Origin of the sequence: Novosphingobium beihaiense, from assembly GCF_022832375.1 — a bacterium.
GTDB lineage: Bacteria > Pseudomonadota > Alphaproteobacteria > Sphingomonadales > Sphingomonadaceae > Novosphingobium > Novosphingobium beihaiensis.
The window spans coordinates 336,566-392,565 of record NZ_JALHLG010000005.1; the positions used below are offsets into that span (position 1 = coordinate 336,566).

The 56,000-nt window shown below is 60.5% G+C and carries 56 protein-coding genes, 1 tRNA gene and 2 pseudogenes (1 of these 59 cut by a window edge); 39 read left to right on the plus strand and 20 right to left on the minus strand.

Going from position 1 to position 56,000, the window contains the following annotated elements; genetic code table 11:
- The 4 genes in view from MTR66_RS05205 to MTR66_RS05220 are tightly spaced (at most 56 nt apart) and all read right to left on the minus strand, a layout consistent with a single transcriptional unit that may run on beyond the window.
- Positions 1 to 621: the 5' portion of a phosphodiester glycosidase family protein gene (locus MTR66_RS05205; protein WP_243918473.1), read on the minus strand. It extends 162 nt beyond the left edge of the window; 621 of the gene's 783 nt are visible here — the first part of the coding sequence; the start codon lies at positions 619 to 621; its stop codon lies off the left edge, out of view.
- Positions 615 to 1,091, minus strand: a complete 477-nt coding sequence (locus tag MTR66_RS05210) for a YcxB family protein (protein WP_243918475.1) — start codon at positions 1,089 to 1,091, stop codon at positions 615 to 617. Before MTR66_RS05210 ends, MTR66_RS05205 begins: the two co-directional genes overlap by 7 nt.
- A 56-nt stretch (positions 1,092 to 1,147) precedes the next feature.
- Positions 1,148 to 2,671, minus strand: coding sequence for an anthranilate synthase component I (trpE, locus tag MTR66_RS05215; protein ID WP_243918477.1), 1,524 nt, complete (start codon positions 2,669 to 2,671; stop codon positions 1,148 to 1,150).
- A gap of 19 nt (positions 2,672 to 2,690) precedes the next feature.
- On the minus strand, positions 2,691 to 4,640 hold the full coding sequence (locus MTR66_RS05220) for a SurA N-terminal domain-containing protein (protein WP_243918479.1): 1,950 nt from the start codon (positions 4,638 to 4,640) through the stop codon (positions 2,691 to 2,693).
- Positions 4,641 to 5,050: 410 nt separating this feature from the next.
- Between MTR66_RS05220 and tpiA the strand changes: the two genes are divergently transcribed.
- The 3 genes from tpiA to MTR66_RS05235 all read left to right on the plus strand — a co-directional run bounded on the left by tpiA (position 5,051) and on the right by MTR66_RS05235 (position 8,097).
- The gene (gene tpiA, locus MTR66_RS05225) at positions 5,051 to 5,809 is read left to right on the plus strand and encodes a triose-phosphate isomerase (RefSeq protein ID WP_243918481.1); all 759 of its coding nucleotides are present in this window, start codon (positions 5,051 to 5,053) and stop codon (positions 5,807 to 5,809) included.
- Positions 5,810 to 5,939: 130 nt separating this feature from the next.
- Entirely contained in the window at positions 5,940 to 6,338 is a 399-nt protein-coding gene (secG, locus tag MTR66_RS05230) for a preprotein translocase subunit SecG (protein ID WP_243918483.1), read from the plus strand.
- Positions 6,339 to 6,468: 130 nt separating this feature from the next.
- Positions 6,469 to 8,097: a CTP synthase gene (locus MTR66_RS05235; RefSeq protein WP_243918485.1), complete on the plus strand. Its 1,629-nt coding sequence runs from the start codon at positions 6,469 to 6,471 to the stop codon at positions 8,095 to 8,097.
- A 108-nt stretch (positions 8,098 to 8,205) separates the two neighbouring features.
- Here the strand turns inward: MTR66_RS05235 and MTR66_RS05240 are convergent, their stop codons facing one another.
- The 3 genes from MTR66_RS05240 to MTR66_RS05250 all read right to left on the minus strand — a co-directional run bounded on the left by MTR66_RS05240 (position 8,206) and on the right by MTR66_RS05250 (position 11,213).
- Positions 8,206 to 8,544 (minus strand): energy transducer TonB family protein, encoded by a 339-nt coding sequence (locus MTR66_RS05240; RefSeq protein ID WP_243918487.1) that lies wholly within the window; start codon positions 8,542 to 8,544, stop codon positions 8,206 to 8,208.
- Between the two features lie 68 nt (positions 8,545 to 8,612).
- Entirely contained in the window at positions 8,613 to 10,502 is a 1,890-nt protein-coding gene (locus MTR66_RS05245) for a methyl-accepting chemotaxis protein (RefSeq protein WP_243918489.1), read from the minus strand.
- Positions 10,503 to 10,742: 240 nt separating this feature from the next.
- Positions 10,743 to 11,213 carry an Hsp20 family protein gene (locus MTR66_RS05250; protein ID WP_243918491.1) on the minus strand — a complete coding sequence of 157 codons (471 nt, stop codon included), beginning with the start codon at positions 11,211 to 11,213 and terminating at the stop codon, positions 10,743 to 10,745.
- A gap of 160 nt (positions 11,214 to 11,373) precedes the next feature.
- Between MTR66_RS05250 and grxC the strand changes: the two genes are divergently transcribed.
- The 7 genes from grxC (at position 11,374) to MTR66_RS05285 (ending at position 16,577) form a co-directional block, all read left to right on the plus strand.
- Positions 11,374 to 11,637 carry a glutaredoxin 3 gene (gene grxC, locus MTR66_RS05255; RefSeq protein WP_243918493.1) on the plus strand — a complete coding sequence of 88 codons (264 nt, stop codon included), beginning with the start codon at positions 11,374 to 11,376 and terminating at the stop codon, positions 11,635 to 11,637.
- Positions 11,638 to 11,641: 4 nt separating this feature from the next.
- On the plus strand, positions 11,642 to 12,457 hold the full coding sequence (locus tag MTR66_RS05260) for a carbon-nitrogen hydrolase family protein (RefSeq protein WP_243918981.1): 816 nt from the start codon (positions 11,642 to 11,644) through the stop codon (positions 12,455 to 12,457).
- A gap of 7 nt (positions 12,458 to 12,464) precedes the next feature.
- Complete coding sequence (locus MTR66_RS05265; RefSeq protein ID WP_243918495.1) at positions 12,465 to 12,995, plus strand: DUF1178 family protein; 531 nt, start codon at positions 12,465 to 12,467, stop codon at positions 12,993 to 12,995.
- 164 nt (positions 12,996 to 13,159) lie between these two features.
- Positions 13,160 to 13,471 (plus strand): ArsR/SmtB family transcription factor, encoded by a 312-nt coding sequence (locus tag MTR66_RS05270; protein ID WP_243918498.1) that lies wholly within the window; start codon positions 13,160 to 13,162, stop codon positions 13,469 to 13,471.
- Positions 13,468 to 14,619, plus strand: coding sequence for an MFS transporter (locus MTR66_RS05275; protein ID WP_243918500.1), 1,152 nt, complete (start codon positions 13,468 to 13,470; stop codon positions 14,617 to 14,619). The genes MTR66_RS05270 and MTR66_RS05275 overlap by 4 nt, the downstream gene beginning before the upstream one ends.
- A 180-nt stretch (positions 14,620 to 14,799) precedes the next feature.
- Entirely contained in the window at positions 14,800 to 15,162 is a 363-nt protein-coding gene (locus MTR66_RS05280) for a hypothetical protein (protein WP_243918501.1), read from the plus strand.
- Entirely contained in the window at positions 15,159 to 16,577 is a 1,419-nt protein-coding gene (locus MTR66_RS05285) for a relaxase/mobilization nuclease domain-containing protein (RefSeq protein ID WP_243918502.1), read from the plus strand. The genes MTR66_RS05280 and MTR66_RS05285 overlap by 4 nt, the downstream gene beginning before the upstream one ends.
- 10 nt (positions 16,578 to 16,587) lie before the next feature.
- Here MTR66_RS05285 and MTR66_RS05290 read toward each other — a convergent pair whose 3' ends face one another.
- Positions 16,588 to 17,250, minus strand: a complete 663-nt coding sequence (locus MTR66_RS05290) for a DNA methyltransferase (protein ID WP_243918503.1) — start codon at positions 17,248 to 17,250, stop codon at positions 16,588 to 16,590.
- Between the two features lie 827 nt (positions 17,251 to 18,077).
- Between MTR66_RS05290 and MTR66_RS05295 the strand changes: the two genes are divergently transcribed.
- Complete coding sequence (locus MTR66_RS05295; RefSeq protein ID WP_243918504.1) at positions 18,078 to 18,770, plus strand: hypothetical protein; 693 nt, start codon at positions 18,078 to 18,080, stop codon at positions 18,768 to 18,770.
- A 463-nt stretch (positions 18,771 to 19,233) separates the two neighbouring features.
- Here MTR66_RS05295 and MTR66_RS05300 read toward each other — a convergent pair whose 3' ends face one another.
- Both MTR66_RS05300 and MTR66_RS05305 read right to left on the minus strand, forming a co-directional pair.
- Positions 19,234 to 22,311: a WD40 repeat domain-containing protein gene (locus MTR66_RS05300; protein WP_243918505.1), complete on the minus strand. Its 3,078-nt coding sequence runs from the start codon at positions 22,309 to 22,311 to the stop codon at positions 19,234 to 19,236.
- Positions 22,312 to 22,359: 48 nt separating this feature from the next.
- Entirely contained in the window at positions 22,360 to 22,692 is a 333-nt protein-coding gene (locus tag MTR66_RS05305; RefSeq protein ID WP_243918507.1) for a hypothetical protein, read from the minus strand.
- A gap of 210 nt (positions 22,693 to 22,902) precedes the next feature.
- Here MTR66_RS05305 and MTR66_RS05310 point away from each other — a divergent pair, with 210 nt between their 5' ends.
- Positions 22,903 to 23,406, plus strand: a complete 504-nt coding sequence (locus tag MTR66_RS05310; protein WP_243918509.1) for a hypothetical protein — start codon at positions 22,903 to 22,905, stop codon at positions 23,404 to 23,406.
- Positions 23,407 to 23,450: 44 nt separating this feature from the next.
- On the opposite strand, the gene MTR66_RS05315 is transcribed toward MTR66_RS05310, so the two are convergent.
- The gene (locus tag MTR66_RS05315) at positions 23,451 to 24,050 is read right to left on the minus strand and encodes a recombinase family protein (RefSeq protein ID WP_243918511.1); all 600 of its coding nucleotides are present in this window, start codon (positions 24,048 to 24,050) and stop codon (positions 23,451 to 23,453) included.
- A 211-nt stretch (positions 24,051 to 24,261) separates the two neighbouring features.
- Between MTR66_RS05315 and MTR66_RS05320 the strand changes: the two genes are divergently transcribed.
- On the plus strand, positions 24,262 to 24,618 hold the full coding sequence (locus MTR66_RS05320) for a hypothetical protein (protein WP_243918513.1): 357 nt from the start codon (positions 24,262 to 24,264) through the stop codon (positions 24,616 to 24,618).
- Between the two features lie 348 nt (positions 24,619 to 24,966).
- On the opposite strand, the pseudogene MTR66_RS05325 reads toward MTR66_RS05320, so the two are convergent.
- From MTR66_RS05325 to MTR66_RS05335, 3 genes and pseudogenes are all read right to left on the minus strand, one after another.
- A pseudogene (locus MTR66_RS05325) lies at positions 24,967 to 25,418 on the minus strand (transposase family protein); the annotation flags it as partial.
- 66 nt (positions 25,419 to 25,484) lie between these two features.
- Positions 25,485 to 26,669 (minus strand): hypothetical protein, encoded by a 1,185-nt coding sequence (locus MTR66_RS05330; protein ID WP_243918514.1) that lies wholly within the window; start codon positions 26,667 to 26,669, stop codon positions 25,485 to 25,487.
- Positions 26,670 to 27,048: 379 nt separating this feature from the next.
- Positions 27,049 to 27,999 carry a coiled-coil domain-containing protein gene (locus MTR66_RS05335; RefSeq protein ID WP_243918515.1) on the minus strand — a complete coding sequence of 317 codons (951 nt, stop codon included), beginning with the start codon at positions 27,997 to 27,999 and terminating at the stop codon, positions 27,049 to 27,051.
- A gap of 172 nt (positions 28,000 to 28,171) precedes the next feature.
- Between MTR66_RS05335 and MTR66_RS05340 the strand changes: the two genes are divergently transcribed.
- The 10 genes and pseudogenes from MTR66_RS05340 to MTR66_RS21425 all read left to right on the plus strand — a co-directional run.
- A complete protein-coding gene (locus MTR66_RS05340) occupies positions 28,172 to 28,549 on the plus strand; it encodes a hypothetical protein (RefSeq protein WP_243918516.1) in 378 nt (125 codons plus the stop codon).
- Positions 28,542 to 29,489, plus strand: coding sequence for a hypothetical protein (locus MTR66_RS05345; RefSeq protein WP_243918517.1), 948 nt, complete (start codon positions 28,542 to 28,544; stop codon positions 29,487 to 29,489). Before MTR66_RS05340 ends, MTR66_RS05345 begins: the two co-directional genes overlap by 8 nt.
- Before the next feature lie 21 nt (positions 29,490 to 29,510).
- Positions 29,511 to 30,164, plus strand: coding sequence for a vWA domain-containing protein (locus MTR66_RS05350; RefSeq protein WP_243918518.1), 654 nt, complete (start codon positions 29,511 to 29,513; stop codon positions 30,162 to 30,164).
- Between the two features lie 300 nt (positions 30,165 to 30,464).
- Positions 30,465 to 31,376 (plus strand): hypothetical protein, encoded by a 912-nt coding sequence (locus MTR66_RS05355; protein ID WP_243918519.1) that lies wholly within the window; start codon positions 30,465 to 30,467, stop codon positions 31,374 to 31,376.
- A 542-nt stretch (positions 31,377 to 31,918) separates the two neighbouring features.
- Complete coding sequence (locus MTR66_RS05360; protein ID WP_243918520.1) at positions 31,919 to 32,203, plus strand: hypothetical protein; 285 nt, start codon at positions 31,919 to 31,921, stop codon at positions 32,201 to 32,203.
- Positions 32,204 to 32,209: 6 nt separating this feature from the next.
- Positions 32,210 to 33,829: a type IV secretory system conjugative DNA transfer family protein gene (locus tag MTR66_RS05365; RefSeq protein WP_243918522.1), complete on the plus strand. Its 1,620-nt coding sequence runs from the start codon at positions 32,210 to 32,212 to the stop codon at positions 33,827 to 33,829.
- Complete coding sequence (locus MTR66_RS05370; RefSeq protein ID WP_243918523.1) at positions 33,830 to 34,120, plus strand: hypothetical protein; 291 nt, start codon at positions 33,830 to 33,832, stop codon at positions 34,118 to 34,120.
- Between the two features lie 22 nt (positions 34,121 to 34,142).
- Positions 34,143 to 34,436, plus strand: a complete 294-nt coding sequence (locus tag MTR66_RS05375) for a hypothetical protein (RefSeq protein ID WP_243918524.1) — start codon at positions 34,143 to 34,145, stop codon at positions 34,434 to 34,436.
- A 134-nt stretch (positions 34,437 to 34,570) separates the two neighbouring features.
- Entirely contained in the window at positions 34,571 to 34,909 is a 339-nt protein-coding gene (locus tag MTR66_RS05380; RefSeq protein ID WP_243918525.1) for a hypothetical protein, read from the plus strand.
- A gap of 2 nt (positions 34,910 to 34,911) precedes the next feature.
- Positions 34,912 to 35,910: pseudogene (locus MTR66_RS21425) on the plus strand (recombinase family protein); the annotation flags it as partial.
- A 27-nt stretch (positions 35,911 to 35,937) separates the two neighbouring features.
- Here the strand turns inward: MTR66_RS21425 and MTR66_RS05395 are convergent.
- From MTR66_RS05395 to MTR66_RS05415, 5 genes are all read right to left on the minus strand, one after another.
- Positions 35,938 to 36,075: a hypothetical protein gene (locus MTR66_RS05395; RefSeq protein ID WP_243918528.1), complete on the minus strand. Its 138-nt coding sequence runs from the start codon at positions 36,073 to 36,075 to the stop codon at positions 35,938 to 35,940.
- A gap of 385 nt (positions 36,076 to 36,460) precedes the next feature.
- Positions 36,461 to 36,537 (minus strand) — tRNA-Arg (locus tag MTR66_RS05400).
- Between the two features lie 105 nt (positions 36,538 to 36,642).
- Complete coding sequence (gene ppsA, locus MTR66_RS05405) at positions 36,643 to 39,036, minus strand: phosphoenolpyruvate synthase (protein ID WP_243918530.1); 2,394 nt, start codon at positions 39,034 to 39,036, stop codon at positions 36,643 to 36,645.
- 69 nt (positions 39,037 to 39,105) lie between these two features.
- Positions 39,106 to 40,275: a site-2 protease family protein gene (locus MTR66_RS05410; RefSeq protein WP_243918532.1), complete on the minus strand. Its 1,170-nt coding sequence runs from the start codon at positions 40,273 to 40,275 to the stop codon at positions 39,106 to 39,108.
- The gene (locus MTR66_RS05415) at positions 40,268 to 41,515 is read right to left on the minus strand and encodes a glycosyltransferase (RefSeq protein WP_243918534.1); all 1,248 of its coding nucleotides are present in this window, start codon (positions 41,513 to 41,515) and stop codon (positions 40,268 to 40,270) included. The genes MTR66_RS05410 and MTR66_RS05415 overlap by 8 nt, the downstream gene beginning before the upstream one ends.
- Before the next feature lie 407 nt (positions 41,516 to 41,922).
- Here MTR66_RS05415 and MTR66_RS05420 point away from each other — a divergent pair, with 407 nt between their 5' ends.
- From MTR66_RS05420 to MTR66_RS05490, 15 genes are all read left to right on the plus strand, one after another.
- The gene (locus MTR66_RS05420) at positions 41,923 to 43,071 is read left to right on the plus strand and encodes a 4Fe-4S dicluster domain-containing protein (protein WP_243918536.1); all 1,149 of its coding nucleotides are present in this window, start codon (positions 41,923 to 41,925) and stop codon (positions 43,069 to 43,071) included.
- A gap of 2 nt (positions 43,072 to 43,073) precedes the next feature.
- Positions 43,074 to 43,532: a cyclic nucleotide-binding domain-containing protein gene (locus MTR66_RS05425; RefSeq protein ID WP_243918984.1), complete on the plus strand. Its 459-nt coding sequence runs from the start codon at positions 43,074 to 43,076 to the stop codon at positions 43,530 to 43,532.
- On the plus strand, positions 43,532 to 44,371 hold the full coding sequence (locus MTR66_RS05430; protein ID WP_243918538.1) for an FAD/NAD(P)-binding protein: 840 nt from the start codon (positions 43,532 to 43,534) through the stop codon (positions 44,369 to 44,371). Before MTR66_RS05425 ends, MTR66_RS05430 begins: the two co-directional genes overlap by 1 nt.
- A gap of 1 nt (position 44,372) precedes the next feature.
- Positions 44,373 to 45,143, plus strand: a complete 771-nt coding sequence (locus MTR66_RS05435; RefSeq protein WP_243918540.1) for an NADH-quinone oxidoreductase subunit B family protein — start codon at positions 44,373 to 44,375, stop codon at positions 45,141 to 45,143.
- On the plus strand, positions 45,133 to 46,422 hold the full coding sequence (locus MTR66_RS05440) for a Ni/Fe hydrogenase subunit alpha (protein WP_243918542.1): 1,290 nt from the start codon (positions 45,133 to 45,135) through the stop codon (positions 46,420 to 46,422). The genes MTR66_RS05435 and MTR66_RS05440 overlap by 11 nt, the downstream gene beginning before the upstream one ends.
- Positions 46,419 to 46,907 (plus strand): hydrogenase maturation protease, encoded by a 489-nt coding sequence (locus tag MTR66_RS05445; protein ID WP_243918544.1) that lies wholly within the window; start codon positions 46,419 to 46,421, stop codon positions 46,905 to 46,907. Before MTR66_RS05440 ends, MTR66_RS05445 begins: the two co-directional genes overlap by 4 nt.
- Positions 46,900 to 47,178 (plus strand): hydrogenase maturation nickel metallochaperone HypA, encoded by a 279-nt coding sequence (locus tag MTR66_RS05450; protein ID WP_243918546.1) that lies wholly within the window; start codon positions 46,900 to 46,902, stop codon positions 47,176 to 47,178. Before MTR66_RS05445 ends, MTR66_RS05450 begins: the two co-directional genes overlap by 8 nt.
- Before the next feature lie 6 nt (positions 47,179 to 47,184).
- Positions 47,185 to 49,500: a carbamoyltransferase HypF gene (hypF, locus tag MTR66_RS05455; protein ID WP_243918548.1), complete on the plus strand. Its 2,316-nt coding sequence runs from the start codon at positions 47,185 to 47,187 to the stop codon at positions 49,498 to 49,500.
- Positions 49,500 to 49,739, plus strand: coding sequence for a HypC/HybG/HupF family hydrogenase formation chaperone (locus MTR66_RS05460; RefSeq protein ID WP_243918550.1), 240 nt, complete (start codon positions 49,500 to 49,502; stop codon positions 49,737 to 49,739). Before hypF ends, MTR66_RS05460 begins: the two co-directional genes overlap by 1 nt.
- A complete protein-coding gene (gene hypD, locus MTR66_RS05465) occupies positions 49,736 to 50,845 on the plus strand; it encodes a hydrogenase formation protein HypD (protein ID WP_243918552.1) in 1,110 nt (369 codons plus the stop codon). The genes MTR66_RS05460 and hypD overlap by 4 nt, the downstream gene beginning before the upstream one ends.
- Entirely contained in the window at positions 50,842 to 51,879 is a 1,038-nt protein-coding gene (hypE, locus tag MTR66_RS05470) for a hydrogenase expression/formation protein HypE (protein WP_243918554.1), read from the plus strand. Before hypD ends, hypE begins: the two co-directional genes overlap by 4 nt.
- A gap of 155 nt (positions 51,880 to 52,034) precedes the next feature.
- Entirely contained in the window at positions 52,035 to 52,523 is a 489-nt protein-coding gene (locus tag MTR66_RS05475) for a hypothetical protein (protein ID WP_243918556.1), read from the plus strand.
- Positions 52,520 to 54,229, plus strand: a complete 1,710-nt coding sequence (locus tag MTR66_RS05480; RefSeq protein WP_243918558.1) for an ATP-binding protein — start codon at positions 52,520 to 52,522, stop codon at positions 54,227 to 54,229. Before MTR66_RS05475 ends, MTR66_RS05480 begins: the two co-directional genes overlap by 4 nt.
- A 50-nt stretch (positions 54,230 to 54,279) precedes the next feature.
- Positions 54,280 to 54,432: a hypothetical protein gene (locus MTR66_RS05485; protein WP_243918561.1), complete on the plus strand. Its 153-nt coding sequence runs from the start codon at positions 54,280 to 54,282 to the stop codon at positions 54,430 to 54,432.
- 85 nt (positions 54,433 to 54,517) lie between these two features.
- Positions 54,518 to 54,832 carry a hypothetical protein gene (locus tag MTR66_RS05490; RefSeq protein WP_243918563.1) on the plus strand — a complete coding sequence of 105 codons (315 nt, stop codon included), beginning with the start codon at positions 54,518 to 54,520 and terminating at the stop codon, positions 54,830 to 54,832.
- 19 nt (positions 54,833 to 54,851) lie between these two features.
- Here the strand turns inward: MTR66_RS05490 and MTR66_RS05495 are convergent, their stop codons facing one another.
- A complete protein-coding gene (locus tag MTR66_RS05495) occupies positions 54,852 to 55,586 on the minus strand; it encodes a hypothetical protein (RefSeq protein ID WP_243918565.1) in 735 nt (244 codons plus the stop codon).
- A 149-nt stretch (positions 55,587 to 55,735) separates the two neighbouring features.
- On the opposite strand from MTR66_RS05495, the gene MTR66_RS05500 reads away from it, so the two are divergent.
- Positions 55,736 to 55,972, plus strand: a complete 237-nt coding sequence (locus tag MTR66_RS05500) for a hypothetical protein (RefSeq protein ID WP_243918568.1) — start codon at positions 55,736 to 55,738, stop codon at positions 55,970 to 55,972.
- Positions 55,973 to 56,000: the final 28 nt, after the last annotated feature.

Genomic DNA, 56,000 nt, shown 5'->3' on the forward strand with positions numbered 1-56,000 from the left:
GCCGAACGAGACGGGCTCGTCCGAAATCACAAAGTGCGCGCGGCCTTTGGCATCGACGCCGACGCCGTTGCGCAGCTTGAGCGATGTGCCGTCGGGGGCGATCTTGGGGTGCAGCTTGCCGTCGATTACCAGCATGGGGCCCGACTGGGTTCCGAAGTCCGGGCGGCTGGTGACCTTGGCCGCGAACTGATCGCTGGTAAGCACGGCCCATGGCCCGCCAGCCTTTCCGTAAAACACGCCGTTGGGCAGGACATGGAAATTGCCCGGCCCTTCATTGGTGTTGAGCTTGTGTTTCCGCTCTCCGTTTTCGACGTAGTAACCGATGGGCTGGCCTTCGGTATCGAACATGCCGCCGTTCATGGCGAAAGCCACGGCGGGGGCCTTGTCCGGCCGGTTCACGGCGAGCTGCGACAGGCTGCGGTAGGGCGCACCGCCCTTGGGGCCGAGGACCATATGGATGGCGTTGCGCCCCGGCACGGCTGTGCAATGGGTAAAGGCCACGCCTTCGAACGTTACGCTTTCGCATGGAGAGGGAGGCGGTGGAGTTTCGGCCTCCTGCTCTTCGCTGGAGGAGCAGGCGCTGAGGCTCAGAAGCAAAATGAAGGTGAGACGCTTCAGCACTTTTCGGGAATTTCGGCAGCAATCAGCGCCGCACGGAGTTTTGCGATCTCTTCGGACGAAACTTGGCTTTTCGGTATCGCATGAAACATAAGTTTCGTCCGGAACAGCATCATCAAGTGTTCATTTTCGATCCAGCTGCAGATCATCGGCCATTCGTAGATCGATGAGCCGCGATCGTTGCTGATGCGAATACCTTCGTCGTCAAAAACATAAAACGTAGGCAAGCCGTCAAGGTGCAGTTGCTTCCATGTGTTGCGAGCTGAGCGGGGAATGCACCAGAGCCAGTATAGCCAAATCGCTGCGAAAACTGCTGTTGCTAATACGAGCCCGGTAATGATTTCTGCGATTGCACCGGTGATGCTGGCGCCGTCATTGATAAATCTCGTGCTGACACCAAGCACGGAATAGGCCGCGCCGACGATCAGAATGTATTTGACAGCTCCGCGCCACAACCAGCGACGCTTTAGCATGAGCCAATTCGCAGCCTTGTAGGTCTCAAAATCCAGCGAAGTGGTAAAAGATGAGCTCACTGCCCGAAACCCGGCTCACCAGCCACGCGCACGGCTTCGCGCGCCGCTGCGAACAGAGCGCCGCTTTTGGCCTCGCATTCGCGCTGTTCGTAGGCCGGGTCGCTGTCGGCGACGATGCCCGCGCCTGCCTGCACGTGCAGCACGCCGTCCTTGAGCACGCCTGTGCGCAGGACGATGCACGAGTCCACCGAACCATCGGGCGCGAAGTAACCCACGCCGCCGGCATAGGCGCCGCGCGTTTCGGGTTCGAGTTCGGCGATGATCTCGCAGGCGCGGACCTTGGGCGCGCCCGAGACCGTGCCTGCCGGGAAGCCCGCGAAGACCGCGTCGATGGCATCGTGCTTTTCGGTGTCGAGTTGGCCGACCACGTTCGAGACGATGTGCATCACATGGCTGTAGCGCTCGATCGTGTAGCTGTCGGTGACTTCCACTGTGCCCTTGGCCGCCACGCGGCCGACATCGTTACGGCCAAGGTCGAGCAGCATCAGGTGCTCGGCGCGTTCCTTCGGATCCGCGAGCAGGCTGGTTTCGTTGGCCTTGTCCTCTGCGGGCGTCTTGCCGCGCGGGCGGGTACCTGCGATCGGGCGGATGGTCACTTCGCCATCGCGCACGCGCACCAGGATTTCCGGGCTCGATCCGACCAGTGCGAAACCGGGCAGGTCGAGGAAATAGAGAAACGGCGAGGGGTTTACCCGGCGCAGCGAGCGGTAGAGAGCCAGCGGCGGCAGGGTGAACTCGCACGTGAAGCGCTGGGCCAGCACGACCTGGAAGATATCGCCCGCCTCGATATAGTCCTTCGCTTTGAGGACCATCGCCTGATAGTCTTCGGCAGGCATGACCGGGCTCTGCGCGGGGGCAGGAAGATCCGCCAGCACAGGGGCTTCCGGCACCGGCGCGGCGAGGCGGCGCAGGGCTTCGTCGATGCGCTCGGCGCCCGCTTCCACCACACGCTCTGGCGTTCCGGTATCGGGCCAGAGCGGCGCGACGCAGAACATCTCGTCCCCAAGCCGGTCGAACACGAGAATCAGGGAGGGGCGCACGAACAGCATGTCTGGCAGGTCGAGCGCGCTTTGCGGTGCGCGCGGCAGCTTTTCGACAAGGCCGATCGTCTCGTACCCGAAATAGCCGACGAGACACGCCAGTGCCTTGGGCAGTTCGGGTGGCATGTCGATGCGGCACGATTCCACCAGTGCGCGCAGTTCGGCCAGACTGTCACCGGGCAGCGGCGCAAAGGCCTCCCGGTCGAACTGCCATTTGCGGTTGATCTCGCAAGTGTGGCCACTGGCGCGGAACACCAGATCGGGATCGAGCCCGATCAGGCTGTAGCGCCCGCGCACTTCGCCGCCTTCGACCGATTCGAGCACGAAATCGCCGCGCCCTTCCTCGAACAGCTTGAGCGCGGCGCCCACCGGCGTTTCGGTATCCGCCACCAGCTTGCGCCAGAGCAGCGCGGGCTGGCCTTGCGTCAGGCGTTCAAGGACGGCGGAACGATCCGATTCGCGCGGCTTGGCGTGGAGCATGGTGAGCGTGCCTGGCCGGTCAGTTCGCCGAACCGGAGCCGGCGAGTTCGCCGCGCACGGTCTTGATCGCGTTCGGATGCTCGGTCACGCCCACGTCCTTGCGGATCGCCTTGGCCAACGCATCGCCGTAGGACTGGCCGAGCTGCTGGCCGAGTTCGCGGCGGGCGCCCTTTACCATTTCCTCGGATTCGACCTTGCCGGGCTCGATCTTCTTGAGCTGGACGACGAACCATGCGCGGTCCTGCATGGCGGATTGCACTTTCACAGTCCCGGCGGCCATGTGGAACAGCAGCGATACCGGCGGCGGAACCTGCTTGCCCGAACGCAGCGCGGCGGCCAGCGTGGGGCGGGACATGCTCACGTTCTGAACCGGCGGAAGCGGCTTGCCGACGGCGGCCAGTGCCTGTTCCATCGTCTTGCCCTTGCCGATTTCGGCCTGCATCTTGACCGCGGCGGCCCGGGCTGCCTTCGACCCTGTGTCGATCATCCAGGCTTCCTTCACATCATCCTTGATCTCGGACAGCGGAGCAGGCGCGGAGGGCATGATGTCGGTCACGTCGAACAGCACGAAGCTCTGGCCGGGCACGGCAGGGGCCACCTGCGGCTCTTCCTGATCCATGGTGAAGGCGGTGGAGAGCACGGGCCTGAGATCGTTCGGGGCCGTTTCGCCGGGCTTCATGTAGACTTGCCCATCTGCCGTCACCGGCGCGGTTTTCTCGACTTTCAGGCCGAATGCCTTGGCGACTTCCTCCAGGCTGGAGCCATTGTCGATCTGATCTTCGATATTGCCGGCCATGTCGGTGAAGGCCTTGCGGGCCTTTTCCTGGGCAAGCTGCTTCGAAATCTCGTCCTTGACGTCCGCCAGCGTGCGGGCAGGCGTCTTCTGCTCCTCGTCGACGCGGATGACGTGCCAGCCCAGCGCGCTCTTCTTGGGAGCGGCGAGCTTGCCCACCGGCGCGGCGAACACGGCGGCCGAGACATCGGAGGAGAACTGGCTGGCCAGGTCTTCCCGGCTGAAGAAGGCAAGGTTGGCTGCGGTCAGGCCCTTTTCCTTCGCTGCCGCTTCAAGCGACTTGCCGCCTTCGACTTCCGCGACAACGGCCTTGGCCGCCGCTTCGGTCGGGACGATAAGCTGAGTGATCCGGCGCCGGTCTTGTGCGGCATAATTAGCCTTGTTCGCCTTGTAGCGCGCGGCGATTTCGGCATCCGTCGGGGCCGCCGGTTCCTTGACCGAGGTCTTGTCGAACGTGGCGTAGCGGATCACGCGGCGTTCGGGGCGGATGAAGGTGTCGGTGTGGTCTTTGTAGAAGGCTGCGAGCTGCTTGTCGGTCGGGCCCTTTTTGGGGGCGAATGCCAGCGAGGGCAGGGCGGCGACGGCGCCGGTGCGCGTTTCCGTCAGCAGCGCGGCGTACCGTTTGGCGGCATATTCCGGCATCACCGTGCCGGTTGTGGCCGGGGCCATCAGTTCCTGGGCGGTGAGGTTGTGCGCGATATCCTCACGCAGCGCCTGTTCGGAAATGCCCTGCTGGGCCAGCGCCTGGCGGAAGGCGTTCTGATCGAACTTGCCGTCCACGCCCTGGAAGGCCGGAATCTGCGTGATTTCGCTATCAATCAGCCGGTCGCTGGGAAGGACCTTGTGTTCCTTGCCGAAAGCGTAAAACGCGGTGCGGTCGACAAGATCGCTCAGGACCTGCTCGACGCCGCCCTGAGCTACCAGCAGCTTCATCGTCGCGGTCGGCTGCTGCTGCTTCACGCGCTCCAGCGCGCGGGTGGCGCCCAGCTTCAAGGTTGAGGAGTCGATATCCTCACCGCCTACAGTCGCGACCGAACTGCCGCCACCGATTCCGGACGAACCGCGCATTCCCGCGATGTCGCCGCTGGCAAAGGCAATGGCGATGAGCGCCAGCGCGACCAGCGCAATGGCGGCGCCAATCTTGGATTTGAAGAAATTTCTGAAGAAAGAGAGCATGGACCGTGCCGATCAGCGATTGCCTGGGGGAAGCCGTGTAAGCTTCGCATGAAACGGGCGCAGGCTTTAGGGGGCCTTGCCGCATCCTGCAATGCCCCCTCGCACGGGAACGGCAAGAAGGGAGCATTTCCTTGGGAAGCCGATGGGGTAACCTACCGGTATTCGTGTGGAAATCATGGGCTGTGGCGATGGTGAGCACGGTCTGGCGCTACCCAGCGATGGGGCAGGATGCGGCGCGCGCCTGCCGGGTTTCGCGCCTTCGCGGAGCCCATTCAGGCGTTGGTCGAGTAAGGGAGCGATGGTTTTTGACAGGCGGGCGGGGCTGGCTTAGCAGCGCCCCGACAGCGAGATGCCTGATTCCCCCGGTGCGGGAAACAGGGGGAATCGCACCGGTTTGATAAAGGTTTGAAATGGCTGGATTGCCTTACATCGTCGGAAACTGGAAAATGAACGGCACGCGCGCGATGCTCAATGAGGCGCGCGCGATCGACCGGGCAGCCGCACGCTTTCCCAAGGTGCAGGTTGCGGTCGCGCCGCCAGCCACCCTGATCTACCGCACGCGCGATGCGGCCGACATTATTGGCGTGGGCGGGCAGGACTGCCACGCCCAGGAAAGCGGGGCTTTCACGGGCGATATCTCCGCCGTGATGCTCAAGGATGCCGGCGCGGATTTCACCATCGTCGGGCATTCCGAACGCCGCACGATCCATGGTGAGACCGATGCGGATGTGAAGGCCAAGGCGGAGGCCGCGCTGGCAGCGGGCCTTGGCGTGATTCTCTGCGTGGGCGAAACCGAGGCGCAGCGCGATGCCGGACAGGCCGAAGCGGTTGTCGGCGCGCAGCTCGAAGGTTCGTGCCCGCAAACCGACGGGGCACCGGAAAAGCTTTCGGTGGCCTATGAGCCGGTCTGGGCGATCGGCACCGGCCGCGTGCCTTCGGTCGAGGACGTGGCGGCGATGCACAAGTCGATCCGCGACAAGCTTGTTGCCATTTATGGCGAGGGCGGCGCGGAAGTGCGCATTCTCTATGGCGGTTCGGTGAAGGCGGACAACGCGGCCGAACTGCTTTCCGTTGCCGAGGTCGGCGGCGCGCTTGTTGGCGGCGCCAGCCTTACGGCCGAGAGCTTCCTTTCCATCGTCGGTGCGGCGGCTTCGCTGGCCGCGGACTGAGAGGATTCGATCCGGGAGGAAGCCTTGCGGTTCCTCCCGGTGTCATACCCGGGTTGCGCAAGGGCCGCACAAGGCCTATCTGCGCCGGGATTAACGCGGGTATTGCGCCCGCCAGAAGGCTGAGACGTAGATGTTCCTTTTTCTGACCGTGGTTCAGGCCCTGATTGCTGCGGCCCTTGTTGCCGTAGTGCTCATGCAGCAGTCCGAAGGCGGCGGCCTTGGCGTCGGCGGCGGAAGCCCTTCCGGGCTGATGTCGGCGCGGGGCGCGGCGGACTTCATGACACGGGCGACCGCGATCCTGGCCACGCTCTTCGTTGCTCTCAGCATCGTTCTGGCCGCGATGGCTGTGGATCAGACCACTGGCCGTGACATCGACACTTCGCTTCAGCGCGATACGGCTCCGGCCCAGCCTGCCGATCCGCTCGCCGGTTCTGCCGGGCAGGGTGCAGGCGCCGCGGAAGCAGGAAAGGCGGCCCCTGTTGGACAGGCGCCCGCTGACGATCCGCTTTCAGGGGCTGCCAAGCAGTAACCCCTTAGCATTTTACCGTAACCGGATTGCCTTCTGGCCCTGCCAGAGGGGCAATTCTTGTGTTTGATCTGTGGATTCAGGCTCTAGGCGCTTGCCGAAGGGCCCCCATGCAATTTAAGGCCCGACTCCCATGGCGCGGCATATATTCATCACCGGCGGCGTGGTCTCCTCGCTGGGTAAGGGGCTCATGGCGGCAAGCCTTGCGGCTCTGTTGCAGGCTCGCGGATTCAAGGTCCGCATCCGTAAGTTCGATCCCTATCTGAACGTCGATCCGGGCACGATGAGCCCGTATCAGCACGGCGAAGTGTTCGTGACCGACGACGGGGCCGAGACCGACCTCGATCTGGGGCACTACGAGCGCTTTACCGGTGTCTCGGCGCGTCAGGCGGACAACATCACTTCGGGCCGCATCTACCGCGACATCATCGCCAAGGAGCGCCGTGGTGACTATCTGGGTGCCACTGTCCAGGTGATCCCGCACGTGACCGATGCGATCAAGGACTTCGCGCAGGCCGATACGGACGATCTCGATTTCGTGCTGTGCGAAATCGGCGGCACTGTCGGCGATATCGAAGGCCTGCCGTTCATCGAGGCGCTGCGCCAGATGCGCAATGAGCTGGGGCGTGAGAACACCTGCTTCGTGCATGTCACGCTGGTGCCCTACATCGCCGCCGCGGGCGAGCTGAAGACCAAGCCTACGCAGCACTCGGTGCGCGAACTGACCGGCCTTGGCATCCAGCCCGATATCCTGCTGTGCCGCTGCGACCGTGAGCTGCCCGAAAGCGAGCGCCGCAAGATCGCGCTGTTCTGCAACGTGCGCCCGCAGGCGGTGATCCAGGCGCTCGACGCGCCGAACATCTACGCGGTGCCCGAACAGTACCACCACGAAGGCCTCGACGCGGAAGTGCTGCACCACTTCGGCCTGACGTCAGCCAGTCCGGACCTTGCGCGCTGGGATGACATTACCGACCGCTATGAGCACCCCGAAGGCGAAGTGACCATTGGCGTGGTTGGCAAGTATGTCGGCCTTCCCGATGCCTACAAGTCGCTGAACGAGGCGCTGGTCCACGGTGGCATGGCGAACCGGGTCAAGGTCAACATAAAGTGGATCGACGCGGAAATCTTCGAGCAGGCGGATTCCGAAATTGCAGCGGCCCTGGAACCGATGCACGGAATTCTCGTGCCCGGCGGGTTCGGCGAGCGTGGCACCGAGGGCAAGATCGCGGCGGTGCGGTTCGCGCGGGAGCGCAACGTTCCGTTCTTCGGCATTTGCCTGGGCATGCAGATGGCCTGCGTTGAAGGCGCACGGGCCGCTGGCATTGCCAAGGCCGGTTCCACCGAATTCGGGCCTACCGAAGATCCGGTCGTCGGCATTATCACCGAGTGGATGGGCAAGGATGGCCTGGAACAGCGCGCGGCCGGGGGAGACCTTGGCGGCACCATGCGCCTGGGCGCCTACCGGGCGGAGCTTTCGCCCAACAGCCATGTGTCGGCGATCTATGGTTCCACGGAGATCAGCGAGCGTCACCGCCACCGCTACGAAGTGAACGCGTCCTATCGCGATGCGCTGGAAAGCGGCGGCCTCATCTTCTCGGGCATGTCGCCCGACGGCCTGCTGCCGGAGATTGTCGAGCGGCCGGACCATCCGTGGTTCGTGGGCGTGCAGTTCCATCCGGAGCTGAAGTCGAAGCCCTTCGATCCGCACCCGCTCTTTTCGGGTTTCATCGCGGCTTCCCTGCGGCAGGCGCGCCTCGTCTGATCTGCCGTCTGACGTGCGGGGAATGCCCCGCGCAGGCTGGATAAAAACAAAGGGCCGGCTCCCTGAGGAGCCGGCCCTTTGCTTTGCCGGTGGCGTGCCCCGGACAGATCAGATCAGCTTCCAGGTCAGCGGCAGAACCACGGAGCTGGTGCCTGCCGGCGGGGTCGGAACGCTGCCGACGCGCGACATCATTGCCACCGCTTCCTTGTCGAGAGCGCGCGAGCCCGACGATTCGGCCAGCTCGGCCTTCTCGATCTTGCCCGAGGCGGTAATGTAGATCTTGACCTTGGCCGTGCCTTCCTCGCCACGCATCTGCGCGGTGCGGGGGTAGGACTGCTTGGAAGCAACAGTGCGCTTCACCGAATTGAGCCAGCTATCGGCAAGGGCCGGGGTGACGGTCAGCGCGAGCGCGGAAAGCGCGGCGGTAATTTTCAGGATGGTCTTCACTACTTAGTCTCCATTTCGGATGGGACGCCGGACCGGGCCGATCGTCCAGGGGGCACTCACTTCAAAGTTCAAAATTCGCTCCAGTCGTCGAGCGCGAGGGCATTGGCGCCGGCCACGGCAGGCCTTGGCGCGGGCGCCGGTGCCAGATGGGCAGGCGCTTCTGCCTCCAGCTCTTCCGATACGAACGGCTGTCGCGGTTCCACGGGCGCCGCGAACGATGCTCCGGTATTGTTTTCGCCAAGCTGGAAGGCGGACATCTGCGTCATCAGGCGCTGGGTCTCGCTGGAAAGGTTGCGGCTGCCCGCAGAGCTTTCTTCCACCATCGCCGCGTTCTGCTGGGTGAAGGTGTCCATGCCCGTGACCATGGTCGAGATTTCGGTGATGCCTTCGGCCTGCTTCTCGGCCGCTCCGGCAATCTCCTCGACCAGACCGGCCACGGCGGCAACTTCGCCCACGATCTGGCGCAGCGCATCGCCGCTGCTTTCCACCAGCGAGACACCGTCGCCGACCTGCTTGGTGCTGCGGTCGATCAGCTTGCGGATGTCGTTGGCCGCATCGGCCGAGCGCTGGGCCAGAGCCCGCACTTCGGTGGCGACAACCGCGAAGCCCTTGCCGGCTTCACCGGCACGCGCCGCTTCGACGCCCGCGTTGAGGGCGAGAAGATTGGTCTGGAAGGCGATGCCGTCGATGACGTTGATGATCGCCGCCATCTCGCGCGAAGTCGTCTCGATGCCGCGCATGGCATCCACCGCCTCGTGGGCGATGCCTTCCACCTTGGTCGCGGTTTCGCGGGCCACGATCAGCCGGGTGCTGGTCTGGCGGGCATTATCCGCCGTGACCTGAACCACGCTGGTGAACTCGCTGAGCGTGCGCGACGTATCGGCCAGCGAGCTGGCCTGCTGTTCGGTGCGTCCCGCGAGGTCGGACGTGGCGGCGGCGATTTCGTCAGTGCCGACGCGGATGGAATTGCAGCCGTCCACGAGCTGGCGCATCGTTTCGGAAAGGCGCGCGATCGCCAGGTTGTAGTCCACCGGCAGGCGGGCGAGGGCGCCTTCGCCGGTTTCCTCAAGGCGGTTCGTCAGATTGCCTTCCGCGAGCTGCGCCAGGCCGTTGCCGATGGCTTCGACGGTGCGCTGCAGATCACGGGCGCGTTCCTGCTCTTCCTGCGCGCGTTCCTGATCGGCGCGGGCCAGCCCCTGGAAGCGTTCAAGCGCGCGGGCGAGGCTGCCGAGTTCGTCCTTGCGCTCCACGCCGGGGATGACCACGCTGGTATCGCCTTCAATCAGGCTGCGCACAGTGCTGTCCAGGCGCTTCACCGGACGCGCCACCGAGCGCATCATGAAGATCAGCAGGATGATCGCGCAGATCAGACCGCCAAGCGCCGTGGCCGTAACGACCTTGCGGGCCTTCGCGTAGATCGTCTCGCCGCGCTTGGCGGCATCTGCCGCTGCCTTGGTGTTGAGATCGACCAGCGTCAACAGGTGGTCTTCCATGTCGTAGAAGCTGTCGAGGCCATCGCCTTCGTACATCTCGCGCGCCGCCTCAGGATCGGTCTGCGCGAGATCGAGAATGGCATCATTCTGTTCGACGTAGCTCTTCCAGTCCTGGCGGACCTGATCGAGCGCTGCGACCTGTTCGGGCTTGCTGATGTGCGAGCCGTAGTCGTCCAGAACCTGATCGATCACCGATCCGGAATTGCGCAAGACCTTGTTCTGGCGTTCCCATGCGGGGGTGCCAGCGGCTTTCAGCGTGTCATCCTGATGAATCCGGTACTGCGACGCATAGGCGTGAAGATCGCCAAGAGCTTGCGAAGCGGGCAGCGAATCGGTGGTCAGTTCGCTGGTGAGGGTGTTGACTTCACCAATCTGGCGGATCGCGAAAACGCCTAGGCCCGCGACAATCGCGAGCAAAAGGCTGAAGGCGAACACCAGACGGTGGGCGATCTTCAAACGTTTCATAGGATTACGGAACTCCTGGGGGGCGAGGGCAGGAGTTTGTGTAACCGGCGCTGGTTGGAGCGCCTTTAAATGGAATAAGGGGAAATACCGAACCCTGTCCGGTGGGAAACGGTTAGTGGGTTTTACCGGGACCTATCGGCTCTGGGTTAACGGGCCGGTAAGATATGCCCCAAAAAAGGCGGCCCGGATTTCCGGACCGCCTATATTCAACCGTCTGAAAATTATGCTTTTACCGGCGCATCAGGCCGCAGCTGTGTCCTCGCCGGAGCCGTTTTCGACAACGGTCAGCGTGTTGCCGCCGATCGCGATTTTCTTGGGCTTCATGGCTTCGGGCACTTCGCGCACAAGGTCTATCACCAGCAAGCCATCGGCTAGGTCGGCGCTATCCACGCGCACATAGTCAGCCAGTTCGAAGCGGCGTTCGAATCCGCGCTGGGCAATGCCGACGTGCAGGAATTCCCCATCGGAAGTGTCCTCAGGCTTGTTGCCCTTTACGATCAGCAGGTTGGCATGCGCGGTAATATCGATATCGGCTGGCTTGAATCCGGCAATCGCAAGCGTGATGCGGTAAGCATCTTCGCCGCGGCGTTCGATGTTGAAAGGCGGATACTTGTCGCCCGGGTTCGCGCGGCCCTGATTTTCGATCATGTCGAACAGGCGGTCGAAACCGACCATGGTGCGGCGATAGGGCGAAAAATCGATACGGTTCATGACAAAAATCCTCCAATGAGCAATCTTCGTATTGGGAGGCCCGGAAAACCGGCGCCTCGTGCATGAATCATCCCCTTTGCGGGCCATGACTCGTATCCCTAGATATGATAGCGGCCCGCCGTTTCAAGGGTCGCAAGACACGCAAGGAAGGAACCCGCCGATGAGCCAGCCCAAGGTTGAAATCTACACCAAGTGGGGATGTCCCTATTGCGTCGCCGCCAAGGCGCTGCTCGACCGCAAAGGGGTGGCCTATGAGGAATATGACATCACCATGGGCGGTCCCAAGCGCACCGAGATGGAAGAGCGCGTGCCCGGTGCCCGCACGGTGCCGCAGGTCCTGATTGCCGATAAGGCCTATGGCGGTTTCGACGATATCAATGCGCTCGACCGGGAGGGCAAGCTCGACCCTGCGCTGGGGCTCTGATCCGATGGTGCGGGCAGCCCTTCTGCAGATGACGACGGGCATCGATCCGGCGGCCAACGCGTTAACGATTGCGAATGCCGTGGCCGAAGCGCGCGGGGAGGGGGCTGCCATGCTCTTCACCCCGGAGATGTCCGGCCTGCTGGATCGCAAGCGCAGCCGGGGCGCCGCCTCGATCCGCACGGAAGCGGAAGATGTGGTGCTGGCAGCGGTGCGCGATGCGGCGGCCCGCGAAGGGATCTGGGTGCATCTGGGCTCGCTGGCGATTGCGCGCGAAGATGGAAAATGGGCCAATCGAGCGTTCGTGATCGATGGCACCGGCGAAATCCGCGCCCGTTACGACAAGATCCACATGTTCGATGTGGATCTGGCCAGCGGCGAATCCTGGCGGGAATCCAATGCCTATGCCGCAGGCGATACGGTCGTGACGGTGGAAACGCCGGTGGGGCGGCTGGGCCTTGCGATCTGTTACGATATTCGCTTCCCGGCGCTGTTCGAGGCGCTGGGGCAGGCGAAATGCGATGTGATTGCCATTCCCGCTGCGTTCACCGTTCCCACCGGCAAGGCGCACTGGCACCTGATGCAGCGCGCCCGGGCGGTGGAGGCCAGCGCTTATGTGCTAAGCGCCGCGCAAGTCGGCAAGCATGAGGACGGGCGCGAGACTTACGGCCATTCGCTGGCGATCGATCCGTGGGGCGAGGTACTGCTCGACATGGGCGGAGAGAGGCCCGGCTTAGGCTATGCGGCGATCGATCCGGCGCGCATTGCCGAAGTGCGGGCGCAATTGCCCAGTCTTGCCAACCGGCGCAAGATTGCCACATAGGCGTCGTATGATTGTCTACGATCTCGAATGCCGCGGCGGCGCACATCGCTTTGAAGGCTGGTTCAAGTCTTCGGACGACTTTGCGGGCCAGCAGAAGCAGGGTTTTCTGGCGTGCCCGGTGTGCGGCTCGCCGGACGTGATCAAGGCCGTGCAGGCACCGCGTCTCGGCCGCAAGGGCAACCAACTGCCGGATGCGCCTGCGGCCCGTACCGAAGCGCCGGAATCATCGGAATCCGCGCAAGCTGCCGTTCCTGCCACGGTCCCGTCACCGGCGGCACCAGTGGCCAATGCACCTTTGCCGCCGCAAGCGGTGGAACTGATGCACAAGCTGGCGCAGATGCAGGCCGAAGCGCTCAAGACCTCGCGCTATGTCGGCGAATCGTTCGCGGAAGATGCGCGCGCGATGCACTACGGCGAATCCGATGCCGAAGCGATTCACGGGCAGGCCACGCCCGATGAAGCGCAGGAGCTGCTGGACGAGGGAATCGCGGTCATGCCGCTGCCGTTTCCGGTAACGCCGCCCGATCAGACCAACTGACGGTTACTCAAAAACAAGGCTGCAGATGCCTATATCAGGCGTCTGTTAGCCAAGGGGCTGTGCGGTTTGCCATGCCGTACCGTTGAGTGCGGGCAGCCGTCTTGACTGTTCGGGAATTATCGAACATTTATTGTTCGATAATTCCCGAACATATTGAGGCCGCCATGCCCCGCACATACGCGCACCCCGATCCCGAAGACGTTAAACTGCCCCGTGTCCTGTTCGCTCTCAGCGATCCGGTGCGTCTGGAAATGGTGCGCATTCTGGCGGACCGCGAAGCCGTCAACAGCCTCGATCTGGGGCCCGGCATGCCCAAATCGACAGTGACGCATCACACCCGCATCCTGCGCGAAGCCGGTGTCACCAACACACGCCCGGAAGGCCGCAACTGCTGGATCAGCCTGCGCCGCGATGTGCTGGATGTGAAGTTTCCCGGCCTTGTCGATGTGGTTCTGGCTGCAGGCACGGACACATGATCGTTCGCCTCTGGCCGCTGGCGCTGGGTGCTTTTGCGCTCGGCCTGGACGCCTATGTGCTGGCGGGGCTTTTGCCGGGCATGGCGCATGATCTCGCTGCCAGCCAGGCCTCGGTTGGGCTTGGCGTGGCGTTCTTTACTGCCGCCTATGCCGTGAGCGCCCCAGCGTTGGCCTTCCTTGCCGTGCGGCTTACCACGCGCAAGGCCCTGCTTTCCGGGCTGGTTCTGTTCACGCTTGGGAATGTAGCGACTATGCTGGCGCCTTCGCTGCGGGTCCTGCTGGCCGCACGGCTGCTGGCGGGGGTGGGCGCGGGGCTCTACTCGCCCTTGGCCGCTGCAAGCGCTGCAGGCATGGTGGAGAGTGACAGGCGGGGCAGGGCGCTGGCCCTGGTGCTGGCGGGGCTGAGCACCGGCACAGCGCTGGGCGTGCCGGTGGGGCTCCTGGTCGAAAGCCGGTTCGGCTGGCGCTGGACCATCGGGATGATCGTCGCGATCGGCCTGGCTTCCATGGCAGGCGTTGCGCGCCAGACCGCCTTTCCCCGCACACCCGCCGTCACCTGGCGAGAGCGTATGGCGGCGCTGCACCGGCCGTTCACCTGGGCCACGCTCGGCGTGACATTGTGGACGGCGATAGGGTCGTTAGGGCTCTATACTTATCTGGCAGAGACCGCTGCCGCCCGGGCAATGGCGGAAGACACCCCGATGCTGATCTGGACCTGGGGGCTCGGCGGCATGGCCGGCGCGCTGCTGATCGGCCCGGTGATAGACCGGTATTTGCCTGCGGCGCGTGCGACGCTGATTCTTCTGGCCATGCTGGCCCTTGGCTTTGCCCTTGTCGGCTATGCGCCTTTTGCTGGCGTGGGGGCCGGGTGCTTTCTATGGGGATTGGCAGGCTGGGGCAGCGTGGCGCCGCAGCAGCACGCGCTGGTATCGCGCAACCCCGGCCATGCTGCGGCGCTCATCGCCTGGAACTCGTCAGCGAACTATCTCGGCGGTGCGATCGGTGCGACAGCAGGATCGCTGATGCTGACTGCTCATTTGTCCGCAAGATGGCTGCCAGCAGGTGCCATTGCCGCCGCTTGCGTGGCGATTGTCATCCACGCTGGCAAAAGTACGCTGACGGCTCGAAATGCCGTATGGCGGCAGTGAAGCTCAATATCGGCTTGAAAGCAGAGCCTGTTCGCAATGCCAAGGCCGCGGACATCCAGCGCTTGAGGACAAGGAAAATTGGTGCGCCTCGAAGGTGAAACTTCGAACCAGCTATTCGACACATTGGAGGAATGGGAGGCACAGCTACAAGCTCTAGATTTCGATCTGTGAGGTGTGACCATGGCGATGCACAACCTCACAATTCGGGTCTCGGATAAACAGCGCGCACTGCTGGCGCATCGTGCTGGGAACCGCCCGGTATCGGACTATATCCGCCACAAGCTCGATATTGCCGATAGTTCTAAGCAAACTCGCAGCTACAAACCGCGAACCGATGCCGCGCTGGCCGCAAAGATTCTCGCCGCACTTGGTTCATCGGAACTCGCTGCATCGATGCGCGATATTGCCGAGGCAGCACGAAACGGCGCACTGGAAGATTCAGACGATCTGCGGCTATCGCTGCATGCGGCCTGCCTGACCATCGAACAGATGCGCGACGATCTTGTGCGCGCGCTCGGCCTCAAGGTTGGGACTGGGCAATGATACTGATCGGCAATTCTCGCGGCGGTGCGCGCGATCTGGCGCGGCATCTGATGAAGGACGAGAACGATCATGTGACCGTGCACGAATTGCGCGGGTTCGTGTCCGATGATCTCGATGGGGCGTTTCAAGAGGCCTATGCGGTTTCACGCGGGACGAAGTGCAAGCAGTTTCTCTTCTCACTCTCGCTCAATCCTCCTGCTGACGCGAATGTCTCGACGGACGATTTCGAACGAGCCGTCAACCAATGCGAGAAGGATTTAGGCCTGACGGGCCAGCCCCGCGCGATTGTCTTTCATGAGAAAGAAGGCCGTCGCCATGCACATGCGGTATGGTCCCGCATAGACGCTGAGACCATGACCGCGCGGCAGATGTCGTTTCACAAAATGAAACTGCAAGACGTGTCGCGCGAGCTTTACCGCGAGCATGGCTGGCGCATGCCTGAAGGGCTAGCGGATAGGTCAAAATCTGACCCCCGCAATTACACCCTTGCCGAATGGCAGCAGGCCAAACGGGTCGGCAAAGATGCACGCGAGATTAAGGAAGCGTTTCAGGATGCCTGGGCAATTTCGGACAACCGCGCCTCCTTCGAACACGCACTGAAAGAACGCGGCTATTGGCTGGCGCGGGGAGATCGGCGCGGCTTCGTCGCCATCGATCATCATGGCGAAGTCTATTCCGTGCCGAGACAGGCCGCCATCAAGACAAAGGCGGTGCGTGAGAGGCTGGGCGAGGAAGACAGGCTGCCTTCGCTTTCGCAGGCACGACAGACGATGGCGCAGGAAATGTCCGCCATGCTCTCGCGGCTGTGCGATGAGCAATACGAGAAAGCCGCCACGCTCAAAGCCGAGCATAATCAGCGCAAGCAGCGACAGGTCGATCAGCAGCGCCAGGACCGTGCAGTATTGCTGCAGCGGCTGCGTGAGCGGGAACAACGCGAACAGGCCATGCGACAAGCACGCTTCCGCACGGGGCTAGCCGGGATATGGGATCGCTTGCGGGGCGAACATAAACGCATTGCCGAACGCAACCGATTGGAAACCATCGCCAGTCAGAACCGCGATAAGGCCCAACGCGATGCGCTGATCTTTCGCCAGCTATCCGAGCGTAGATTTCTCAATGCACAGGCTCAGCGACGGCTTGAGCAGATCAAAGCGCGCAAGCAAGAACTGGAGCAAGATACCAAGCGGATTGCCGATGTCGCACAGGGGCAAGACGCCATAAGTGTAGTGAGTCAAAAGCGGCGCGGCCCAGCCAAACAAGGCCAACCCCCCGCAGAAACACAACCACAACGATCAATCAGCGCCGCTTTTGGCAATGCCGCCGAGCGTGAGCGAGGCCGCCGGAGAAATCGCCTCCGCCAGCATCGCAGCGAAACAAGGCGGGGCCGCGATAACGGCCCGAGCCTTGATCGTTAGTCAGCAGCTATCAGGCCGCTTTGCGCTGCTCCTGATAGCGTGACACGCCTTTCAATCTCGCGCGGGCGAGATTGCAGTAGCGCTCTTCCAACTCAATTCCGAGATAGTCACGACCATTGAGCGCAGCGGCAACGGCGGTGCTGCCTGACCCTGAAAACGGGTCGAGAACAAGATCACCGCGCTTGGAAAAGCCTCTGACCAGCGGAGCGATCACGCTAACCGCCTTTTCAGTCGGATGGTACTTATTGCCGGAATACGCCCACTCCTGCACATCGCTGATGGGCTGCTCTGGCTTGGGCGGCCAGCCTTTGGTCAGCACAAAGGCGGACTCGTGGCGATACTGCGTATGGCCGCTGCGAGACGCATAGCGTTTTGGCCAGACAATATGACCGACCGTTGTGAAACCAGCCTTGGCCCATGCTTGTGAAAACGCCGCAATCGCGTTCCAACCGTAAAAACTGATGCAATAGCTGTCGGGCTTCAAAACACGATAGGCTTCTTCGAACACCGCCAGAACGGCATCGGGATTGTCATCGTTGGCCAGCGTTCGCCCATCACGGTCTTTATACCTGCACAGATAGGGCGGGTCGGTAATGACGAGATCGACGCATTCGGCGGCGTACTGGCTGAGGATGATTGTGGCATCGCCACACAGGATTTGATTGTGTTCCATGGGTGTGTTCCCTCCGTTGGAAATGGGTTGCTCATGCAACCCTTGCCCATCGGCGAGATCGGGTGTGCAAACGGAGGGCAAAATCGACGGCGGGCGCAGGCCCAAAAGGCCGAGCCTCGGGAACCGTCTATTTTGCGTGAAGTGCGCTGAGGGCCGGCCCTAAGCCGCGCGAGGGATTGAAGCCGAATGGCCGAAACCGCTTGCGGGTTCGGTTCACGAAAGCCCGGCCCGCAAGGGCGTGTCCATGTCGTAAACGTTATGACAGCTATGCACCCTAATTTCGGCCATTCGCCGGTACGACCATTTTTCCCGCAAGCGGACGTTCGGGGAGTGGCGCAACACTATCGGCAATAGGGTTGCATCATGAACTGTCGCTTTCCAGTAACTTAGATAATTGGAACTTCTTCTGGCTACCGGCAGGGATATTAACGTCGCAATGATTAGGTAGTCGGTTCCGAAACCGGCAATTCGTTGGCGCCGACTTCGAACATGATGGAGGATTGGTTTGCCAGTCACTCCCGAGCCGTGCGTATCGAGCCGCAAACTACGGATAGCTGCCCTTACCTCGTCGCAGAGGACAAACAAAATTCTGCTCTAGTAGCGGGAACTGCGGAGATAATTGGGATTGCAGCAGTGCGAAGGCAAGCATAGAGCTATGAGGCCAAGACGTTTTACCTGCGATGTGCAAAATTCATGAGCTTCAGAGAGTGAGCAAGACCTTGTCTCTGCTGCTATGAGGAGCGGTGGATTGAGGCGAAGTCAGAAGTAGCTGTCAGTTCACAACCTGTTCGGGTTTGTCATCGCCAACAGGCAAACAGGAGGGATGATTGCTTGGTGAATTTGCAGGAGACGTAGTCGCTGCCGTGACTGATGGATGGGGAGCGATTGCCCTTTGCATTCTCGTGGTTGCGCTCCTCGCTCCAAAAATGACCGAGGGTCTCCACCCGAATCCCCGAGCTGCAATTTTTCTCGTCCTATTTTTCAGCTTTCTTGCTGCACTGTGGCTAACATTCTCCGGTGACAAGAACAAGAAGCCAGACAACCAAACTTCGAACGACGTGTCCGATGATGCGAGCAATTCGGCCGAAGTGACCGGCAAGGCAGCACCTGAAAACGATCGCCGAAAACAACAAGAAGAAAGCGGCCCAACCCCAGAAACTGAGGGCATTTCCACCCCTTCCATAAGTACAGAATCCAACATAACACCGATGACAGGCAGTGATGATTTCAAAATATCTGTCAAAAAGGAATTTCGTGCATTTTCATATAACGATGAACTCAGTGATGTTGAAAATATTAGGGATTTTTTTAAGAAATTGGGGGTGAGTAGGTTTGATGGTCCCAATGTGATAGGAGGTATCTGCGGAACGTTCAAAAATGGAATAAAAATATGTGGTTGGGCAAACACCTACGACAAACCAGGCGTTTTCGGTTTTCGGTTTGGGAACGAAGGGAATTGGAATTTTATTGGAAGCAATAGAAGTTATTTTGAAGAATCTCATCCATCCTTGTTTCAATAGGCGAGCGGAAGGAGACCAATCTCTGGAAAACTACTCTTAAGATGCGCTCGTTGTTTGGACTGGCCGGTATCATTCGTCCAATTCAGGTCAAAGCGCGCCCATCCGAGGACTCCCTTGAGCCAACCTGACCCCCTGAGAAATTTCGCCCAACACTGTTGCCGATAGTGTTGCATTCGGTCCGCTCTCGCATAGGTCGAACTACAAGCAGACTGTCCGCACCCGGTCCAAAATTTGCCAATTCAGGCGGATGCATCCGCGCCTCATTTTTGCGAGTGATTGATCGGCGATACGATCTTTGGAGCATCAGCTCCAATGGGCAAGAGGTTGCACAGGAGACAGCATGTCTCCTTGCCGAACAAGCGAAGCGCCGTGAGCCAAGAAGCGTCGCCCTGCGACGCACATCTTGCATATGCTCAAATCTCATCTCTCCTACGTGGACTTGCTATCGATGCTCAATCTAACGTCAGATTAGTTCATTCAGATTGTAGACCCAAAAATGGCTGCCGATGGCATAGATTTTTGAATTCGCACAGCAGACTGCGGCAATTTCATCGGGAGGGCATACGGTTTGAAGGAGTTGACCTTGATCGCTCCATAGATGGATCGGCCCACTTCGTTCCCAAGTTATCAAAGTCGCGTCATAGACGATGACGCCTCCGACCTTATACTTGTGCGCATGATTGTCGTTTTTGCTAGCAAGTCGCTTACCTGTGGTATCCCAGAAATGTATCACACCACTGTTGTCCCAACTGACTAGTCCTCTGCCATGGCCAACTACACTTTCAATCAAGCGCCAATGAGCATGATCGCCGCCCTTACCGACAAGTCGCTTGCCCGACGCGTCCCAAAACCGGATGGCTCCACTGGCTTCCCAGCTGACCAGCTCATTTTCATAGACCATCATGCCTATGACCTCGTCACTGTGCGCGAGATCACCGCCCTTATCAGCAATACGCTTGCCCGACGCATCCCAAAAACAGATAGCACCACCGAAATCCCAGCTAACTATCTCGTTTTGATAGGTAATCATGCCATTGATCGTGTCGTTGTGCGCGTAATCATCGCCTTTATCCGCTAGACGCTTGCCCGACGCATCCCAAAAACGGATCGCACGACGGTCGCCCCAGCTGACCAAACCCTCGCCAAAGGCGAATACATTTCCGATAGAAGACGCGTGCGCACAATCGTCGCCTTTATCAGCAAGGCGCTTGCCCGACGCATCCCAAAACCGGATCGAACCAAGGCCTCCACAACTAACTAGACCTTCGCCGTGCGCAATTACGCCTCCGACCGACATCGCCTTATGAGCGCGATCTTCGCCTTCATCTGTAAGGAGCTTGCCCGACGCGTCCCAAAACCGGATGGCTCCATCGGCTCCCCAGCTCACCAGCTTATCGCCATAGGCCAACATGCTTTTAACTCCGTGCTCATGCACGCGATCCCAAGATCGCAGGAGCGTAGAAGGCGTAACAGCATGGGTTAAAAGCGATTTTGCTCTGGCAGAACAGCTGCTCGTTTCAATGCCTGCATCAGCAAGTGAACGAAGGACAGTGTGAGCAAAGGCGTCGGGAACAGCATAGACCAACTTGCTTATGTGCCTGAGGCGGCCTTCATAGCGCGCCCAAAAGCTAGTCCAACGTTGCGCCTCTTTCGTCGCTCTCACTTCGCGCGGTAGACGATTCCAGAGATCGCAATGCTTAGAAAGACGGTCAGAAACACGCTGAGCGTCGTGGGACAGCCTCCCGTATAAGAAGCAAGGGTCCTTCAAAATCCGCGCCGCCTCTAGCTCATCTTCTATAGCGCCAGCGGCGAGATGCTCCGGAAACCAATCAAAAAGATACTCGTAAAGGTATTTCTGAGCATTCGATCCATCATAGTTGTTCCAAGACGTCTTCATCCAGGACACAAGCCTACCTAGGATTTCAAGTGAGAATGGCGACAGTTCGCCTATGTCAGGAACCTCACTCGCCTCCAGACCAACCACCTCGCTGAATGTCCGCGCCAATTTCGGATGTGCGAAACTCCATTTGCCATGCGCCTCAGTAAGCCAGCGCTTGACGCCAAGCGGGAGGTGCTCCCAGCTAAGACTGGGATCTTCGAGGAATGCCGCCAGCTCCAGTCTTGAAATCGCCGATTTCGTTACACCGAGGGTTGCCAGTAACGGCAAAATTCGCCGCTGCCATTCGGCGTCCCCTACATCGCGCCGAATTCTGGAGAGTTGCTCCGCAACATATCTGGTGAATGGACGAGGAGTTCTTTGAATGAATGCGACTTGATCGGCCTTCGAGCCGATCTTCGGCAATTCCTTCCCAAGGTCCTGAATGACATAGGTTAGGAACAATGGCAGACCGTCGGTAGATGCTAGCAGCGCCTTCGCCAGACTCTTGATCTGTCGCTCGTCATCAGAGATTTTCTTGTCCTGAAGCCAATCGCATATCGCTTGCTCGCCAAGCTCTTGCAGGGATTCGATTTTGCCTGGCAAGCCTTCCTGATGCCGTGCATGCCAATGGGAGATGTAGCTCGGCTGTTCCGTGCCTTTCTCATGGCGCGCAGACACGACAACGTAGACGTTCTTCCGAAGCGACCTGGCGCCGAGGAAACATTCCAGAAATGGCTCAACGTCATCGGCTGAAGATTCGTCCAGCCCATCGACAACCAATATAAGTGGTTCATCGGTATGAAAGTCCGAGGTAAGCAGGCTATAAAGCTCTGCCTTTTGCGATTGCGGGCGTGGGCCTAATCTCGGTTCAATCTGATCGACAAGATTTTGACGAATGCGATCCGGGCTTGTTGTCAGAGGTTCCAAGTTAGAAATGAAGTGATAGGCGATGTAATTGCTCAACGACGAACGTCGCTCAATCCACTTGGCAAGCAGGGCCGATTTTCCGGAACCAGCGGGCCCCGAGACAATCAGCAATCCGCGATCATTTTCACTAACGAAATCGTCAAGCTCTTGGAGTTCCGCTGATCGCCCAAAAAACTGCTGTCGTAAGCTGATATAGCGTTGCTCGGAGCGCTCAAAGACGGGACTGTTGACCAGATGAATTCCGCTAGCCGCCTTAGTGTTGAGCGGAGGGCCTTCCAAACCCGCCAAGAGCGGATCAATCTCTCGGGCCTCCTCAATGAGGCCTGATCGCACCTTCGAACGATCTCCCGGCTTCCCATGGAAATAGCGGTACTTTATCTTCCGGCGCGCCGCCAAACGGGACATTTTATAGACCTGCTCGGCTAAACCCTTGTCCTCGTTATGGTGGTAGCACGCCCACGCCAGAAGAGGCGCGATAGCTCCCGGGAGGTCATCAGAGTTTATCTTGTTAAAAATATATTTCGTTCGTTTTTGCGCACTTTCTTCAGTTCCGGTGCTCGCGCGAAAATCTCGCACAAAAGGATCAAGTTGTTCGATAAATTCAAGCTCATCGATAGACATCGAATCTACAAAAGAACTTATTAATTCAATTATTTCAGGTCGATTTTTCGATTTTCGAATGATAGCCGCATCGGCCTTAAATCGCTCGATCAGATCGTCATCTTTTTTCCCCATAAGATGATTTTAGCGTTGGGCTGCGGGTTATCAAGCTGATCTATCAGTTTAGAACTGAGGTCCATCCGGCGTGACCTCGTTTGGCCCCGGAACAGGATCGCCATGCTCAAAATACTGCACTGCTGTAACTGTACCTGAATAAGGGTCGCGCTCCACAATCGCCGGACCGCCATGCATCCGGTGCCTCTGATTATTAGCGAAGAACTCCTCTCGCGCAGGATATCCCGTGACGGGATGCCTTAAAATTATCGACGGCCCGCTAGCGCGGCTGAGATCGCCGTTGATCCTCCAAGTCTCACGCAAATAGCATCCTGCACCAAACCGATCATTGAATCGGTGTTCGTGCGCTTCCTCGACAGTGACTTCGTATTTGAGCTTCATGGCCTTATTTTTTGTTCTGTGGCAGCGCCAATATTAACCTATTTGGTTAATATTGGCAAGCTTTTGCGTAACTTCACGATCTACTTCCCGAACTTCACGGTCTGCTTTTGGGACGCATCGCCTCAAATCCGCCAGCCTGCAAATTGTCAGCAATTCAGCTGGCACGGACCACCGCGCGGTTCGGTCCCTTGAGACTCAAGGGAGTGATCAATGTGTAATGATCCCAGAAACTGCACTGCGGTGCAGAAGGGCAAACTGTGTGAGGATTGTAACCTCGATGGCTACGGCTACTGCATCTTCAATGAAATGCAGCCCGTTACACGAGAGGAACTGACACGCGAGTTTGTTCGTGATGCCAGAAACACCGCCTACGAGTTGTCGTTGGAGTTCGACCTGGACGGAGAGAAATGGGTCGACACATTGGTGAACTGGTATCAGTCGCTGCCGTTCCGGTTTGTTGAGATTGACCAGAATGGCAGGAAGCGCGAGGTGTTCCTTGCTACGGGCTGGCTTCAAGTGGACCTGCCGCAGGATCGCAATGCCAACCCGGATACCATCGAAACATCCGAGAACCTTCGGTGTTGGTATGCTCGTAATTTCTGCCATCCATGCAACACTCTGCCATACGTAACCAAAGCCGAGCGGTTGATCGTGGCGTTCTCGATCATCAGGGCCAAATTCGGCCCCTCGCGCTGCGGTCATTGGGGCAAGTAGGCGAAGTGCGATCACATAAGGGGCGGCGTTTTCGTCGCCTCTTTTTATTCCGCAAGGCCGCAGCGCTCGAAGCCGCGCAATAGGGTGCGCGGCGATACATGAAGATGTTCCGCCAAGACTGAGAGCTGCACTCCTTGCACAGTGGCTTGAATGTGAGCCTTCCGAACCTGGCATTCGCTCAGCTTTCTCGGCCTGCCGCAATGGATGCCTTTGCGTTTGGCTGCGCTCATCTTTTCCTTGGTTCTGCGCGAGATAATGGCACGCTCGTATTCTGCGTGATTAACCATATCGATGTACCATTTGCGCCCTTCGGGCGTTCGCGTATCGATTTGCTGGTAGATCGATTCAAAGGTTATGCCTTGCGCGTGCAGATCATCGAGGAACGTGATCCCCTCAATCGTCGAGCGAAAGGCGCGATCAATGGCGGGGACAATGAACGTATCGCCGTCACGCAAAGCCGCTCGCGCCTTTTCGAGCTGAGGCCGAACCTTCGCTACGGCAGAGACGCCGTCATCCATAAAGATGCGGTCGCATCGGGCAGCTTTGAGCAGATCGCGGTACTGGTAGAGGGTCTGGCTGTCCGTGCTGACACGGGCGTACCCGATGCGTTTAGGGGACGTTTGGGCTGCTGTAACTAAGTCCATCCGCGCACCTCCGAAGAGTCAAAAGGGATCGGTTTTGACTCGGGCGCATGGTGGGTCTCCAAAGAGACGGAAACGCCTGCGATAGACGCGGTTTCCGTGAAGGGTCTAATATACATGTTCTTTACCTCCTGAACATAAGGTTGATCGACAGAACCGATCCCTTTTGTCTGCCTCGATTCTCAGATTAACTGCAATATTTTCATACATATGTATGACGGCATATCCACAAACGGCACTTGCACAACAGGCTAGTATTCCGGTCAGCGATGCGCGTGATATCGGCCCTAATTCAGTTCGATTTGCGGCTGCACAATTCTCGAACGACGCACCCACAATCGTCCTGCTTGGCCTGCGGTCAGAACGATGGCCAGTGGTTCGGAAAGCCATTCAAGACGCTGCTGACAACGGCGCACGCGTTGATGGCATCCACATTGGGCCAATCGATGCAGAGCCCGCACTGGAGATCTATGCAAAAGGGCAACTCGTCACCCGCCCAATCAATCCCAACACCATAGGGCGCATCGAGCTTACGCGCTTGATCCAAGACATCGTTGGGGAGTTCTACTGACTGATTGGCGGAGGCTTAGATACTGATCCGCAGCGGAAGCTTTCGATGGCATTGCGAACGCTATGTAGACCAAACAGTGGTGCCAGCTTCACGTCTTCAAAGATGATCATCCAACTTGCATCTTTGATTTCCGGAAACTAGAAATTGCAGTCATGGGCGTTGCGCAGTCGCGATTGCTCGTCTTCACGACCATATTGCGGAAGCGACGCCCCTTCGCCGCTCGCTTCCAACTTACGTAAAACGGCAACATCTGCGCAGATGCCAACAATTTGACATTGCCTCTACCCTCACAGTTTCGACAGTTATTGTCGGCAGCGGAAATGGCCGAACGAGCAGCTTGCTGGTTCAATCGATGGCGACATAGAGATAAAGCTCACTTTGGACGGAGCGCACTTCAACAATTTCTATGTGGGAGTAGCCGGTCGGTTAGGTCTTAACCTCCTTCTTCGGCTCCCTATCGCCTGTCAACTCTGGCAACCAGCTGATCCCATGGCGATCAGGGATGATCGCGTCAGGTGCGGAATCGTCGCCTCCAAGGCATAGAGACGACGGCCCAGCGGCAGCAGTGCGTGCTTGCGGAAGCCTAAGATGATCGCCTCCTTCTCGATGCTCAGCACAGTGGAATGGGCATCCTTCGGCCAGTCGGCAGGTCCTTGAGCGCCGTGCGCTTCTTCCACTTGGAAACAGTCTTCTGGTCGACCCCGTAGCGTTGGACAGAGCCCTCAGACTCTCATCACTTGTTGTATCGCTCGAAGGACTGCCTCCGTCGTGTGGGCACTCCATTGTAGAATCTGTACCATAGCGCATCCTTCTATTCTTGCGTGAATGATGCACCATCAAATCTTGGGACCAAACACCTACCTGCCTTAGATGAGAGCGACGTGACCAGCGTCAGACTGCGACCGCGCCACCGTGGCCACGAACGACTTTAGTCTATCCTGGAGATCGACCACCGCCACGCGAAAGGCTTCGATAATCTCCGCTAGATTCTTCATCGCGAAGCGCGCGGCATGGATCAGGACGTTCTCGGTGTCAGCAACCGGCGCAGCGGTGAATGGATCAAGGATCACCGTGCCGGTGACCTCGCCCTCGACAATGCTCGGGTTCGGCTTGAAGATGCCCGCGCCGTTGAGCACCGCACCACCGTTTGCACAATCTACGCTCCCGCCCAACCTGTCTGCCACATCGGCCCCCACAGGGACGTCGAGATAGACGATGCCGTCGTCCCCTTGCAGGTTGAATTGGGAGGTATCGTCGCCGATCCCGCTGACATCGTGAATGAACACCTTGCCCTTGGTGCCGACCGGCTTCCAGCCAATCAGGCGCGCGAGCATCGCGTTGGCGGTGGTCTTTCCATGGCCAATCGGGTTGTCCACGCCGCCACGATTGGTGCCTGGCGCCAGCAGCTTGACGATTGTACCGGTCAGCACGACGACGTCCTTACGGCGAAGGCGGGCGAAGGGGCCAGGCGCGGCGGCGGCCTCGGCTATGAACGCGATCCGTCCTTGGCCCGCGTCGCCGTTGTCGAACGGTAGGGAACTGCCGAGATTGAGAGGCCGACTGTCGCAGAGGCCGTACTGGTCAGCCGTAGCAAAGCCGAGATCGTGGCCGGTCGTGCGGTTCAGGCAAGTGATGATGGTCGCGAGCAGCCCGTCGAGCATGTCGTTGGCCTTATTCTTGCCGCCTTCGATTACTCGATAGGCGAAAGACGGCTTGGCCCTAGACCGCGGCTTCGGAAGCGCTGCACCGCCACGAGTCGGCGAGCCGTCCGTATCCGGCCCGCTTGTATCATCCTGCGTTGGAATGGTTGGCCGGAGCGATAGCAGGTATGCCTCGGCACGAAGCATCTTAAACCGCCGACAACCCTTCGCTAAAGGCAAAGCGACCAGCCACCACAGCCCTAAAAGGCTGTATTTGAACCATAAATGCATCGTGAAACAGAAGTCAGGCCAGTCTTTCCGAAGCTTGGGCACGCCCACAATGAAAGCAAAAGCCACCCCTATCACTGACATGATCGCTTTAGAGACCGTCAGAAGGAGCGGGAAGTCCAAGCTAGCCGCCTACGAGGTGCAAAATCCAAACATGCTCTTGTTATATCAAATCTTCACGTCCTCTGACAGAAATAATGCGTGGTAGTCGGCAAAGCTGTCAAAAGTGTAGGATTGTCGGAGGTGCTACTCACAATCTGAGCGCTTAAGGTGCAAATTTCCGCTTGCTCAACCGGCTTCGGAACCAATTCACTATCTCGAAACGACCGAAACAACGCTCGACAACCAGAATTCAGCATTCTTAGCTTGGCTCACTAAAACCGGTTACTCCACTTCCGGCAAATCGCTTCAATTGCATCAAGCAAGAACCGATGACCACTTCACCCACTCTCAGACATTAGGCGTTGAGGAGTCAGTCTCAATGCGACCGCCAGACAAGTGATTAGAATCTGAAATTCGCTGCATCTGTGGAATAGATGGAAGCGCGGTCGCGTTCAGCTGCTTCACTGGTGTGCTGCGCATTGGCTTCTGGATCGCGTTCATCGGCTTTTGCCACTAAGTCACCAGCGGCTTGTGCGGTTGCTGAATCATCCGTCTGGCTTGCCAGTATCCCAAGTTGCGAAGCGGACAGAATGTCATTGGCTCTCTGCGCCGCTATTTCCAGCGCCTCGGGCGTGTCGGCGTTTTCCAACGCCTCCCGAACGGCCAAGGCTTCATCGCGTTCAGTCTGCAATTCTCCGCGCTCTCGGATGAGATCATTGCTCTGCTGTTCCAGCGTATCGTCTTCGTCACTGAGGTGCGCCCGCTCGATATCGATCAGCATGGCTATGTCGGCGGCGGATGTGTTTGGCGGGATGCCTGATTTTTTCATCAATCGCTGATGTTCGGCATTGCGTGGATCAAGTTTTCCACTCGCATTCAGGCGTTCGAGCTCGTCCAGCGCCTCAAGCTGGTCGCCGATCTCCGTTCGACGAGCGTTGATCCGGTCAAACTCAAGATTGATCTCGGCAATCCGGGCATCCAGCCTTGCGATGTGCGCGTCGATTGCATCTAATATGGCGAGGTAGCGCTGCTCACGTTCACGCCGCTTGCGGCCATTTATCTCCTTATCTGAAATACGCTTTTGCTGCTGCGCTCCGCTCAACATGACGGCTGCATTTTCGTCCTCGCCGAGCGTGGTCGCCAAAGCTTGAGAAAGAAGCTCATATTCCGAATGTGAAAACGCCCCATCCCTAGGGATGAAAGGCTTACTGCGTGCGCCTTCGGCATCGAGATTCTGACGTTCGCCCGCGATCGCAAAATCGCCTTTCAGGAGGCCGCCATTCGCCCCATCGGCGCGATATTGCGCCGGTATCTGATTACGCTTGATTTGTGCCTCTTGGCTTACCGTCATTTCCCCTCACATGCCCTGCCTTATCAGGCACTTAAACCTGCAATATTGTCGCACGGACGGGGTAAAAATATAGTTAATTTCTCGTAAATTAAGCCAAATCGCCCAGAAACCGGAAAGCGCGCTCCTACACCTGAACCGATCCGCAACTTGCGCGGACGGAAAGGACAAGCCCATGCGCTCTTGGACCATATCGATTGGGCCAGTGAAAGAGGTTAGCGACAGCAATCTCAAAACGGCTCTCAATGTCATCGCTGAGGAAGTACGCAGCTACCGCGTGCCATCAAAAGTGATGATCGCGCGCTACGCGCAGGAGATGCGCCGCTTCCATCAGGGCGAGATCGATGCCCTTGAAGAGATGGCGGCATCGACGAGCGAAGGGGTCGAAACCACCTCCATCGCCCTGAGAGAACTGGCGGCACCGCTCATGGAGAAGCCCGACGAAGGCCCGACATTCCATGAGTACCTGAGCGAGGCGCACACGCCTGCGCTGGAGCCGAAACACACCTCCAAAAGCAGCAATACCAACCAGAGGAGTTCGTCTCATGCCTAACGCTCCACGTACATTCTCCGACCACATCGCCTATGCCCAGGAAGCATCGGCCAAAGCCAGGCAAAGCCGTGTCATCAACACGGTTGCCTTGGCGTTTTTGGGAATCGTGGTCGCAATCATCCCCGCGCTCGCTGGGGTTGAGTTCACACTGGCATTCAGCGTGATGGACATGATCTTCGGCGCGGAAGTGCCGAGCGATCCCGTACCGTTTCAAGTCTATGTGCTTTCTGGCAGCGCCATGGTGGCAGTCGTCGCGCTGCATGTGTTCATCGAGAAGAATCCGCACCATTTGGCCATCCGGCTAATCGACAAGGTCGCGCCCTATGGTCTGCTGCTGTTCTTTGTGGGGCTGATTGCGCTCTATGCCTCATCGAACTTCCACGGTGTGGATTCGGGGGCAGCTATCCCGCTCAGCGATGCCGAGTTGTTCGGCGACGAACCGCCGCTGGAAACAGGCAATGGCTCTCCAGCCCCGTGGCTCAATACGCTGATCGGGTTGGGTCTTGGCGCGCTGATCATCGTCAACGTCTCAGCCATCCATCGATTGATCACTATCGTGCGCGAGAAGCTGCCCGCGCTGCTCGAAGAGCGCGTGCGGCTGAACGCTATTCTTCAGCACGCCACATTGCTTCTGCATCGCGGGAAGGCCTGCATCGATGCCAGGCGCGAGATCGAACGTCGCAGAGCGACAACGCCGGAAGACCTCGCACTCGAAGCCGCCGCCGATATCGAGGCCGCTATCGCGCCGACACTGCGCAGGCTTTCAGCGATGATCCAAAAAAACACATCAAATCGCCCAAGCTCAGGAGGCTCGCGCGGTAACTCCAATCCCGGTCTTCCCACCAATGCGCCTGACCCCAAGGACATCGAGACGTTCATTCAAACCGTCGGGGACCTGACCGACAGCCTGCCGACCAAGCTCGTCAAGCTGTTCCGCTAACCTCACCATTGGAGACGTTCCATGACGCCCCTCTCGACCCTCACCACGCTGACCGCGGCAATCGCTATCGCCATCGCCGCTCCTGCCAGCGCCAAAACGACCCATTTCCTGATCGATGAAAGCGAGTCTAACCGGGCTGTTTCCGATCCGGCATTCACACGCCTTGTCGCTCGGCAGTCTGCCGTCACCGTTCTGCAGCAACCGCTTGGCGACCGGATTTCCGTTCGCACGTTCGGCAATATCAACGACACCAACCCGCTGCGCTACGATGTGCAGCTTACACGGCGCTCGGCGCCGCCCCGAGCCGTCGCACGCACTGTCAGCCGTTTGATCCTTCGCTCTGGCGCGCCGCAAGGCCAGCGGCAGCAGCGCACCGAGATTGTCGCCGCGCTGCAATGGAACCGCTACGATTGCGCAGGCGGCGATCACATCATCGTGCTGACCGACGGCATCGAAACGGGTGCGGTTCGTTCACCAACTGCCCTGCTCAATGGCCGCGAATCCCTTCCGCCTCCGCGCTCGGGTTTCCTGCGGGGCTGCACGGTCAGCTTCTGGGGGATCGGACGGGTCAGCTCGGGCGAATTGACTTCGGCCCAGGTCAACAATCTGCGGGCAGCATGGACAAGCTATTTTCGCATCGCGGGTGCGCGCTTCAACGCCGTCCCCAATCCATAGGCGGGGTCAGCATATTCCAAAGGTGCAGTAACGGCATCTGTCCGACATTCCCATCCGAGCAGACGCCATTCCGAGTACGGCAACTAAGCGGACATACGTTCGGTCCAGTAAACCGGTCGGCTTCGCGCCCCCAATTTCGGATGCTCGAACGTCATTCTCCAAAATCCAGAAGCGGGCGCAGAACGGCATGTGCGCTCGCAAGTTTCCGGGATAGCTGCAAACTAGTCATGTACCAATTATTGCTACTGGCATTCTAGCCTAGTTCCGAAGATACTTCACTGCGCGACTTGGGAGAGCCCGATGAATCAGCTGGAGTATCCTTACGGTGCAATGAAAAGGCTTCGACGGCGCGCCATTACGCAAGAGCCCTCCACTTCAATAAACCGAGGTAGGATTTGGTCATTCGTCAATTCCGCTCTTGGGATTTTCTTGATCGGAACGGTAATAGTTGGAAGCGCATCCTCACTTTGGACCCAGCGCCTTGAATGCCGTGCCGATTTTCGTGAATCTGAGGAAACGTTCCGCAAGGCCTTGGTGGAATATCGCTATCGCATGAACGGCTCATCTAAGGCTCTATCGATGCTGGCGTCCTCGGGCGCTAATACCTTGGATATTTGGCGAGGTCCAAAGAGCCCATTCATCTTCTCCGACTACAAGGAGCGCACACTTGCGGACGTGACAATTGACCTTCTGCGTTCGTTTGGGGAACTGTCGCTCGTTTCCGACCTCAGTTCATTTGAAGTGCGAGAAGGTGGCCTACGCTTGCATACGGGCAACCAGAGCTCAAGCGTAGGAATGCCTCTTCCTGAAATTCCGGCAGAATTGCACCAAGATCTAGCATCAGCTCCGATCAAGTTTGAACACGAGCAGCGAACTCGATCACCACTCGGTAAAACGGTCGTTGAGACGTGGCTGAATCGACGACAAAATGATGGTCTTCTCGCGGCTCTCGAGACAACGGTCTTGGTGCGACTTGAACCATCCTGCGATCCCTTTTCGCTCGTGCGGCGCACATTTACCGACGACAATGAGCGGTACAATACTCAAGTGCGCGAATTGTATTCTAGCGTTGTCAGAGACCATCAAGCCCAAATGATAAAAATATTGGCGATTGAGGCACTTCTTTCACCGGCTTCAAACGTGCCGGACAAGCGGTCCGATACGCCAGACGCCGGACCACCTACCAGTTTAACCACGAAAATGAAGAGATAAGCCTGTTACCCTTTGAGGCGAGCGATGCTGATATCGAAGCTTTCGTCGGTTCCGGTTAATAAATGACAGACTTCCCCGTGGATCGTGTTCTAGAGGAACCGAGCGAGGCAGGGCGCGCGGACCGCCTCTTCTAATGGACACCAACGACCGCTTCCGTCGTGAGCCCACTTTGCTTTGTTGACCAGCGTGCGGCAAGGCTCAAGGCGCTTGCTGCCCCATGGGACCTGTTGATCGAGTGTCAGTTACCTTTGTTTCCACGCCCAAAACCGGACCGTCGGCAAGCGGCCCACATCCTGACCCGCAGTCGTGCAAGCAGCTGCGTCGGCTTACTACCCAATTTGCGACATTCTCCCACTCAATGACGCCGTCTGAGAACGGACGTCCGGTCGAGCCCGAATTAGTCTGCACGGTGTAAGACAACTACCCGTGGGAAGGAGAATGGCCCCGATTTCGGGGCCATTTTTCTATGCAAATCGCCCGGTAGCGCATTCCTACTGCCGTAATCCCAGCATCAGCATGTCATTTCACCAAAGGATTTGCCGATGTCTCATCAAAACGGAAACCCGGATGAAACCAGTGCAGCCGCACGCGGCTTCACCTTCATCGCCAGCATCGCATTCGTGTTCTTCTGCGGTCCCTATCTCTATCGCGTCAGTATCGCGTTTGTGCAGGATTTCGCGCGGGAAAATTACGGGTTTGATGGCGCGCTGATTACCTATTTCTGGCTTTTCGTCGTGGCGCTCGGCGGGTTCGGTTTTGCCAAGCTCGTGATCTTCCTCGTCTTGAAGCTTGGGATTTTCGGGTTTGCGGCCAGTCGGGGACGATAGAGCCCCATGACCACAAAAGACTTCATCGCTCGCAACGAGCGATTTCGTCATGGCAGCGCTCACTGGGCAAGCGAACGGGAACTGAAGCGCGAAGGGTATTTCACACGCACGGCTCAATCCGTCCATATCGGCTTTGCCTATGGCCGTGCGATCTATTGGAATGGCGATTCCGGCGGGCTGATCAATGCTGGCCCGCGCAGCGGCAAATTTACGGGCGTGATCGGATTTGCCGCCTGTACGGGCTTCTCACAGAACAATCAGGTCTTCCTCGACGTAAAGTCGGAAATCGCCATGGTCGGGCGCGACCAGACTGCCGAAATGCGCCCCTGCTATTTTTGGGCACCGCACAAGCGCTTCTGTCGGCCCCAGCACAATATCGACCTGATGAGCCATATCACGCTCGATAGTCCCACTCTCATTGCCGACATCACGCTGCAATTTGAAAACAGCCTGCCAGAGTCAGGCGGGGGTAACGCGAAGTTCTTCGAGCTATCTGCGCAGCGGCTGTGCAAATCCATTGGCCTGAGCGGCGTTGAGAGCGAAGGCGCATTTTCGTTCCGCACTTTCAAAAACAACCTCGACCTGCTGCTTCAGGACAATGAAGAGACCGACGCGCTGATAGACCGCATGAGCGCAAGCCGCTTTGCCGATGTACGCGCCGCCGCTGGCGAGATTGCAAACGGCATCGCATCGGGCAGCAACGCCTTTCTCAGTGTCGTCGCAGAAGCGCAGAACGCATTCCGCTGCCTCAGCGACCCAGATTTGCTCTCGTCGATAAGCCCTCCCTTTCATCTCACTCTTGAAGAATTCTGCGATAGCGAGGGTGCCAATCTCTATCTGATGCCATTGCCAGATTTCGTGAAAAGCTGGGCACCTGTCATTCGGATATTTCTGGGCAACCTGAAACTGCTCAAGAGCCGCAGGCCCAATGCCCGCAAGCAGGACTGGTGGATTGATGAAGCGCCGTTGCTGGCTCCGTTTCCACTACTGGCCGAAGTCCTCAATCTGGGCGCGGGACAAGGTGTTCGCGCCTTCATCGTGACGCAGTCCTTCAAGCAGATGAAATCGATCGTCACGGATGGCGATACCCTGCTGCCTGCTGGCGCAGGCATGCAAATCTACTTCGGGGTCCGGGATGACGAAACCGCCTCCCGTCTGTCCAAGGCTATCGGTTCGGAAACTCTCTACTTCGACGACGATCTGAAACGCTCTGAAGCCGCGCTGCAGACGAAGCAGACGATCCGCCGTCTTCTGGCTGGCGGCGACCCTTTGAAGCTCGGCATGGAATATGCGCATCACAAACGCGCCTCGCAGCATCGCTCACAGCAGGAGCGCCCACTCATTAGGCCCGACGAAATCCGTCACCTCCCTCGCGGCAAGGCCATCATCTTTCTCGATGGCCTGAGCGGCCCCGTGCTCGCCGATCTCATCGCTTATTTCGAGAATCGCCCAATGACGGGCCGCTTTCAGAGTAATCCTCATCATGCCCCCAAAGGCATGGACAAGGTCCGCGTCAAAACGCGCCTCGGTCATGCCTGGTGGACCGTGCGGGAGAAACCAGCCCCGCCGCAGTTCGCACATCTGCCGCAATATGCAGATGCCCCTTACACAGTCGTGGAGGCCTGAATGGAAACGTCAATCGAACGCCCGAGCATCGCCATGGCGCGGGCCAATAGCGCCGCGCGTGAGCGTGATGAGCGGATTCATCGCTCGCCAGTTACGCGCGCGGAAATCGAGCGCCTGAAAGCCGAGCGCCAAGTCCCGAAAACCGAACTGACCCTCACGCCGGACGGCCATACGGGTCTGACCGTGGACCGGAGACGGGAGGCCGTGCGCGAGCAGCGCATCTTCAAGGGCGAAAAGCGGCTGGACCGCCAATCGCGGCGCATGCGCGCCGAACATGATCGCACCCGCTGATTGCAACGAAGGAGATCAACCGATGTCGAACGAACCCACACAGGAGCATGCACCGGAAAAAGCGCGCGAGGAAATCCGCGACGGTCGCCTCAAGGCAACGCTCTGGCACAATGAGGGCAAGCATGGCCCTTATGTCACGGTCGATTTTGCCCGCACCTACACCGACAAGGACGGTAATCCGCGCGATAGTCGCAACTTCCGCCTCTCCGAAATCCCCAACCTCATGGAGCTGGGCCGCGAGGCCCGCGCACGCGGGCTCGAAATCGAACGCGACGGCCGCAAGGAACGTGCCCGCAGCCAGGAGCCGTCCCGCTGACGGAGAATGTGAAAGATTTTTCTAGGCAAATTCAAGAATTTATGTTCTACTTTCGTTCTTATTCCTCGGGAGCAATGGTGCGCCTGAGGAAACGAAGGGGACATAGATGAACCGATAACGAAGGAGCGACAGGCATGACGCAGACACCCAAGGACACAATCGACGATTGCTTTGCATTGCGCGCGTCGTCCAGCGGAAGCGGTTCCCCTGTTCTTTCCATCGATCTCGGCAAGTACCTGCACTTCATGGAGCCGTTCGATTATACCGAAGAACAGGCCCACGAGTGCATGGCGATCATCTACCAGCTCATGCAGACCGCTGCCGATTGCGGGCTTGGCATCGAGGTCGCTCCAACGGCTTGTGGATCAATCGAAGAAATCGCAGCCGGGGCCGTCAGTGGGCAGTGCGATGTGGTAAAATGTCAGCCTCACAACATTCAATCGGTATTCGAAAACGCCACGCAGGAGGGCTAGCCATGGGAGATGTCGAAAAGAGCAAATATCTAACGCAGAAAAACCAGCATCATGGACTGAGCGAGGCGGTCATCTATGCCCGCGTGTCGTCCAAGAAGCAGGCCAAGGAAAACAACGGGCTTCTGTCTCAGGAAACCCGCTGCCGCGAATATGCGCGCGGCAAATATGACGTGATCGCCGTCTTTCAGGATGATGTGTCCGGCTCGTCGGAAAATCGTTCCGGCATGAATGCTCTGCTCGCCTTCCTGAAAACCCGCCGCAATGACCCCGTGGTAGTCCTGTTCGACGATGTCTCACGCCTTGCCCGCGATATCGACACCCACCGCGAATTGAAGCGGAAAATCCGCGCCCTGCATTGCCATCTCGAAACGCCGAGCTTCGTGTTCAGAGACGACGCCGACAGCGAGTTCACTGAAAACATGCAGGCGGGCTTTGCGCAGCATATGCGCCGCAAGAATGCCGAGCAGACCTTCAACCGGATGCGCGCGGTCCTTATGAACGGCTACTGGCCGTTTGCCGTGCCGCGCGGCTACAAGCGCCCGGGCATCAAGGGGATGAAGTCGGCACTGGTTCGCGATGAGCCCATTGCGAGCATTATGGCTGAGGTCATGATTAAATTTGCATCAGGTCATCTTCAAACTCAGGCCGAGGTCAAACGCTTCCTCGAAGCTCAACCTGCTTTCCCCAAATGCCTGCCGAACGGTACGATCCGCAATCAGCGGGTCAAGGAGATGCTCACCCGCGTCATTTATGCAGGCTACATCGAACATGCGCCGTGGGACGTTTCTCTGCGCCGTGGGCAGCATGAACCGCTTATCGATCTCACAACCTTCGAGAAGATACAGGAGCGCTTGAACGGCAGAGCCAAGCTTCCTGCGCGGGCCGATCTGGACGAGGCCTTCCCGTTGCGCGGCTTCTTGCTCTGCGGTGACTGCAATCAGCCCATGACCGCCTGCTGGTCGAAGGGACGTTCCAAAACGTACCCGTACTACCTGTGTCAGCGCCCGGACTGCGAAAGCCATGGCAAGTCAATCAATCGCGACAAGCTCCACCAGGAATTTGAAGGCATCATAGAAGGCTTGCGGCCCCGGCCAGAGCTGATTGCGATGGCCAAGGCCATGTTCAGCGACATTTGGGAGCAGCGTCTTCTCAGCGCCAAGCAGCAAGCATCAAAGGTGAAGTCGGACATCAAGAAGCTTGATGCCCGAATCTCAGGCCTGCTGGATCGCATCGTCGATGCCCAAAGCGATACTGTGGTTGGCGCCTATGAAAAACGCATCACCGAGATGGAGCGCGAAAAGCAGGTGCTCATTGCGAGCAGTGAGAACATGGTCCCGTCGAAGCCGACCTTCGAGCGGAGTTTTCGAACCGCAATCCTGTTTCTTGCAAACCCGCAGAAACTCTGGACCAACGGTAATCTCACCGCCAAGCGGACACTGCTAAAACTCGCGTTTTCGGATAAATTGACGTTCGACCGTGAAATCGGTCTTCGAACCGCCCAAGCCACTCTACCCTTTAGGGTTTTTGGCTCTTCCCGTCCTCAATGTAAAATGGCGCGCCCGACAGGATTCGAACCTGTGGCCCCCAGATTAGGAATCTGATGCTCTATCCTGCTGAGCTACGGGCGCACGCGAGGGCGTCTCCTAGCTTGCGGGCACGGGCTTGGCAATCGCCGCTTGTGTCCGCGATGCGGTATCGGAAGCCTTGGGATGGATCGGCGGAGGCGTTTCCGGCTACTCCCTCCGGCACAGCGCCTCGGCATTGGCGATCGAACTGACCGTGCGCACGAAGCTGTCCGGATTGAGCGAGATTGAATCGATGCCTTCATCGACAAGGAAAGCGGCGAATTCGGGATAGTTGCTGGGCGCCTGGCCGCAGATGCCGATCTTGATGCGGCCATCGTGCGCCTTGGCGATGGCCTGTGCGATCATGCGTTTGACGGCTTCGTTGCGCTCGTCGAACAGGTCCGCCAGCATGTCGGAATCGCGGTCTATACCGAGTGTGAGCTGGGTCAGGTCGTTCGAGCCGATCGAGAACCCGTCAAAGCGTTTGGCGAAGTCCTCCGCCAGGATCACGTTGGCCGGGATTTCGCACATCATGTAGATCTGCAAGCCGTTCTCGCCGCGTTTCAGGCCGTTCTCCGCCATGACTTCCAGCACGCGGTCGGCCTCTGCGGTGGTGCGGCAGAAGGGGACCATGATCACGACATTGGTGAAGCCCAGTTCCTCGCGCACGCGCTTGAGCGCCCGGCATTCCAGCGCGAAGCCTTCGCGGTAGCGTTCGTTGTAATAGCGCGAGGCGCCGCGAAAGCCGATCATCGGGTTTTCCTCGTCCGGTTCGAAGGCCGATCCGCCGAGGAGGTGGGCATATTCGTTGGTCTTGAAGTCGCTCAGACGGACAATCGCAGGGTGGGGGTGATAGGGCGTAGCCAGCTTGGCGATGCCGCGCGCCAGATGATCGACGAAGTAATCGGCAGGCGTGGGATAGCCGCGCGTCAGATCCTCTATGGCGCGGGCGTCTTCCACGCTCAGGCGCTCGGGATGGAGCAGCGCCATCGGGTGGACCTTGATCAGGTTGTTGATGATGAATTCCATGCGGGCAAGCCCCACGCCATGCGCGGGCAGGCGCCACCACTGGAAGGCGGCAGCCGGATCGGCGATGTTCACCATGACGTGGGTGCGGGTCTTGGGCAGGGCGCCGACGTCGATCTCCTCGCTGTCGAACGCCAGCATCCCGTCATAGACCATGCCGGTTTCGCCGCCTGCGCAGGACAGCGTGATGTCCTGTCCATCGGCCAGATCGCGTGTCGCGGTGCCGGTGCCGACGACGGCCGGCACACCCAGTTCGCGGCTGACGATGGCGGCGTGGCTGGTGTTGCCGCCGTGATCGGTGATGATGCCGGAGGCCCGCTTCATCACCGGCACCCAGTCCGGATCGGTGTTACCGGTGACGAGGATCGCCCCGTCGGGAAAACGCTCGATATCGGCGACATCGCGGATGACGCAGGCCTTGCCGCTGGCGATGGCATTGCCGACGGCGGCGCCGGATAGGAGCGCAGAGCCCTTTTCCTTGAGGCGGTAGTTCCGGAAGCTGGTGCGGCTGCGCCCGGCCTGCACCGTCTCCGGGCGTGCCTGGACGAGATAGAGCAGACCGGTTTCGCCGTCCTTCGCCCATTCGATGTCCATCGGGCGGCCATAGTGCTGTTCGACCGTGGCGGCCCAGCGGCCGAGTTCAACGATGTCATCGTCTTCCAGCACGTATTTACGTTGTTCGGCCGGAGTGGTGTCCAGCAGTTGCGTGCGCTTGGAGCCGCCTTCGGCATAGATCATCTTGGTGGCCTTGGCGCCAAGGCTCTTTTCGATGATGGGCTTTACGCCCTCCTTGTCCAGCAGCGGCTTGAAGACGATGTACTTGTCCGGATCGACCATGCCCTGCACGACCGTTTCGCCAAGGCCCCAGGCCGCGCTGATCACGGCGACCGCCGGAAAGCCGGTTTCGGTATCGAGAGTGAATATCACGCCCGATCCGGCAAGGTCCGAGCGGACCATCTGCTGGATGCCGATCGAAAGCGCGACCGAGAAGTGATCGAAGCCCTTCGCCTCGCGGTAGGAGATGGCCCGGTCCGTGAACAGCGAGGCGTAGCAGCGGCGGCAGGCATCGAGCAGGGCGCGGTGTCCGCGCACGTTGAGGAAAGTTTCCTGCTGGCCTGCGAAACTGGCGTCGGGCAAGTCTTCGGCCGTGGCGCTGCTGCGCACCGCGACGGCGGGGTCCTTCACGCCGAGCCGTTTGGCCAGCTTATCGTAAGCGGTGCGGATTTCATCGGCCAGGGTATCGGGAATGGGGCTGGCCAGAATATGCTCACGCACGGCGCTGCCTGCAGTTTGCAGGCTGGCGGTGCCTTCGTTGTAGCGGCGGATATCCTCGCGGATGGCAGAGGAGATCCCGCTGGCATCGATGAAGTGGCGATAAGCCGCCGATGTCGTGGCGAAGCCGGTGGGCACGCGCACGCCGCTCTTGCCGAGTTCGCGCACCATTTCGCCGAGCGAGGCGTTCTTGCCGCCAACGATGGGCACGTCAGCGATACCGATATCTTCAAACCAAAGGACGGAGGAGGGGGGCGTTTTCATGGGGGGCTTCCTCTTCTTTGTTGTCTTGCCTTTCCTATGGCCGGGGCTTTCCCGGTGCCTTGATGCCTATCAATGACCCGTCTTTGCGGGGGCGGTGGAACCGGGCGAAGGGCGGCCGCGCAGCGCGCGCGAGATCATCAGCTCTTCCATCAGGTTTTCCCAGGTGATGTAGCCCAGGCACCGGCCATCGTCGTCCGCGACGCCCACCGCCGCAGCGCCGCCGGTGAGCATCGGCACGATCTCGTCCATCCGGGTCCATTGCGAGACTTGCGGGATCTCCTGCATGACTTCGGCAATGGCCGTGTCCTGACCGGGGCCTGCCAGCGCACGGATGATCCCGTCGCGGCTGAGAAACCCGGCGAGGCAGCCCTCTCTGTTTACCACCGGGAATTCGCGCTGGTCGCTGTGGATCAAGGCGCTGGCTGCGGCGGCAACGGGGTCTGTCGCATGCAGGCGCACAAAATTGTCGATCATCGAATCGCGCGCGGGCTTGCCCGCCGTGATATCGCGCAAGGCGACGATACCGTTTTCCGAACCGGCGGCGAAATAGACGAAGACGGCTACCAGCACGAGGATGATGTTGCCGGACAGAAGGCCCATGAGCCCTAGGAACACCGCACAGGCCTGCCCGATTCCCGCGGCGACGCGTGTCCCTTGCGTATGGCCGAGCCAGGTGGCGAGCCCGGCGCGCAGAACGCGCCCGCCGTCCATGGGGAAGGCGGGGATCAGGTTGAACAGGAACAGGGCGATATTGACGTAGGCCAGCTGGGCCATAAGCCCATGCCAGCCCTGACCCTGCTGGATTTCCTCCACCGTGGGCATCCGGCCCAGAACCATCAGCAGGACCAGTGCGATCGCCAGCGTGACGAGCGGCCCGGCAATGGCGATGACGAATTCCGCGCGCGGCTCATCGGGAATGCGCTCCAGCCGGGATACCCCGCCGATCGGCAGCAGCACCACTTCGGGCGTGCGCACGCCAAACCTGCGTGCGGCGAAGATGTGCCCGAATTCGTGCAGCACCACGCAGACAAACACCAGCACCAGCAGCGTCACGATGTGCAGTGCGGCGGCAGGGCCTGCGCTCAGCCATCCGCTCAACCCGGCCCAGGCCAGCAACAGCAGGAACGTGGCGTGGATGCGAACGGCGGTGCCTTTGACTGTGCCGATCGAGAACGACCAGCGGCGGCCCATGGCGGATGCGGTATGGCTCATCGTGTTCGGCTGTCCTGTCTTATCCATGGGTGCCCGGTCCGGTCAGGCTGAAATGCGGCTCGAACGATGCGATCAGGTCGAGCCAGTCTTCCATCAGGCGCGTCATCAGGAAACGGTCGCGAACCGTTTCGCGGGCCGCGCGTCCCAGCGATTCGCGCAGTTCGCGGTCTTGCAGAACGCGGATGATCTGCTGGGCGGTTTCCTCGACACTGTTGACGAGGATGCCGTTCACGTCATGTTCGATCTGTTTCTTGATGCCACCGACGTTGCCGCCGATCACGACGGCGCCTTTCCACATGGCCTCGGCCACGGTCAGGCCGAACCCTTCGCGCAGGGACTTTTGCAGCACGACGGCCGCGCGCCGCTGCAACGCGTTCACTAGCGCCGAATCCTGCACCGATAGCACGACGATGCGCTCTTCCGCGCATTGGCAGACGTCTTCGAAAATGCCCTGACCCTCTGGATCGTCCGTGGCGACGTTGCCGACCAGAACAAGCGTGGCGTCCACTTCCTGGCGGGCGATCCGGAACGCATCGATCACGCCTTGCGGGTCTTTCCACTTGTCGAAACGGGAGATCTGCACGACCAGCGGCTGGTCCGTGGGAATGCCATAGTGGCTCAGCCGCTCGTCGATTTCCTCTTCGCTCAGATCCTTGTTGGTGGTGGAAAAGGGATTGATGGCGGGCATGATGAAGCGCTGCGGCGTGGTGATGTTCTGCGCGTATTCGGGCAGCGACAGCACGACGGCATCGTAGTCTTCCACGAACTCGCGCAAGTATTCCCACAAGGCCGGATCGGGCCGCGTGAGATCGACGTGGCAGCGCCACACCCACGGTGATTTCTTGCGGAAGTGGCGGATCAGCGGCAGCGGCTGGGGATCGTGCACGATGACGATATCGTGATCGAGATGCATGCGCGCCGCATTCTCGAACACGACATCCTCGTAGATATCGCGCTTGAGATCGCTGAAGTTGATCTCGTCACTTTGCAGTGCATTGTGCATTCGCTTGGTGATGTTGAAAAAGTCAGGCCGCCCCTGCAGCACGCGCCAGCCGGTGCGGATGCCAGTGCCGTTCATCAGCAGGGTGAGCGAAGACAGCAGCTCGGCCACGCCGCCGCCGTAATATGTGGAATTGATGTTGATGACGTGCAGGTCACGCAGCTTTTCGGCCTTGCCCAGAATGCGCTCGACCGTTTCGCTGCCGATGAACTGTTCGTAGTCCTCCACACGCGGAAGGGAAAATCCGTTTGTTTCGTTCCGTTCCATATCCGCTCCTGATCTTGCTTCGGCAGGCCCTGGTTTACAGAATCCTGTTGGCCATTTTATTTCCCGGAACGGGAATTCGTCGCGGCAGGATTGTCACGAAGACAGTCTGACAGTGCAAGGCATGTCTTTCGGGGCAAACGGAATATTTCCGTTCTATATTGATCGGTGCAGCGTTGGAGGCCGGGTTTGCTGTTTGGATTGGCAGACTTAGCCGCATTCCAGGCAGACCGCTTTGACCGATCGCAAGGGCGGAGGTTGCAGGCGGGGCCTTGCCGAAGTTGCCAAGTTTCACATTATGATCATAGTCTCTGCCCATTCAGGGACGGCATGCTCAATGTAAGGAGTATGTCATGCGGCAGAATAGATGCCGCTCGCCATTCGATTGCCGGCAACGGGAGACCGTTTTCATGCAGGCCCTCAAGGCAGACAATTCCGGTTTCGTGATCGGCCCGGACGGATTGCAGCGTCTGTTGGAGGTGCTTGCTGGAGAGGGCTATCGTGTGGTGGGCCCGGCGCTGCGCGACGACGCGATCGTCTATGACGACATTGACGGCGTGGCCTCGTTGCCTGTGGGCTGGACAGACCGGCAGGAACCAGGGCGCTATGCGCTTGAACGGCGGGAGGACAATGCCTGCTTCGGTTATGCTGTGGGGCTGCATTCGTGGAAGAAGTTTCTCTTTCCCCCGGCCGAGACGCTGTGGACCGCGCAGCGGGGAAGCGACGGCGCGATAGCCGTTTCCACACCGGAACGGGCCCCGGACAAGTTCGCTTTCATCGGCGTGCGGTCCTGCGAGATACATGCCATGGCCGTGCAGGGCCGGGTGTTCGAAGAGGGCCCCTACACCGATACCGCCTATGCCGCGCGGCGGGCCGGGGCTTTCATCGTTGCCGTCAACTGTGCGGAGGCGGGCGGCACTTGCTTTTGCGTGTCGATGGAAACTGGCCCGCGGGCGGAGCAGGGTTTCGATCTGGCGCTGACGGAGCTTGCCGATGGGGCGGAACACTGGTTCCTTGTCGAGGTGGGAAGCGAGGCCGGGCGTGCGGTGCTGGAACAAGTGCCTCATGTCCCGGCAACAGCGGAACAGGCCGAAGCGGCCCGCGCCGTTTCCGAGCGCACTGCGAGCGGGATGGGTCGCGGCCTGGACACGCAGGGGATCAAGGATTTGCTTCAGGACAATCCGGAGCATTCGCGCTGGGACGATGTCGCGGAGCGATGCCTTTCGTGCGCCAATTGCACCATGGTCTGCCCGACATGCTTCTGCTCGACGGTCGAAGAGCACAGCGATCTGACGGGCGAAAATGCTCAGCGTGTGCGCAAGTGGGATTCGTGTTTCACGATGGACTATTCCTACATTCATGGCGGCAGCGTGAGGAGTTCGGCGCGGTCCCGCTACCGCCAGTGGATGACGCACAAGCTGGCGAACTGGATCGATCAGTTCGGCACCTCGGGTTGCGTGGGCTGCGGCCGGTGCATCACCTGGTGCCCGGTGGGCATCGATCTGACGGAGGAAGTGGCGGCCATCCGCGCGGCTCCGGAAGAAGGGAGGAGCCGGTGAATATGGAGACCATGGAACAGATCCTGGGCCAGCAGTCCTTCTTTGCCGGTTTCCCGGCCGAATTCGTCGCCCTGATCGCGGGCTGCGCGCGCAACTGTCATTTCAAGGCAGGCGAATATCTACTCCGCGAAGGCGATCCTGCCGACAGTTTCTTCCTTGTCCGGCAGGGAAAGGCTGCGCTGGAGATCGCATCGCCTGCGCGCGCACCGGTTATTTTCACAACGCTTGGCCCCGGGGAGATCGTCGGGGTTTCCTGGCTCATCCCGCCATACCGTGCGGAGTTCGATGCGCGGGCGGTGGAACCGGTGCGCGCCATAGCCATCGATGCCAAATGCCTGCGCGCCAAGTGCGAGAGCGATCATCATCTGGGTTATGAGATGATGAAGCGCTTCCTGCCCGTGATGGTGAAGCGCCTGCACGCCACCCGCCTGCAGATCCTAGACGTTTACGGACACCGCTGATGCAGGCGGCTGCTTTGAAAGACCCGTTCGTTCCGGACATTTGCCGGGTGGCCAGTGCCCGGCGCGAACTGGCCGATGCGGTGACGCTGGAACTGGAGCCGCTTTCCGGAGCGCGGCCCGATTTCCGGCCGGGGCAATTCAATATGCTCTATGCCTTCGGCGTCGGCGAAGTTGCGATCAGCATGAGCGTCAGCGCGCACGAGAACCGGGGCTTTGTGCACACCGTGCGCAATGCAGGTGCCGTTAGCGGCGCGCTGGCCGCGCTGGAACCGGGCGCCACGCTGGGCGTGCGGGGGCCGTTCGGCACCGGCTGGCCGGTGGCAGAGGCGGAAGGGCGCGATGTCCTGATCGTGGCGGGCGGGCTGGGGCTGGCCCCGCTGCGCCCCGCCATTCAGGAGGTGCTGGCGAGGCGGGAGCGCTATGGCCGGGTGACGATCCTGGCCGGGTGCCGCAGCCCGCACGACATTCTCTATCAGCGCGACCTGGAACGCTGGCGCCAGCGGCTGGATGTGACGGTCGAAGTCACCGTCGATCATGCGGGGACGGGCTGGCATGGCGATGTCGGCTTTGTCACCGGCCTGATTCCGCGCTCTCCCTTCGATCCGGACAAGGCCGTCGCCATGGTCTGCGGGCCGGAAGTGATGATGCGCTTCGCTGCAGGGGCTTTGCTCAAGGCCGGGATGCCTGCGGCGGACATCTACCTGTCGATGGAGCGCAACATGAAATGCGCGATCGGCCTGTGCGGCCATTGCCAGTTCGGCCCGGCGTTCGTCTGCAAGGATGGCCCGGTCCTGCCTTATGACCGGATCGCCGGTCTGCTGGCCGTGCAGGAGATCTGACATGGCCCGCCGCCCCAAGCTTGCCGTGTGGAAATTCGCCTCGTGCGACGGCTGCCAGCTTTCGCTGCTCGATTGCGAGGACGAATTGCTGGCGGTGGCAGGGGCCGTGGAGATCGCGAACTTTCCCGAAGCGTCCAGCGCGGTGGTTGAGGGGCCTTACGATCTTTCTCTAGTCGAAGGTTCGATCACGACGCCGCATGATGCGCAGCGCATTCAGGCGGTGCGCGCGCAGTCGAAATTTCTCGTCACGATTGGCGCCTGCGCAACGGCGGGCGGCATTCAGGCCCTGCGCAATTTCGCCGACGTGAAGGACTTCATCGCTGCCGTCTATGCCTCGCCCCAGTTCATCGACACGCTGGCCACATCGACGGCCATCTCCGCCCATATTCCGGTGGACTACGAACTCCATGGCTGCCCCATCAACAAGGCGCAGCTTGTCGAGGTGATCTCGGCCTTTCTGGCCGGGCGCAAGCCCGCCGTGGCCGCGCACAGCGTGTGTATCGAATGCAAGCAGCGGGGCAATGTTTGCGTCATGGTGCAGGGCACGCCGTGCCTTGGCCCTGTAACCCATGCTGGGTGCGGGGCCATCTGCCCGGCTTACCGGCGCGGCTGCTATGGCTGTTATGGGCCGATGGAAACGCCCAATATGCCGGCCCTGACGCGCGAATGGTGCGAACTCGGCGCGGACGGGCGGGATATCCAGCGCGTCCTGCGCAGCTTCAACGCCTGGGCCGAACCCTTCCGGCAGGAGAGCGAGGCGCATGACGACTAAGACGATCAAGGTCGATTATCTCGCCCGCGTCGAAGGGGAAGGTGCGCTCGATCTGCATATCGAAGGCGGGCAGGTGACAACCGCCAACTTGCGCATCTTCGAGCCGCCGCGCTTCTACGAAGCCTTTCTGCAAGGCCGCTCGCATGGCGAACTGCCCGATATCGTCGCGCGGATATGCGGGATCTGCCCGGTGGCCTATCAGATGAGCTCCGTGCAGGCGGTGGAAAATGCCTTTGGCGTGCGGGTGGACGGGCAGCTCAGGGCGCTGCGGCGGTTGCTCTATTGCGGCGAATGGATCGAAAGCCATGCGCTGCATGTGGTGATGCTGCACGCTCCCGATTTCCTGGGCTATCCCGATGCCATCCGGATGGCGGAAAAGCATGGCGATGCCGTGCGCAAGGGGCTGGCGCTCAAGAAAGCGGGCAATGCCATTCTGCGGCTGCTGGGCGGGCGGGAAATCCATCCGGTCAATGTCCGGCCCGGCGGTTTTTACAAAGTGCCCTCCAAGGCGGAACTGGCACCGCTGGCCGAAGAGCTGAAACAAGCCCGCGATCTGGCGGAGGATCTGGTGCACTGGGTGGCCACGTTCGATTTTCCCGATCTGGAGCGCGACTACGAGTTCGTGGCGATGCGCCACCCGGACGAATATCCCATCACCGAAGGGCGGCTGGTTTCCAACCGCAATATCGACATCGATATCGCCGAATACGAGAACGAATTCGAGGAACGCCACGTTGCCCATTCCACGGCGCTGCATTCGCTGCTGAAGCGGCGCGGTGCCTATCTGGTGGGGCCGCTGGCGCGCTATGCGCTCAACTATGACCGGCTGCCCGCATCGATGCAATCTTTAGCAGCCGAAGCGGGGCTGGGGCCGGTGTGCAACAATCCCTTCCGCAGCATCGTCGTGCGTGCGCTGGAAACGGCCTATGCCTGCGAAGAGGCGCTGCGGCTGATCGCGGCATACGAAATGCCCGATGCGCCTTGCGTCCCGCTCGAACCGCGCGAGGGCGAAGGCTTCGGCTGCACCGAGGCGCCGCGCGGCATTTGCTGGCACCGCTACGAATTCGAAGCGGACGGGACGATCCGCACCGCCCGCATCGTTCCGCCTACATCTCAGAACCAGCCCAGTATCGAGGAAGACCTGGCCGCCGTTGCCGCGCCCATCGCGGACGCGCCCGACGACGTGATCCGGCACTTGTGCGAACAGGCGATCCGCAACTACGATCCGTGCATTTCCTGCTCGGCGCATTTCCTCAAGCTGTCGGTGCATCGCTCGTGAGCAGGGCAGGCAGGGGCGTGCTGGTCTTGTGCATCGGCAATCCCGACCGGGGAGACGACGGTGCCGGTCCCGCCGTTGCAAAAGCGCTGGAGGGCCGTCTGCCGCCGGAAGCCACCCTTGCCGTGCGCAGCGGCGACATGCTGGCGATGATCGAGGACTGGGAGGGCTTCTATGCGCTCGTCTGCCTTGATGCCGCGAGCGGCGGAGGCGAACCGGGCCGCATTCACCGGATCGACCTCGCCGAAGAAGACCTGCCGGGGGACATGGCTTTCCTTTCCAGCCATGCTTTCGGTCTGGGGGAGGGCATTGCACTGGCCCGCACGCTCGATCTCGCACCGCCGGTGATCATCGTTTATGCTGTCGAAGGGCGGTGCTTCGATGGCGGAACGTCCTTGTCGGAGCCGGTTGCCGCCGCTGTCGCTCCGGCTGCCGAACGGATCATTGCCGAGGTGGCACGATTGCAGGAGGCAGAACATCATGCATGAAACCGGAATTGTCCGCGATCTGGTCCGCCACCTCGAAACGGTGGCCCGCGATGCGGGGGCACAGTCCATTTCCGGCGTTCAGGTCTGGCTTGGCGCGCTGAGCCAGTTCTCTCCTGCCCATTTCCAGGAGCACTTCGATGATGAAGCGCGCGGCACGATGGCAGAGGGTGCCGCGCTCGATATCCTCACATCCGACGATCCCGGCGATCCCGAAGCGCTGCATGTGATGATCCGCAGCGTCGATCTGGAGGTTCGTGAGACGGAGGACTGAACGCGCATGGAAAGTGTCCCCTGCCTCGATGTCCAGAACGTGCAGCGGATCAGGCTGGACGTATCGGGCGCGGTGCAGGGCGTTGGCTTCCGGCCCTTTGTTTACCGGCTGGCGGTGGAGGAGGGGCTGGGCGGCTTTGTCCGCAACGCCGGCGGCGGGGTTGCGCTGGAAGTGGAAGGACCCGCCGGTGCCGTGGAGCGGTTCCAGATCCGCCTTCGCCGGGAAACGCCGGGGCCCGCAAACATTCAGGGCATTGTCCGGCAGAGGCTGGAACCGGACGGACAGCAAGGCTTCACGATCGGGTATAGCGATATCGGAGGTGCTCCGTCGGCCTCCATCCTGCCCGATCTGGCGATGTGCGCGGCATGCCGGGCGGAACTGTTCGATCCGGTGAACCGCCGCTACCGTTATCCTTTCATTACCTGCACCCATTGCGGCCCGCGCTACAGCATTATCGAGGCCATTCCCTATGACCGCGCACGCACGGCGATGCGGCATTTCGCGATGTGTCCGGCGTGCCAGGCGGAATACGGCGATCCCGCATCGCGCCGGTTTCATGCGGAAACCAATGCCTGTCCCGACTGCGGGCCTCAATTAGCGCTGCAAGGCCGGGACGGCGAAGTTCTGGCCCGGCGGGATGAAGCTCTGGCGCGTGCGGTTCAAGCCCTGCGCGAAGGGGCTATCGTTGCACTGAAGGGCCTCGGTGGTTTCCAGCTCTTGACCGATGCCCGCAATGAAACCGCCGTCGCCCTCCTGCGCCAGCGCAAGGGCCGTCCGGCCAAACCCTTTGCGGTCATGGTCGGAAGCCTTGGCGATGCCTTGGGGCTTGTACATGTTTCCGATGCGGAGCGTGAAGCGCTGATGTCTCCGGCAGCCCCTATCGTGCTGCTCCGGTCCCGGGATGACTGTGCCACACCGCTTGCGCCCAGCGTCGCACCGGGCAATCCGGACATCGGCCTGATGTTGCCCGCTACGCCCTTGCATGGCCTTCTCATGGAGGCTCTCGGCTTTCCCGTCGTCGCTACCAGCGGCAACCGGAGTGGTGAGCCCATGGCGGTGGACGGCGATGAGGCTCTGGCCCGGTTGCCCGGCATCGCGGACCTGTTCCTCACGCATAACCGGCCTATCGTCAATCCGGTCGATGACACGGTCACACGCATGATCGCAGGCCGTGTGACCGCGCTGCGCTGCGCGCGCGGGATGGCGCCTTTGGTGCTGGCCAATCCGAAACAGACCCGGCCCGTGCTCGCTCTGGGCGGGCATATGAAAAATGCGCTGGCACTGGGATGGGATGGACAGATCGTGCTGGGGCCGCACATCGGGGACATGGCGCACACCGAAACGCGTGCGGCGTTTACCCGGTCGGTAGAGATCATGCGCAGCCTCTATGGTGTCCGTTCCGGCGCTGCCGCCTGCGATGCCCATCCGGGTTATCACACGACACGCGCCGCCTCTGCCATAAGTGACCGGGTTTGCCCCGTGCCGCATCATCTGGCGCATGTGCTGTCGGTGATGGCCGAGAACGGGCTTGAGGGACCGGTGCTGGGCGCCGTGTGGGACGGCACTGGCTTTGGCGAAGACGGCACTGTGTGGGGCGGTGAATTCCTTGCCGTTGAAGGAGCCGCCTGCCGCCGCGTGGCCCATCTGCTGCCGTTCCGCCTGCCGGGTGGTGAAGCGGCTGTTCGTGAGCCGCGCCGGACTGCGATCGGCGTGCTGCACACCCTGTATGGCGATGCCTTGTGGGATAGAGAAGACGTGGCACTCCTTGCTGCATTCGCCCCCGGCGAACAGTCTATGCTGCGCAACATGCTCGCACGCGGGATCAACGCGCCGCTGACATCGAGTGCGGGGCGTTTGTTCGATGCTGTGGCGGCGGTGCTCGGCCTATGCCAGCGGACAACATTCGATGGGGAAGCGGCGATGGCGGTCGAATTCGCGGCAAGGGCCGCTTCGGCAGTGCATGCCTTGCCATCGCCAGTGATGATGCCGGAAGGTGATACCCTGCAACTCGACTGGCGGCCCATGCTGGCGGCCATCGCTGAGGCTGCTGCGAGGGGCGTGTCTGTGGCCAGCCTGGCGGCGGGCTTTCACCACTGGCTGGCCGATTCCATTCTGGAAATGGCGCGGCACGCCGGGATCGCGCAAGTCGCACTGGGCGGCGGCTGTTTCCAGAATGCTCTGCTGACAGAACGGGCCATGGCGCGTTTGCAGGAGGGCGGTTTCCGGGTCTACCGTAACATCCGCGTTCCGCCCAACGATGGCGGGCTGGCGGTGGGGCAGGCGGCCTATGCCGCGCGGCGGATGGATGAGGTGATGGACTGATGTGCCTTGCGGTTCCCGGAGAGCTTCTGGAAGTGGAAGGCGATGATCCGCTCACCCGGGAGGGCCGGGTGGGCTTTGCCGGTATCGTCCGCAGGGTGAATCTTGCCTATGTTCCGGAAGCCTGCGCCGGTGACTACGTGCTGGTGCACGCCGGTTTCGCCATTGCCGTCATCGATGAAGCAGAAGCCCTGCGCACACTTGCGCTGCTCGATGAGATCGGGCCGGAGGCGGCCTCGTGAAACATATCGATGAATACCGTGATCCTTCCGCAGCGCAGCGCTGTGCCGATGCCATAGCCGCCATTACCACCCGGCCATGGACCATCATGGAGATCTGCGGCGGCCAGACTCATTCGATCGTCCGCCACGGTATCGATCGCATGCTGCCCGAAGGCGTCACTTTGCTGCACGGCCCCGGCTGCCCGGTCTGCGTGACGCCACCGGGCATGATCGATGCAGCGATTGCCATCGCCAGCCGTCCGGACGTGATCTGCTGCTCGTTCGGAGACATGCTGCGCGTGCCGGGTAATAGCGGGAGCCTGATGGCGGCACGGGGCCGGGGCGCAGACGTGCGCATGGTCTATTCCCCGCTCGACGCCGTGAAGATCGCGCAGGACAATCCCGGGCGCGAGGTGGTGTTCTTCGCCATCGGTTTCGAAACGACGGCGCCGGCAACCGCGATGGCCGTGCTGCAGGCGGAAGGGATGGGCGTCGAAAACTTTTCGCTGCTTGTCAGCCACGTGCTGGTGCCCCCCGCGATGGAGGCTCTGCTGGGCGATCCGGACAATGGTGTGCAGGGTTTCCTGGCAGCAGGCCACGTCTGCACGATTGCGGGATACCGTGATTACGAGCCCATCGCGCAGCGCTTTGGCATTCCGATTGCCGTAACCGGTTTCGAACCGCTCGATCTGCTGCAAGGCCTCTACATGGTCATTCGCCAGTTGGAAGAGGGGCGTTGCGGCGTTGAGAATCAATATGCCCGCTCGGTTCGTGCAGACGGTAATCTGGTGGCACAGGCTGCCGTGGCACGGGTCTTCACCGTTCAGGCACAGGACTGGCGTGGTATGGGAACGATCCCGGCAAGCGGCCTTGGCTTGGCGCCGCACTATGCCGGGTTCGATGCCCTTCGCCGCTTTCCCATGGTGGCGGTGGAGCCGGAGCGAGCCAATGTCTGTATCAGCGGCGAAGTGCTGCGCGGCGTGCGCAAACCTGGCGACTGCCCGGCCTTTGGAACGCATTGTACTCCCGAGCATCCGCTGGGGGCGACGATGGTTTCATCCGAAGGGGCTTGTGCTGCCTACTACCGCTACCGCCGTCCGCATACGGCCCGGCAGCAAGTGGCATGACCATTTCGCTGAACTGCCCGATTCCGCAACGGGATGGCGAGCGTATAGAACTGGCCCATGGCAGTGGAGGCTTGCTGACGCATCGCCTGATCGAGGAGATTTTCCGCCCCGCCTTCGCGCAGTCCTGCGATGATCTGACGCATGACGGGGCGGTCCTTGGCGTACCTGACGGACAGATTGCTTTCACGACCGATAGCTATGTGGTGCAGCCGTTATTTTTCCCGGGTGGTGATATCGGTTCGCTAGCTGTGAACGGCGCGGTGAACGATCTTGCCATGTGCGGAGCGCGGCCGCTGTGGCTGAGTGCCGGGTTCGTGATCGAGGAAGGCTTTGGGATCGGCGATTTGCAGCGCATCGTGCATTCCATGGGCGCGGCTGCGAAGGCCGCCGGTGTCCGCCTCGTGACCGGCGACACGAAAGTGGTCGAGAGGGGAAAGGGCGACGGGCTCTATATCAACACCTCCGGGATCGGGACGGTTGTGGCGCCTGCGCCCGTGAACCCGGCGCAAGTGCGGCCCGGGGACAGGATTATCGTCAGCGGCGATCTGGGCAGGCACGGCATGGCAGTGATGGCGGCGCGCGAAGATCTGGGTCTGGAACCGCCCATCGTCAGCGATTGTGCCCCCGTCTCGGAGCAGGTGCTGCGGCTGATCGAGGCGGACATCCCCCTCCATTGCCTGCGCGATCTGACGCGGGGCGGGCTGGCCACGGCCCTTGTGGAAATCGCAGACACGGCAGGTGTGGCGATGCAGATCGAGCAAGGGGATATTCCTATTTCACCGCCGGTGCGCGGGGCCTGCGAGATATTGGGACTTGATCCGCTCTATGTGGCCAATGAAGGCCGCTTTGCCGCGCTGGTCCCTCCGGAGGCGGCAGTCTTGGCCCTGTCCATCCTGCGCGAATTCGACATATCGGCCGCGATCGTGGGCCGAGTGGAGGAAACGGGCCTGCCCGGCAGCGTCGCCCTGCGCACGCTGGGCGGAAGCTACGCGCTCGATCTTCTGGCGTGTGAACAACTGCCGCGGATTTGCTGAAACCGGTATAACGGCTTTGTCGCAATCGGGACGTTGGCACTCTTCTCCGACGCCGATTGTCGCATTTCGATCATCGCCTGTCGTGCTAGCGCCCTGAATTCCGTCCTCCTCATGGTGGCGCGGATCTTGCTTCTGCCGTGGCAAGGAGACAGCGGATGCACACGGACGTACCATTCGAGGGTATCAACTTCGGCTCCGTGCCCGAGGAAGTGGATGAGCTGCTGCAGGCGGGCGTCATGGCCCATCGTCAGGACAAGGCAGCCGCCGATGCGCTGTTCCGTCAGGCGCTGGCGCTCGATCCCTCCGCGCTGCCGACCTATTTCTGCCTCTACAAGATTCACACATATTCAGGCCGTCTCGATCAGGCCCGCGCCATGGCGGAGGCTGGGCTGGCAGAGGCTGCGCGGCAGGCGGGGTGGAGCGGTGACTGGCGGCTGTGGCTGCCCCGGATACCCATGCGGACAGGCCCCGCCGATCCCGGCCGCTTCGCGCTCTATACGCTGAAGGCGCTCGCCTTCATTGCCTTGCGGGATGACCGGCCCGCCGATGCTGCGGCGATACTCGACGCACTGCGCCAGCTCGATCCGCAGGGCGAAGTGGGCTGGCCGGTTGTCGCCGAACTGGCGGAAGGATGCGCCGCATGAAACTGGCCGTCGAACGCGATCATCTCGATAGGCTGATCGGCCAGTTCCCCGATCTGGAGCCGCTGCGCGCGCAACTGCGGTTCGGGGAGAAGGCCGAAGTGCCGGTGGCGCAACTCTCCGATGCGCAGTGCGATTTTCTGGGAGAGATCTATCGCGGGGCGGGAGCCGAATATCAGGTGAGGGCGGCCCAGCTTACCACCTTGCGCGGCGTGCTGGGCGATGCCGGAAAGCGCTATGGCGCGAACGATCTGGAGGATTTCCTGACCGATCTGGTGCGCTATCTGCTCACCGATGGCCTGCGCGGCTGGCTGTTCAGCGCGGATATCTCGCGCCGCCCGCTGCCCTATGTCGTCACCCGGCTGGACTATACGCCCACCACCAATGACGAGAGCGGCAAAATCTTCCTCGAGCTGAAGGCCAATGCCAAGGGCACGCTTGTTACCAATGTCTTCCGCGTTACGGCGGGTGATATCGACGAACGCACTTTGGGCGAAGTGCTGGTGGGCAAGGGCTTCCTCAAGGAAACCCCCGATCTGATTGCGGCTTACGATGCCACGGCGGAACGCTATTTCGCCTGGCGCGGGCGCTATGGCGAACAGTTCGCCGCGCAAGGGCGGGCTTTTTATGCCGAAGACCCGGCATCCGCCCGCCGCGATACCGACTGGACGCGCAAGGATGTAGTGGTGCTTTCCGCCTCGGGCGGCAAGGCGCGGCTGGTCAACGACGAAGGCATCCTCACAGAGCGTTCGCTCACCCTCGATGTGCCGGGCGAGATTCTGGCTTCGTATCTGCGCCGCGCGGGCAAGAGCAACCAGTACGATAACGAGGAGGAAATCCGCCTGCTGGCCTCGGGCATTCCGGCGGACATGTTCGTCGACGTGCCGGTCCATGCCTTCGTGCTGATGTTCCATCTCGATCTGCACCACTACGTCTGGGCGCATGTCGACGATATGGAGCCCTATGCCTATCAGCCCGCGCTCAAGGGCAAGCTGGTACTGCCGCCCGAGCAGACCGACCTGATCGACATCCTCACCGCCGAAATGGACGTGCTGATGGACGATATCGTCGAGGGCAAGTCGGGCGGCACCACGGTGCTCTGCGCGGGCCCGCCGGGGGTGGGCAAGACGCTGACGGCCGAAGTCTATTCCGAGATCATCCGCCGCCCGCTCTACCGCGTGCATTCGGGGCAGCTCGGGCTCAATGTCACGCAGATGGAGGCGTCACTGAAGGACGTGCTTACCCGCGCCCAGCGCTGGGGCGCGGTGATGCTGATCGACGAGGCCGACGTCTACATCAAGCGTCGTGAGGACGACATGACGATGAACGCGGTTGTCGGCGTCTTCCTGCGGGTGCTGGAATACTTCAACGGGCTGCTGTTCCTCACCACCAACCGGGTGGACGACATCGACGAGGCCATTGTGTCGCGCTGTATCGCGCTCATCCGCTATCATCAGCCCGACCGGGAAAGCCGCGCGCGGATCTGGCGGGTCATGCTCGATCAGTTCGGCCTTGCCGTGGATGATGCGCTGGTGGGGCGTCTGGCGGACTTGTTTCCGCAGGCCAGTGGGCGCGACATCAAGGGGCTGGCCAAGCTCACCGCCAAGTATTGCAGCCACAAGGCCGTGCCGCCCAGCATCGACGTGTTCCAGCGCTGCTCCATTTTCCGGGGCATGGATATGGACATGGCCCAGCGGCAGGCGGCGTGAATATGGGCAGAGTGTGAAAACGGCGAGTATTGACCGAGGGAGAAGTAACCATGACAGAAAAGGTGGACGATAAGCTGACGTCTCAGGACTACAACGACATCTGGTATCTCGTTGATTATTATGGAAGAAAGATGTGGCTTCCGGAGAAAGTGCAGAGGTTGCGCTTGTTGATCAAGGACGCGGAAAAGTCATCCGCCGAATAGGCCGCGATTTGTCCATTCACTGCCTGAATGCGGGAGAGGATGCGCAGGCGAACGGATATAGGGTAGTCATGCACAGGAGTTGGCCATGGCAACATTTATCAAGATGACGCAGGACGGCCGCCGTGTCGAAGTGAGCGGCCTTGCCGTGACGCTCGACGGCAAACCGGAATCGATGGATGTCTCCGATATCCTCACCCATCCGCGCAAGCTGCAGATCATGTATACCGCGCCGGAAGCCACCCATGTGGCGGGCCGCATCGCGCTGACCCGGGAAGAGGCGGAAAAGGCCAAAGCCGCGCTTTACGAGAACCAGGCCCGGTTCGCGTCCGATCCCCGCTATGCCCAGGCGCGTTTTCAGGCCGCCATCAACAGCAAGGCCTGGCAGGAAGGCATCGAATAGCGGGAGCTGATGGCCGGGCTCAGTTGACCGCGCGCAGTTCGTCGAACGCTTGGCCAAGAGCCGCCATGTCGAGATCGACAGCGGCCGGGGCGAGCCCGTCTGCGCCGCGAGACCATTCATCGATCAGTTCCGGTTCGGCCAGCGTCAGGGCAAGCCCTTGATTGAGTTCGTAAAGGCCCCAGGGCAGCCCATGGTCGCGCAGGGCGGCCTGCAAGGCGCTTTGTACCAGAGCGCGCAGCGTGAGGTGCGGTTCCGAAACGCTGACTTCGGCCTCTTCGCTGTTCACGGCCGCGCGGCACTGTTCCTCAGAAAAGGCGGCATGGCCCCGGCAGGCGAGCGTGCGGACAGGGTGCAGCACGCAGACGCCGTCGATCAGCATCGGGCAAGGGCGGCCCGACGCCAGCCTTTCCTGCTCCGTTCGGCCTTGTGTTGCCTCCTCGGCCAGCACGATGCGCCGGGTGAGTTGCAATTGCGCGCCCTGCGCCGTGGCTTCGACCTTGCGGATATAGGCCGCCATCAGGAAGATTTCCGGCGCCGTTGCCGTGACACGCAGCGTGCAGCAGGTCGGGCAACCCTTGGCGCAGGCAAGCGCAGGCTGGCCTGCGGTCTGGGCTTCGATATTGCCTTCGAACCAGTCAAAGGCGCTGTCGGCCAGGGCTATGGCGGCGGCGGGGCCGCTGGCGCCCTCATGAGCCAGAATCCGGCCGAAACCTTCCCGCATCTGATGAAAAAAGTCGATCGGCTGGCCGGTCATCTTGCTACCTGTCCAAAAAAAGGAACCTGTAGCGCGCCTGCGGGAGCGGGCATTTGACGGGAGTCAATTGGCAGCCCCGGTGATGGCATGGAGTTTGCTCAGGCAGTCATGCCGGCAGTTGGGCCGGTATCGTTCACAGGGAGTCGCAAATGCCCAACCTTGATGGCTATTTCGTTGATTGGAATGGAAATTTGCGGAGTGTGTCCGACCCTGGCGAGGACTTTAGCTGTGACGTGGACAATGTGTCCCGCTATGTCGCAGTCACGACACCCAGGGGTGTGCTCGTTCATGAAGCGACATTGTTTCGCACCCTTGAAGACATTGTGAAGGCCGGGATCACCGCGCACCTCGTGCCGGGATCGGTGTCGTGGGGCAGCCCGGAATAGGCACGGCAACGGCCGGGCCCATTGACGT

Bases quoted from the DNA above. Each gene is read 5' to 3' on its own strand.
- MTR66_RS05270 (WP_243918498.1), top strand. From the start codon at position 13,160: ATGCCCCGCACATACGCGCACCCCGATCCCGAAGACGTTAAACTGCCC.
- MTR66_RS05345 (WP_243918517.1), top strand. From the start codon at position 28,542: ATGCCTAACGCTCCACGTACATTCTCCGACCACATCGCCTATGCCCAG.
- hypE (WP_243918554.1), top strand. From the start codon at position 50,842: ATGACCATTTCGCTGAACTGCCCGATTCCGCAACGGGATGGCGAGCGT.
- MTR66_RS05245 (WP_243918489.1), bottom strand. From the start codon at position 10,502: ATGAAACGTTTGAAGATCGCCCACCGTCTGGTGTTCGCCTTCAGCCTT.
- MTR66_RS05310 (WP_243918509.1), top strand. From the start codon at position 22,903: ATGTGTAATGATCCCAGAAACTGCACTGCGGTGCAGAAGGGCAAACTG.
- grxC (WP_243918493.1), top strand. From the start codon at position 11,374: ATGAGCCAGCCCAAGGTTGAAATCTACACCAAGTGGGGATGTCCCTAT.
- secG (WP_243918483.1), top strand. From the start codon at position 5,940: ATGTTCCTTTTTCTGACCGTGGTTCAGGCCCTGATTGCTGCGGCCCTT.
- MTR66_RS05340 (WP_243918516.1), top strand. From the start codon at position 28,172: ATGCGCTCTTGGACCATATCGATTGGGCCAGTGAAAGAGGTTAGCGAC.
- MTR66_RS05495 (WP_243918565.1), bottom strand. From the start codon at position 55,586: ATGACCGGCCAGCCGATCGACTTTTTTCATCAGATGCGGGAAGGTTTC.
- MTR66_RS05300 (WP_243918505.1), bottom strand. From the start codon at position 22,311: ATGGGGAAAAAAGATGACGATCTGATCGAGCGATTTAAGGCCGATGCG.
- MTR66_RS05440 (WP_243918542.1), top strand. From the start codon at position 45,133: ATGACGACTAAGACGATCAAGGTCGATTATCTCGCCCGCGTCGAAGGG.
- MTR66_RS05335 (WP_243918515.1), bottom strand. From the start codon at position 27,999: ATGACGGTAAGCCAAGAGGCACAAATCAAGCGTAATCAGATACCGGCG.
- MTR66_RS05475 (WP_243918556.1), top strand. From the start codon at position 52,035: ATGCACACGGACGTACCATTCGAGGGTATCAACTTCGGCTCCGTGCCC.
- MTR66_RS05365 (WP_243918522.1), top strand. From the start codon at position 32,210: ATGACCACAAAAGACTTCATCGCTCGCAACGAGCGATTTCGTCATGGC.
- MTR66_RS05490 (WP_243918563.1), top strand. From the start codon at position 54,518: ATGGCAACATTTATCAAGATGACGCAGGACGGCCGCCGTGTCGAAGTG.
- tpiA (WP_243918481.1), top strand. From the start codon at position 5,051: ATGGCTGGATTGCCTTACATCGTCGGAAACTGGAAAATGAACGGCACG.
- MTR66_RS05425 (WP_243918984.1), top strand. From the start codon at position 43,074: ATGGAGACCATGGAACAGATCCTGGGCCAGCAGTCCTTCTTTGCCGGT.
- MTR66_RS05280 (WP_243918501.1), top strand. From the start codon at position 14,800: ATGGCGATGCACAACCTCACAATTCGGGTCTCGGATAAACAGCGCGCA.
- MTR66_RS05435 (WP_243918540.1), top strand. From the start codon at position 44,373: ATGGCCCGCCGCCCCAAGCTTGCCGTGTGGAAATTCGCCTCGTGCGAC.
- MTR66_RS05235 (WP_243918485.1), top strand. From the start codon at position 6,469: ATGGCGCGGCATATATTCATCACCGGCGGCGTGGTCTCCTCGCTGGGT.
- MTR66_RS05380 (WP_243918525.1), top strand. From the start codon at position 34,571: ATGACGCAGACACCCAAGGACACAATCGACGATTGCTTTGCATTGCGC.
- MTR66_RS05315 (WP_243918511.1), bottom strand. From the start codon at position 24,050: ATGGACTTAGTTACAGCAGCCCAAACGTCCCCTAAACGCATCGGGTAC.
- MTR66_RS05260 (WP_243918981.1), top strand. From the start codon at position 11,642: ATGGTGCGGGCAGCCCTTCTGCAGATGACGACGGGCATCGATCCGGCG.
- MTR66_RS05410 (WP_243918532.1), bottom strand. From the start codon at position 40,275: ATGGATAAGACAGGACAGCCGAACACGATGAGCCATACCGCATCCGCC.
- MTR66_RS05500 (WP_243918568.1), top strand. From the start codon at position 55,736: ATGCCCAACCTTGATGGCTATTTCGTTGATTGGAATGGAAATTTGCGG.
- MTR66_RS05220 (WP_243918479.1), bottom strand. From the start codon at position 4,640: ATGCTCTCTTTCTTCAGAAATTTCTTCAAATCCAAGATTGGCGCCGCC.
- MTR66_RS05415 (WP_243918534.1), bottom strand. From the start codon at position 41,515: ATGGAACGGAACGAAACAAACGGATTTTCCCTTCCGCGTGTGGAGGAC.
- MTR66_RS05210 (WP_243918475.1), bottom strand. From the start codon at position 1,091: ATGCTAAAGCGTCGCTGGTTGTGGCGCGGAGCTGTCAAATACATTCTG.
- MTR66_RS05290 (WP_243918503.1), bottom strand. From the start codon at position 17,250: ATGGAACACAATCAAATCCTGTGTGGCGATGCCACAATCATCCTCAGC.
- MTR66_RS05350 (WP_243918518.1), top strand. From the start codon at position 29,511: ATGACGCCCCTCTCGACCCTCACCACGCTGACCGCGGCAATCGCTATC.
- MTR66_RS05485 (WP_243918561.1), top strand. From the start codon at position 54,280: ATGACAGAAAAGGTGGACGATAAGCTGACGTCTCAGGACTACAACGAC.
- MTR66_RS05320 (WP_243918513.1), top strand. From the start codon at position 24,262: ATGACGGCATATCCACAAACGGCACTTGCACAACAGGCTAGTATTCCG.
- ppsA (WP_243918530.1), bottom strand. From the start codon at position 39,036: ATGAAAACGCCCCCCTCCTCCGTCCTTTGGTTTGAAGATATCGGTATC.
- MTR66_RS05450 (WP_243918546.1), top strand. From the start codon at position 46,900: ATGCATGAAACCGGAATTGTCCGCGATCTGGTCCGCCACCTCGAAACG.
- MTR66_RS05250 (WP_243918491.1), bottom strand. From the start codon at position 11,213: ATGAACCGTATCGATTTTTCGCCCTATCGCCGCACCATGGTCGGTTTC.
- MTR66_RS05305 (WP_243918507.1), bottom strand. From the start codon at position 22,692: ATGAAGCTCAAATACGAAGTCACTGTCGAGGAAGCGCACGAACACCGA.
- MTR66_RS05430 (WP_243918538.1), top strand. From the start codon at position 43,532: ATGCAGGCGGCTGCTTTGAAAGACCCGTTCGTTCCGGACATTTGCCGG.
- MTR66_RS05285 (WP_243918502.1), top strand. From the start codon at position 15,159: ATGATACTGATCGGCAATTCTCGCGGCGGTGCGCGCGATCTGGCGCGG.
- MTR66_RS05370 (WP_243918523.1), top strand. From the start codon at position 33,830: ATGGAAACGTCAATCGAACGCCCGAGCATCGCCATGGCGCGGGCCAAT.
- MTR66_RS05360 (WP_243918520.1), top strand. From the start codon at position 31,919: ATGTCTCATCAAAACGGAAACCCGGATGAAACCAGTGCAGCCGCACGC.
- MTR66_RS05480 (WP_243918558.1), top strand. From the start codon at position 52,520: ATGAAACTGGCCGTCGAACGCGATCATCTCGATAGGCTGATCGGCCAG.
- MTR66_RS05375 (WP_243918524.1), top strand. From the start codon at position 34,143: ATGTCGAACGAACCCACACAGGAGCATGCACCGGAAAAAGCGCGCGAG.
- MTR66_RS05265 (WP_243918495.1), top strand. From the start codon at position 12,465: ATGATTGTCTACGATCTCGAATGCCGCGGCGGCGCACATCGCTTTGAA.
- MTR66_RS05460 (WP_243918550.1), top strand. From the start codon at position 49,500: ATGTGCCTTGCGGTTCCCGGAGAGCTTCTGGAAGTGGAAGGCGATGAT.
- trpE (WP_243918477.1), bottom strand. From the start codon at position 2,671: ATGCTCCACGCCAAGCCGCGCGAATCGGATCGTTCCGCCGTCCTTGAA.
- MTR66_RS05420 (WP_243918536.1), top strand. From the start codon at position 41,923: ATGCAGGCCCTCAAGGCAGACAATTCCGGTTTCGTGATCGGCCCGGAC.
- hypF (WP_243918548.1), top strand. From the start codon at position 47,185: ATGGAAAGTGTCCCCTGCCTCGATGTCCAGAACGTGCAGCGGATCAGG.
- MTR66_RS05355 (WP_243918519.1), top strand. From the start codon at position 30,465: ATGAATCAGCTGGAGTATCCTTACGGTGCAATGAAAAGGCTTCGACGG.
- MTR66_RS05275 (WP_243918500.1), top strand. From the start codon at position 13,468: ATGATCGTTCGCCTCTGGCCGCTGGCGCTGGGTGCTTTTGCGCTCGGC.